The sequence below is a fragment of the Gluconobacter potus genome (assembly GCF_015244705.1).
Classification (GTDB): Bacteria; Pseudomonadota; Alphaproteobacteria; order Acetobacterales; family Acetobacteraceae; genus Gluconobacter; species Gluconobacter potus.
The window spans coordinates 1-46845 of sequence record NZ_JABCQF010000014.1; the positions used below are offsets into that span (position 1 = coordinate 1).

The following is a 46845-nucleotide window of genomic DNA, read 5'->3' on the forward strand; positions in this document are numbered from 1 at the left end:
GCGGCGTTACAGGGATCGCAACCACATCGAGCGGATGTTCAACAGGCTCAAGCAAATGCGCCGCATCGCGACCCGCTACGACAAGACCGCCTTATCCTTCAAGAGTTTCCTTAATATCGCCGCCGCAAGACTCTGGATTGGGTCTTTTGTCAACATGGCCTAGACGATCCACTTTACGATCAATATGAAGCGGAAGCACTGCCGAGTAGCATGACAGCATGAAAAAAGCGGCTCCCGGAGACCGGAAGCTGCCATTTTATTCATAGAAACGCTATTCGGCAGCGACCGTAACGTGGCCACTCACTGTGTAATCGGACGCTTATCAGCCTCCGTCTGCGCAGGCAGGACTTTTGTGCGTAATGATTCGGGCAGCCAGCCGCTGCCCTCAAGCAGCCTTTCGGCTACCTGCGCCATGTCGGCCTCCTTCAGATGTGCGATGCGCTCGGCAGCCTCGTCACCCCGCGCCTCACGCACGGCTTCAAGGATGCGCGCCTTGGTGACACGACCGAGATAATTCTCCACCGTCGACTGGCCAGCCCGCTTCGGCCAGATCGAGCCGGAGCACAGTCGCAAGCCGTTCGGCGCGGGCCAGTCGCTCCCTGACGCTACGTGCCAGAGGCAGACCATGGGACGATTCATGCCTCGCGTTGATCCCGAAAGACAGGCAATGCGCCAGCAGGGCCAGGCGACTGGTATCATCCAACCCGTCGAGCCAATGCCAAAGTGTATCCTCGTCCTCGGGCAGATCATGCTTCCAGCCCTCGTTGCGCTGGCGCAGGGCATGAGCTGGCAGGCTGCCGGGCATGTCGGGAGAATGGACCTGCAGCGGGATTTCCCGGACATAGGCTTCAAGGCAGTCCGCGCCCGAAACCTGCCAGTAGAGATCGCGAACCAGCGTGTGAAGCAGTTCGGTCAGCAGGCAATCGGAAAACGGCTTCAGTCCGTCTTCCTCCTCGGACTCGGTGTCAGGTGCGCCTTCCCGCCCGTCGCCGTCGTCACCCGCGCTGTGATAGACGACCGCATCATCATCATCTTCGGGTGCATAGTGGCGGCCCTTGGGTTCCGCCAGCACGTCTTCCGGCCGGACGAAGCCCGGTTCAACCAGCAGCGTGCCGTCCGTATCCAGGCTGACGAAGGCACCAGCGCGGGCCATGTCCGCCGGATCGAAGGACACAGGGCGTTCTTCCAGCGCCTCGATGGCCTGCTCGATTTCACCGAGGTGCGCATCGACTTCCCCCGGGAACTCATCGGCCTGAGCGTATTCCGCCTCAATGGTTTCCTGCTCGCTGTGCAGCGCGGCCAGACGGGCCGCTTCTTCTTCCGAGAGCACAGCAGGCGTGCCGTCGTCTCCACGAAGTCCCGCGTGCGTCCCTACGGGAAAGACAAGGCCGTCTCCACCCATTTCCAGCCTTCGGTGCGGACCTGGTCAGCCCCGACATTCAGGAACTGATCCAGGACGCCACGCGCGGCCGCTTCACGATCGTGCTGGCTGAGGCCATGGACCGGCTGTCGCGTGACCAGGAAGACATCGCCGGTCTGTTCAAGCGGATGACCTTTTCCGGCGTGCGGATCATCACCCTGTCCGAGGGCGACGTCACACACCTGCATATCGGCCTCAAGGGCACCATGAACGTCCTGTTCCTCAAGGATCTGACCGAGAAGGTCCGGCATGGCCTGCGCGGACGCGTCGAGGACGGCAAGTCCGGCGGTGGTAATTCCTATGGCTATGACGTGGTGCGCCAGTTTAAGCGCATTCGCGGCGACCGAGAACGCGGCACCGGTGTCCTCAACAACGAGATGTATGTCGGTCGGCTGGTATGGAACCGCCTGCGCTACCTGAAGGACCCCGACACCGGCAAGCGCGTCTCGCGCCTCAATCCTGTATCCGAATGGGTGATCCAGGAGGTGCCGGAGTTGCGGATCATCGAGCAGGATCTATGGGATGCCGTGAAGGCGCGCCAGGCCGAAACAACCTTCAGCCAGCCGCAAAGAGGAAACGAAGCGCTCAGTGAGCGGCGGCGTCCCCGCCATCTCTTTGCCGGGCTGATCCGTTGCGGCTGTTGTGGCGGTGGTTACAGCATGATCTCGAAAGATCTGCTCGGCTGCTCGGCTGCTCGACGGCGCGCAACAAGGGCACCTGCGATAACCGCCTGAACATTCGCCGCGACGCACTGGAAGCCTCGGTTTTAAGCGGCCTGCGTACGCACCTGATGGAACCGGACCTGTTCAAGGAATTCTGCAACGAGTTCACCCGCGAGGTGAACCGCATGCGCATGGAACTGGGCGCTGACCTCGTGGCGATGCGAAATGAGCTGCCTCGCATTGATCGCGAACTGGACAAGGCAATCCAGGCCATCCTCGACGGCGTTCCGGGCGCGAAGCTCAAGGATAAGATCGGCGCGCTCGAAGCTCGCAAAATCGAACTTACAGAGCATCTTGCCAACACGGAGGAGCCCCCTCCCCTTCTCCATCCGAATATGGCGGAGATTTATCAGCAACGGATCGCATCTCTCTATGAAAGCCTTCAGGCCGAAGACACGAAGACCGAGGCAGCCGAGAGCCTGCGCACACTCGTCTCGCAGATCACGCTTCAGGCCGCCGACGGCGAACTGGCAATCATCCTGCGCGGTGATCTGGCGGCCATCCTGACAGTCGCATCAGGCGGACAAACGAAAAACCCAGCCCGTTTCCGGTTCAGATGGTTGCGGGGGCAGGATTTGAACCTGCGGCCTTCAGGTTATGAGTTTGTAGGCAAGAGCTACGCCCTGCCACGAAATTCCCCGACGCATCCCGAAGAACCACTACTATCCTATTATTTTAATTGAATAAGTCGTTCATTTTGGCTCTTCTGTCTACGCTTACTCACGCTGACGTTTCAATCCCATTTGCATCCTATACGCATCCTGTGGAGGCAGCCATGCCCCGGATATCAAAGCGCATAATCGCCACCCTCCAGCCTGCTGAGAAGGACTACATCGTCTGGGACGATCAGGTCGCCGGCTTCGCCCTGCGGGTCTGGCCTTCGGGTCGGATGAGCTACGTGGTTCATTATCGAGCCAATGGCCGGTTCCGACGTTATACGATCGGCCATCATGGTCCCTGGACGGCAGACAAAGCACGCGATGAAGCGATTAAAATCCTCGCTCGTGTGAAAGACGGCAACGACCCAAACACCGAACGCGGCGAAGAGCGGACCTCCCCCACAATCAGTCAGTTCTGCAAGACTTTCATTGAACGGCATGTAAAGACGCATCTGAAATCAACCACACAAGCCGAATATCAACGCGCGATTGACCTGTTCATTATAAAAAAAATTGGCAGCCGGATGGTGGCCACCCTGACCCACTCGGATGTGGTCGCATTCCACCACGCCTATCGCCATATCCCGTATCAGGCGAACCGGACTCTGGGTGTGCTGTCGAAAATGTTCTCTCTGGCAATCCTCTGGGGTGTGCGGACAGACAACGTCAATCCATGCAGGGGCGTGAAACGCTATAAGGAGCAGAAGCGCGAGCGCTACCTCACAACAGAAGAACATCAGCGTCTTGGCAAAGCACTCGACGACGGCCGTTCCGCAATGCCGGAAGCCGTCAACGCGTTCCAACTCCTGCTTTTAACCGGTTGCCGCCTGCGGGAAATCCAACGTCTGAAATGGGAATATGTTTTTCTGGACGAAGGGATAATCAGATTACCTGACAGCAAAAATGGTGCCCGCACGGTTCAGTTGGGCGAGAGTGCGATCGGCTTGCTTGGAGACATCACGCGGGTTGAGGGCAATCCCTATGTCATCACGGGACGGAAAGACGGTGGTCACCTGACCGATCTGGAGAAGCCGTGGCGGCGCATCCGAAAGGAAGCCGGGCTGCATGATGTCCGCATTCACGATCTCCGCCATTCCTTTGCATCCGATGCGCTGGAACTCGGCGAGGATCTGGTCATGATCGGGAAACTGCTGGGTCATCGCGATCTCAAATCGACCGCACGTTATGCTCACCTCAAGAAAGAACCAATCCAGCGTGCAGTCAAAGGGATCGATTTGAAAATTTTTACGGCACTTGTTTCAGGAGGCAGCGAGAGCAACATCTGAACACGTCAATTATGCCCTGCCTCACAGAACTATTTTTAAAAATACCTAAAAATATATTCGGCTTTGTTGCACAATTCACTGATTGGTCGTGCTGAACGCTCTTATGTTTTTTGTTATACGACCGCCTAAGTGATTGAGGTTCCGAGCGTTGTGAAGCGGTTAAAAGTAGCAACGTGGATGTGAACTTCGGCGATCTTCCACGTATTTGCGAAACAAAGCCGCCGCCAAGCCAAAATGGGCTCTTCAAGCATCCTGGTAGGAATGCCTGCCATGTGTGTGCAATATCGGGTTGACAGGCTCGCAACCATAATGGATTTTATAAAAAGTCTACCGTGACAGGAGCATATGTTTTCAAAAGATGGCCCATGCCATACATCCTGCGCCCCGCTCTTCATTGAGCCGCTGGTTTCTGGTCGCGTTCACGCTCATGGGCTTTCTGGGGCAACTCCTGATCCAGAGTCAGGCAATGCCGGGAGAAATGCCTCGTGCTACCATCCTGCGCCTGACAGGCATTGATATCGCTCCACATCTTTATCACACGCCACATAAGCACTCCGTCTGTGCGGATATGCCTGGCATGACAATGGACAATGTGACGCAGGCTGTGTCAGCCGACAATGAGGGCGACCACGACCACATGTCCGGGCATCCTTCTCATCACGATGGAAGCTGTCCGTTATGCCCCCTCCTGCACCTGCCAGTATTCCTGTTCACAGCTCTCGTGATCTTGCTGGCACTGGCGTTTATTCGTTGGCAACGCCACGTCAACATCGTTAACCCCCGTGCTCCACCTGTCATCACACTTGGTGTTCCTTTCTCCTGTGGCCCCCCTGTGTCTGCGGTCTTCTAGCGCCCGCAGGCCGTTTAAGCTGTCATTCATCGACCGTACGCGTTCACTTAACGCATAGTGCGTCGCTGACGTCATAAACTAATGACGAAAAAGACAATGACCGTCCTGCTGGCTGAACGATATTCTCAGCTCAGGATCAGCTTCCATGTCTTCGACACATGTTTGCGCACACACGTTCCATCGCGCGCACTTACTTTCTGCCGCCGCAATTTTTCTTATCCCGTCCTTCGCGGCGCATGCCAATGAACTGCCCGGAAAAGAGCGTGAGAGTGCCGCATCAACCAGGCAGGCGGCGATTAAAAAAACTCCGGAACAGTCATCACGAAACACGTCAAAACAACTCGGCGCTCACGTAAAAACAGGAGCAGCCGTCCCTATATCCAGCAACGCAGCTGAGCGGCTCGTTGTCACAGCCACGCGAACGCCACAGCAGATCCAGGACGTTCCCGCCTCGGTCAGCCTGATAACACGTCAGGACATCCAAATGAGGCAATCTTCCACGATTTCAGATGCCCTCAATCGCTTGCCTGATGTCGATATGGTCGGCACGGCGCGTATGGAAGGTCAGGTTCCCCAAATCCGTGGGTTTGCGGGACGCGAGATCATTTTGATGGTCGATGGCGCACGGCGTAATTGGGATTCCCAAGGGATTGAAGCGCCGCTTTATATCGATCCCGCCTTTATCCAGAGTGTAGAAGTTGTCGCCGGATCAGCGTCCACTCTTTATGGAACAGGTGGTCTCGGCGGAGTTATGTCAATTAAGACTATTGACGCAAAGTCCCTTCTGAAACCGGGTCAAGGCTTGGGCGGAGAAATTGATGGCGGCTATCAAAGCGCCAACGGAAATGGGAAGGGATCAGCAAAAATATACGGAAAATGGGGCAAGTTCGATGCGCTTCTTGCTTATTCTGGGCAAACCTTCAACTCGATACGATTAGGGGGCGGCGAGAGACTTTCACCCAATGACGGGCAAAGCCACAGCGCACTACTTAAACTTGGATATGACATCAATGACCGAATTAGAATAGATTTTGGTCAGCAATTTTATCTTGATGAAAACTATAGATCTTCAGTGCCACAAAAAGGTCCTTCCACTTACCACTGTTCTACCTGCCAAGAGCAAAATGTCCGACAGGACGAGTCAACATTGCACCTCACAACACGTAACGAGCAAGGCGAGGAAGATGGAAGGCTGACCCTTTACAGAACGAAAATGGCCTCAAAGCAGGTGCCGAACAGCATGGACTCTAATGGCGGGTCCACTGTCCTTGAGACCTATGGTTTCGACTTACAAAAATCATACTTTCGTAATTTCGGATTGTTTGGAAGACATAAATTTACTGGAGGCGTAAATTACTACCGCGATTTTTATACGTACACCACATCTGGTTCAAATACACCCAACGCACAACAGCAGGTATATGGGGTTTACGGGCAAGATGAAATAAAATTTCGCCACCATGTCACTCTTTCCCCTAGCTTGCGTTACGATAGATACAATACCTTTCCTGAACACGGGAAAGGTCTCTCAAATAGCTCAAACGGTGCTATTCTTCCAAAAATAACATTATCGTGGCAACCAACACGCGAATGGATGATATATCTCAGTTGGGGGAAAGCTTATAATGCTCCCACCCCAGCGCAAAGCGACATGGATTTGACAGGCAATCAATGGTTCGCAAATTTTGTTTCTAACAAAAATCTAAAACCCGAATCTGCCAAAACATACGAAGGCGGATTTACTTATACAAAGAGCGCACTGTTTAGCGAGCACGATCGTGCGAGCGTCCGCGCTACAGGTTTTTACGAAGACGTAACCAATCTCATTCAAGAAGTTGCTATCGGGCGTTTTAATGGAAAATATGGGAAAAACAGACCCATTTATCAATATCAGAACGTTGGACACGCCACACGTTACGGTATTGAGCTACATAGTAATTACGACATAGGAAACTGGGGGTTTGATCTGAGCTTCAGCCACATAAGAGTCACAAACGCTCGGACCGGTGCTGGGTTGTACTCGCCTCCAGATAAAGTTGCCGCTGATATGCGTTACCGTTTTCCGAACATCGGACTGACTTTAATGTACAGCCTCATGGCCGTAGACGCTCAGAACTACGATGCAACTATTATTCGTCGGCGTCCCGGCTATATGGTGCACGACATACTCGCAACCTGGGCACCTCCTCGCAAGCCTTGGCGAATTAATTTTGCTGTTACCAACTTATTCGACAAGGAATACAGTATGTATAAAATGGCTTCCACAAACGTTGATTTTCCTGAAGTAGGTCGCAGCTTTCGCTTTGATCTATCATATAGATTTTGACAATCGCCAGGAGGTTATTCTGAAATAAATCAAATTATTACACGTAATTCCATTGATTTATTTCCTGTTTTTATGTATAATTAGACGCCGCATAGAATGTCTATTGTGGTTACTGGAGGTATGAAATGGCTATTACTATAACTATACTTAAAACCAAACAAATTTCTGTACCTGTCCGGGCCGGACTGCAGTGTGGTTCGGGTGTCTGCGGTTATAACGCTTAAAACAATACAGAGACTGGCGCCTTTCCGCGCCAGTCTCGCCCTAGGAGGTATACGATGTGTAACGGTTCTATTGGCATAAATTTCACTGGCGGCCAATCTTACTCATCTATTATGTCCCTTATTGACGAGGGACATATAGATTACGTCGAACTCCTGATCGACAATTTTTTACATCTCAATCCAACAGAAATTGCAAAGAAATTTCCTTGCCCTGTCGCATTCCATATTATGCAATCCCGTTTTTTGGAGCGAGGTGAGGAAGAATTAAAGTATATATCAAGCAGAATAACGCAAATGTCTGAGGCGTTTCAGCCACTTTATATTTCCGATCATATCGCACTTTTCGAGCATAACGGAACTAATTTTTATCAACTCGCCGAAATAAATTATGCAATAGGGTCAATATATTTTGATAAAATTCGGCGATGGCAGGATATGCTTGGTCATACTCTATATTTAGAGAATTATCCTTCACTGCTCGACGGTTCTTATGAAGCTCCAACTTTCTTCGAGCATATATCAAAGAAAACTGAATGTAATGTGTTGTTTGATATATCCAATGCTGTTTGTGCCTCTAGGAATACGGGCGCAGACATAGACGACTGGAAGAATGTAATATCGAAAACGCTACACTATCATGTTGCAGGATACACTCCAGCACCAAGCGATAATAATATTTTAATTGATTCACATTCGGAGCAGATTTCATCAGAAACGGAGATCTTCATAGATCGTTATGCTGATCTGTTTTTTCGTGAAAATACTACAATTACTTACGAACGAGACGGAAATTTTGATTACGACCTTATAGTGGAAGATTTAAACAGCCTTCGCTTGAAATCGAAAAACCAGAGTGTATACAATGAACAATCATAGAAAATATTTGCGTGATATCGATGTCATAGACTTTATGTCGCGCCCAGATCAGTTTTCTTTGTTTTCTGACAACAGGCGCGCGTTGGTGCGATTAGATATTGCGTGGCGCGGTTATTGGCATGCTCTTTATGATCCATGTCCATCCCTACTGGATTTTTCTGGTGATCAAGACGGATTCAATATTTTTCGGCCCTTTATGAGGTGGGGTTCTGAGCGAAAAATTTGTTTTGGTTGGCCATTACACCTCTGGGTTATCATTTGGTTGCAAGAAAATGAGATGCTGAATAGTTCTAATTCCGAAATCATTCTATCGGAATTGGCGGGAGCTGCAGCTGCTCGGTGGGCCATATCTGATCGCACAGAAGCACTAGGCATCGCCATTTACCGCGGTATCAAACAAAACTGGACTGTCGGCTGGAAGTGCCGTGCGGTAGATCTGCAACGAGAAATTCAAGAAATTGAAATTGGTGCGGATTTAAGCCCGGAAGATGATATTCCGTCGTATTTCCTTATTTTTGATAACAAAATTTCTGTATTCCCTGGATGGAGCCGCATACTGTGAGCAATTTGACCTATGCGCCGTCAGTGTATAGAATAAATTTTTTTTTGTTATTCATTGGGATGGGTCTATTTATTTTCCCGGCCTTTTCTTCAAACGAAGCCCACGCAGCACCAAAGCTCGGGCGCCTTACTTTCCAGGCGGCATTCGGAAACCAGCCGGTAAGTTGTGCTAGAACCATAAGCCCGGTGGGGACAAGCGACAATACGGTCCGCATCAACGATCTACGCTTCTACATCCACGATGTGGCGCTGCTCACGAAGGACGGCCGTGCGGTGCTGGTCAAGCCAGGGCCGTCCGGCCTCTGGCAGCGTGACGGGATAGCGCTGATCGACCTGATCGATCGCAATATTCCATGCAGCGATACGACTCCGTCGCCGAACTCGGCTATCAGTTTTGTTTGGCCGCAAGGCCATTTCACCGGCCTGCGCTTCACCGTTGGGCTGCCTATGGCCGCCAATCACGGCGATCCTACGATTGCACAGCCACCACTGAACATGACGAGCATGTTCTGGACCTGGCAGTCAGGATATCGTTTTTTCACGCTCGACATCACGATGATTCCGAAGCCTGGCGACAAAGCGCGACCGCACGGCTTCCCTGTCCATATCGGGAGCACCGGCTGTGAGTCCGCCAGCGCGGTCGAGGCGCCGAAGGGCGCGTGCACGGCCCCGAACCTCGTCACGGTCACGCTGCCGGAGTTCGATCCGGCGCATCAGACCGTGAAGCTCGACATAAGTCGACTGCTCGCTCTGAGTAATGTCAGCACCAACCAGATTAATAGTGCGCCAGGTTGCATGTCTGGACCGGACGACAAGGATTGCGCAGGTGTGTTCCGTGAGTTCGGCCTGCCATTCGGATCAGAGACCTCTCCGCCGGCTCAGTCGGTATTTCGGGGTCGATAAGATGCGCACGTTATTTCGCAAAGTTCTCCAGATGGCCCTTCTGGGTGGGGGGGCGCTGCTTCTATCGGCCGCAACCCGGCCCACGACGTGGCATTGGGACATCCCCTCCTGGGCGCCTGCGCCAGTCGTCCCGTCCGACAATCCGATGAGGGCAGAGAAGGTCGCACTGGGGCGGCGGCTGTTTTATGACAAACGGCTATCGGAGAATGGGACGCTCGCCTGCGCGTCGTGCCATCTCCAGAAACTGGGCTTTGCCTCTGGTGTCCCGACGCATGTAGGCGCGCATGGCGAGCCGGGACTACGCACGCCGATGCCACTGGCGAACGTAGCCTATCTGCCGAGCTACACCTGGGCCAATCCACAGCTCACCACTCTGGAAAAGCAGATGCTGATCCCGATGTTCAGCGACCAACCGGTCGAGCTGGGCATGGGCGGCCAGGAAAAGGCGCTGTTTGCCCGGCTCTCGGATGATCCCTGCTATGCGCGCCTGTTCCGTGTCGCCTTCCCCGAGGCGAAGGGCGCGATCACACTCTCCACGGTCACGAAGGCGATTGCATCCTTCGAGCGCACGCTGCTGTCCTTCGACAGTCCCTACGACCACTCGCTGCATGGCGACAAGACGGCGCTGTCCCCGGCCGCGCAACGAGGCGAGGCGCTCTTCTTCGGCGAGAAGCTCGAATGTTCGCATTGCCATAATGGCCTGAATCTGACCGACAATATCCGCGCGGCTAACATGCCCTTTCCAGAAACAGGCTTTCACAATACCGGCTTGTATAACGAGGACGGCAAGGGGGCCTATCCTGCCAGTGATCACGGGCTGCGGACAGTGACAGGCAATGCCGAGGACGAGGGGAAATTCCGCACGGAAAGCCTGCGCAACGTCGCTCTGACGGGTCCCTATATGCATGATGGCTCCATCGCCACGCTGCACGACGTGCTGGCAGCACATTACTCGAAGGGAGGTCGGTCGGCGACAGGGCCACACGGAGAGAACCCGTTGCGCGACCAGTTCATAGAGCCGTTCGATATCAGCGAGGCGGAGATCGCGGACGTGATCGCCTTCCTGAACTCCCTGACGGATCAGAGCTTCCTCACCAACCCGGCGTTCTCAGATCCGGGAAAGACCTGCCCTTTGGCTCTGCCCTCAGCCTCTCCCTCTGGTAAAGGCGCACAATGATGACTTCGCGACTGGTGTACGGCTTATCGCATCTTAGCAACTCCGCCATGTCATCAGGCGTCGATATGGTATCTGGATCTGGTGTCTTCGTCTTCGATTCTTCGGGTAAAGACTATATCGACGCGGTGTCGGCACTGTTTTGCGCTACGCTCGGCTTTCATAATGAACGCCTGATCGAAGCCGCCACACGCCAGATGCGAGAGCTGCCAGTCTATCCCACCGCGCTAAACCGGACGGTCCCTGTCGTCCACGCGCTTGCGGACGCGCTCAGCGCGGCAGCGCCGATACCGGACGCTCACGTTCTTTTCGCCACAACCGGATCGGAAGCTATCGAAACTCTCATTAAAACGACTTGGTATATCAATAAACAACGAAATCCAAAACGGCATAAAATAATCACGCGTCGGGGGAGCTACCATGGATCGACGATATTTGCCACGAGACTTGGCGGGATCGAAAGCATTATCAATTCATTCGATCTGACGGGTGACGATATTCTGTATGCTGCGCAACCCCGCTGGCCACGTGACGCGTTGGCTGGAGAAACAGAAGAAGATTATGCACATCGCCTGGCGCTGGAACTGGCAGAACTGATAGATCACACGGGTGCCGAAAATATCGCGGCCTTCCTCTGCGAGCCAGTCTCGATTGCTGGCGGCATGTACCCAGCGCCGGAAGGATATTTTGAAGCAATCCGCAACGTCTTGTCGATGCGCGATATTCCTCTTTATTTCGATGAAATCGTGACGGGCTTCGGTCGAACCGGAAAGATGTGGGGAAGCCAGACCGTCAACCAGACGCCCGACTGCCTCGTCGCATCGAAGGGGCTTTCAGCGGCCTATCAACCGATTTCGGCGGTCGTCATGAATGATGATTTTCACTCCGCATTGGTGGACTGCTCGATTATGCACCATGGGTTTCATCATGGCGGCACATATCACGCACATCCTGTTGCCGCTGCCGTCGCCCTTGAAACGCTAAAAATCTATGAGGATGAAAGAATAGTAGATCATGTGCGGGATATTTCAGAACATTGGATAAAGATGATTTCGAAACTTGCGGCACACGAACTGGTCCGATCCACACGGACAATCGGATTATTAAGCGCGATTGAAGTCGGATTCCGTAGCTACAGGGAGCTTGATTTCCGAAATGATGAGAAGAGAGACATCAAACGGTCAGTTGTGAAAGCATGTATGGAACACGGCGTCCTGATAAGAATCTCACACGATAGCATAATTTTAGCACCACCTCTCATTATTTCTAAAAAAGACATTGATGAGCTTGAGCAACGCATGACGAAAGCTTTCAATACTATTCTGTTTTCAACAGCATAGCTGCGTCGAAGGTATCCTTTTCGTTGGTCAATAAGAGACTTTTTTCTCTGAAAATATTTGTCTTTCTGCTGTAATTCACACCAAGCAAGGAAAGTAAACATGACTTCTATCCGTAAAATCGTTGCCTCTATGTGTCTCGCAGGGAACTTCGTTCTGCAGATGGCGGACCCTGCCTATGCACATGCCCACCTGAACGCCGAAATACCCGCTGCGGATAGCACGGGAACGGCGCCGCAGAGCCTGACGCTAGGCTTTACTGAAGCAGTAGTTGTCAAGCTCACCGGCGTCGTTGTCACTGGCCCCAAGGGTAATGTTATAGAAACAGGAAACGTTTCCCTGTCGGATGACGGCAAGACTCTGACGATCCCGCTCAAAATTGACCTCGTGCCTGGACGATATTCCGTAACCTGGCACGCCCTTGCCGTCGATGGACACAAGACTCATGGCGTCTACGGGTTCACAGTTACTAACCGATGACACCGGATGCTTTCCTGATCCTATGTCGCGCCGCACGAGACAGCCTGGCGCTCTTTCTTACAGGTAGCCTGCTTTTTGCAGGGTGGCTGGCTCCGCGCAAACTCGGAAACGCACTCTCTGCCCGCCTGGGAAAGTTTTGGGCATGGGGGAGCGTTTTTACGACGGTAATCGTCGTTGCAACACTGCCAGCCGAAGTCTCCGAGGTCGGAGATGGATGGCAGGATGCCTTCTCGCCGACTTTAAGCAAAGCCGTGCTTGTTGACACCACCATTGGACAGGCATGGATCATTCAGGCCGTAGCTGGCGTCTGTCTTCTACTTCTAACTTGGCGTAAATGCGGCGCGGTCCTGTCGGTCATACCCGCATGCGTGCTTCTGACGGCGACAGCCTTGACAGGTCACGTGCGCATGATCGGTGTGGGCGCGATGTTCTTCCAGGCCGTGCATTTGCTTGCAGGTAGTTTCTGGTGCGGGGGCCTCATCCCCGTTGCCATGCTTGTCAGTGATACACGAAAAAAGAAGTGGGATTGCTCCATGCAAGTGGCGTTAGCACGGTACTCGGCTGCGGGGCATATCGCGGTGCTTCTGGTCCTGCTTACCGGCTCTGGACTCGGCCTGAATATCCTGGGGGGATGGCCGAAGCATGTCACTGTCTATTCTACACTACTCATTCTCAAGCTGGGATTAACGAGCGGTATGGTCTGTATCGCCTGCGTCAACCGCTATGTATACGTGAAAAATCTACGCCAGAAAAGAAACATTACGGTTAGCCTTAAATATCTTCAACGCGGAACAATAGCCGAAATTGCACTTTCTATTGCTGTTATTGCAATTGTTGCCGTTGCTGGGAGAATGGACCCGACAATCTTATCTCTGCCTACAAACTAGAGTCATGCGCGCATATCTATAGATGCGAATAAATATATCTAGGTATTAATTGTGGTATATAAGACATATATAAATATTACATTATATTTTTCATGTATACATAAATTATATTATTGTGCGTTACAACACTCACACTACAAACTGTCGAATTTTAATTTGTATGAGAGGAAAGAAATGGAATGGTAAGACACCCTCCTCTTGATCTACGGGAACTGCAATGCGTATGCGCAATTGCTCTTCAAGGAAGCATCCATGGCGCGGCACGCGCTCTAAATTCCAAACAGTCCGCAGTCAGTCGTTCACTTCGGCTACTTGAGGAGCGCGTCGGAATTCAGCTTTTCCGCAGGACATCATCTGGCACAACGCCTACGCCAGTCGGCGAAGCATTCCTCCGACAAGCTGAGGCTCTGTTGCACGACACAAATGCTCTTTATGAATATACTCGGAGATGCGCCTTGGGTGAAAGCGGTATCGTATCAATAGGAATACAAAGTAATGTACCGCCAGGACGGGTGTCGGCCTTCATCGAACCGTATAGAATTCTTTATCCCGGTATTTCGTTTATATATCGTGACGTATCCAAGAGAGATGTAATTTCGGCTCTTTTCGACGGTATCGTTGATTTAGTAATTATAGCCCTTCCGCTGAACGAATCTTGCGCAGCTACCTTACCACTGTGGAGCGATCGAATTGTCGCTGTGACACCGACAAACCATCCTCTTGCTTCGTCTGTCACGACATGTTGGAGCGATTTACGGGAAGAAACTTTTGTCTTCGGTAACGATGATACAGGAGAGGACATGTCTACACTGTTAAAACGCAAAGCAAGCATTGCTGGCTTTCTACCAACAGTGTGTAGGGAAGAAATCATAAGTCTGCGGACGATCGCTCTCGTCATTAACGGACATGGTATTACGCTCATGCCGGCTGGCTGGCTCGCATTTTTTCCAGGTACGATCCTTGAGCAGGTAACTGTGCTAGAAGTGCGCGACGGCGACGGTTTTTCACATCTTGATTACGGCATTGGATGGCGCGATAGAAATTTGTCGACCGTCGCACATAAAATACTTGTTTTCTTGGGAAAGCAGAATCTCGAATAGACTAAGTTTCTCTGCTTACTATCTGCTTAGCTCGCGCACGCTTAAGCTTCGCGAAAGCTCGATCAGATGCAATGAATCCACGGATCATGTGCGGCACGAGACGGGTTGGATCGACGGGCTGACCATTCTGGCTGACCAGTGCTGCGTAAGTCACCAGATCACGATGGAGGTCCGCCGGTAAGTCCACGGGCATGCGGACCGGCTTTTCATCCGGAATTTCAGTGATGCGCAGCGTTGTCATGGTGCTGTTTCCTTTGCGTGGCGAGGTTGCAGGACAAGGTCGCGGTTAAGGATCAAGGTGAAAGGCAGCCCCGGCCGGTCGGTTAGGGTCGGCTGGATGTTGAGGCTGCGATCAACCAGCCGGTTACCAACCATGGAAAACCCATTGCTGGCCCCAGAACGGATGGCCTGCGCCAGATTGTTCTCGCTCTGACTGGTTCCGGCCTCTGATCCGACGCTCAGGAGCGTGGTCACGATGGCAGCCCTGAAAAGCTGGCCCCAGTGGTTGTTCACTTCATCGGACAGGCCGGACTGGCCGATGGCGTCGCCACCGGGCAGTTTTTCCAGCACCAGGCTCTCGCCGTTCGGGTAAATCAGCCGGGTCCAGATGATCTGGGTACGCTGCTGCCCGAAAGAAATGCCGCTGTTATAGGCCCCGAACAGCAGGCTTCCCTGCGGGATCAGCAGGAAACGACCGGTCGGGCTGTCATAGACGTTCTGCGTGACATGGCCAGTAATCTGACCCGGAAGGTCAGAGCTGATTTTCGTGTTCAGCGCCCCCGCGATGACAGTGCCCGCCTGAAGGATATAAGGCGAAGCTGACGGCATGATGCGATCCGGGCTGGTCGTCGCGCGGTCAGGCTGGCCTGCCAGAAAGGCACGGTTGCCTGATTGGGCGTCGGTCGAAGAAGATGGATTTGCCTGGGACGCAGATGCACCCGATGTGGGCGAAGTTGCCTGGTCGGTACCCCGGTCGCGTTCTCCCGTCTGCACGAACAATTTGCTGGCGATTGCGGCCTCGATCTCCTGCGCGGCACGGCGGTCGTCGCCACCCGAGGCTGCCTTTCCCTGCTCCTGTGCGTGGAGGATGGTATGCCCCAGATCACCGGGCAGCGCTGGTCCCAGCTTCGGCACATCCTTGCCGACATAGTCGGACGGCAGTCCCGCCAGCCCGTCGGCAGAGGGACGCACATCCGCGTCCTGCGCGGCAGGCGTGGATGACACCCGATGGCTTGCCTGAAGGGCATAGCCCAGCGCGAAGGCCACCGCGATCATGCCAACCCCGCCCAGCGACCAGACCACGGTGCGGGAAAGCCGCACGACACGCGGTCGTTCCGTCCGCAGACGCAGATCAGGTGGCGGCGGTGATGCTGCGGAATTTCCCCCTGTGGCCGGAGCCGCAGAATTTTCTCCCACTGTGTGAGCCTGCCCGGTCATGACTTCCTGCCGTCAATGCGGACAATGCGCACCCGCTGCTCGGAATGCTTATCGCCCAGCCGCAGTTCAGCGGCGGCGAACAGCCGATCCACGATCATCCAGTTCTGCCGCACCCGGTAATTGACCAGTTCCGGGCCGCCATCCGCCCCCAGCACGAAGAGCGGCGGCAGTTCCCCCTGCCCGATCCCGGATGGAAAAGCGATATAGACCTTGTGACCGTCATCAAAGGCCCGGCCGGGTAACCAGGGCGGCGTGCCGCCTTTCACCGGCTGGATGGCATAGCGGAAATTCAGGGTATCGAGATTCAGCCCCGCGTCCACTGGGGCAGAGTCATCGGCCGCGTCGTCCTGCCGGTGCAGGGCAATCAGATCGTCCTCGGGATAGTTCCACGAGACCGACGCCATGTATGTGGGGGGTGTTGACCTCAATTCCGCCAGATAAGTCCGTCGGTCAGTATTGATGATCAGATTAGTGGTCAGATCCGGCCGGGTCGGCTTCACCAGGATATGGATGCGTTTGGTCGCCCCTTCTCCGCTTTCGGTGTCACCGATGGCCCAGCGCACCGTATCCCCAGCAGCAACTGGGCCGGTGCCCACCAGTTTTTCACCCTGCTGGAGCATGATGTCCGTGATCTCGCCTGGCGAGGTATAGACCTGATAGAGGGCACCCGGAGAATAGGGATAGACCTGCACCGCATTGATGAAACCGGCCCGCGTCGGCTGGATGCGCGCCGCCAGATTAGCCTGGGTCACGCGCGTGGTCGGATCAGTAACCTCGGGGACCGGATGGGCCGTGCGTCGTGACGGCAGTGGCTTGAACTGGCCCGGCAGAGGAAGTGGCTGTGGCACCTCCACCACCTGCACGGGCTTCGGTGGATCGGGAATTCTCGTCGCGCGCGCGGCGTCATCGTACCGGATGACGGGCGGATGGTAACTGCCCGCGCAACCGGCAAGCGAGAGCAGCGCCACAGGAAGGGCTGCGAAAATGAAGCGCGTCATTGACCAAGCTCCTTCGACCAGTTGATGGCGGAGACGTAGATTCCGAGCGGATTTTTCCTGAGATGGTCGGCATCGCGTGGCGTGTGCAGAACGACCGACACGATGGCGGTCCAGCGTTCGGTGCCGGTGAACGCGCCGTCGCGGTAATGGCGCTCGCTCCAGGCGACACGGAAGCTGCCGGGAGACGCCCGGATCACCGAGGCGATGTCCACCTCGACCTGCTCATGCCCGATGCGCGAGAACGGATCATTGAGGCGGGCATAATCGTTAAGCGCCTGAGCGCCCGACGTGGTGGTGAAATCATAGGCGCGTAGCCAGTTCTGCCGCACCACCACAGGGTCCGACGACAGAGCGCGCACGTCATGAACGAACTGCGCCAGATACCAAGCGATCTGCGGATCGGTGGGCATATAGCCCGCTATCGCGGGGGCCACGACCTGCGCCTGCCCCAGCCGATCGACCTGCACGACCCACGGCGTGATGGTACCGCGCGCGGACTGCCAGACCAGCCCTACGCCAAGGCCTGCGGACAGAAGCAGAGAGCCGAACGCCATCAGCCGCCAGTTACGGGCCTGTACACGGGCGGAGCCGATGCGCTCGTCCCAGACTTGCGCGGCTTTCTGATAGGGCGTGACAGGCTCGGGCGTGGTCCCGTAGCGGGTGGTGGAGCGACGGAACATCGTCCTCATTCCTTTTCCGACAGATCGATGGAGGAAGATCCGCCCCCGCCATCGGCGGAGCGGATAACATGGGCGGCCTCAGCAGCATGAGCGGCGGCATTGCGGCGCTTCATCTTCTGAGCCCAGCGGGGCGGTTCGCCGGAACCGCCACCATCTCCACCAGACGGACCCTCACCGGTAGGGCCGCCACCCGTGGGGCCATCCCCTTCTCCGGCAGGACCACCGCCTCCAGAAGGTGCCGGTCCGTTATCCCCGGCTCCGCCTTCGCCTCCCTCCCCCATCCCGCGCGCGGCCCAGCGTCCACCGGCGGCATAGCTTTCCTTGAGGGATGAACCGGCACGCGAAGCCGCCCCTTTGACGGCATTCGCGACATTTCCACCGACGGCCCGGCCCATGCCTCCGATCCCGGCGGCCATGCTGCCCGCGCCGCCAGACGCGCCTGCGGCTCCGGCCGAATAGGCGGAGGTAGCAGCCCCGGCAATCGCGGCCCCTCCCCGCGCGGCGGCAGCCGTGGCGCCGAGGGCTGCGGCACCACCGGAAGCAACAGCCCCGACACCGGCCGCCGCAGCAGCACCCATGGCGCCAACCGCCATGCCGGTACCGACTGCCGCTCCCGCGCCAAGCTGCGGTGCGCCGGAAATCAGCCCATTGGCGATGCTGCCGCCAAAAATGGACAGGCCGACAATTGCAAGGGAGGCCAGCACCACCGAGACGGACTGCCCGATCGTGGGAACGTCGCTGCCGTAGGAGGTTGAGAACTGGGCGAACAGAACCGACGCGATAGCGGAAATGACCGCCAGCACCATGATCTTCACACCCGACGAGACGACATTGCCCAGCACCTTTTCCGCCAGAAAGGCGGTGCGGCTGAACAGGGCGAAGGGGATCAGGATGAAACCCGCCAGCGTGGTCAGCTTGAATTCGATCAGGGCAACAAAAAGCTGCACGGCCAGAATGAAGAACGCCGCGAGCACGATCAGCCACGACAGACAGAGCACAAAGATCTGAATGAAGTTCGTAAAGAAGGCGACAGGACCAAGGAGATTATGGACTGAATCCAGAAGCGGCTGGGCTGCATCGAAACCCGTGGATGCCAGTCGGCCGGGCCGCAGGAAGTCTCCGAGTGCCAGATTGCCGCCACCGGCTCTCAGGCCAAGGGCCGCAAAACTGTCAAAGACGGTCTTCGACAGACTGGAGAAATTGCTGATCAGAAAGGAAAAGAATCCGATATAGAGCGTCTTCTTCACCAGACGCTGGATGATGTCCTCATCAGCAGCCCAGGCCCAGAACAGGCCAGCCAGCGCCATATCCAGCACGGACAGTGTTCCTGCTAGTGAGATCACATTCCCCTTCACCAGACCGAAGCCGCTGTCGATGGTGGTGGTGAAGGTATTCAGGAAAGTGTCGATAACGCCCACATTGCCCATCGCCATGGCGGTCAGTTCCCGCTGCTGCCGAAAATGGACACCGTGCCGGGCACATAGGCGTCATGCTGTGAAAAATGCTGATACTGGGCTTCACTTTCCGCTTCCGTCGCAGCATCGCGCGCCTGTTGCAGGGCTGTGGCGCGGCCATTGGCAGCAAGTTCGGCCTGAATGTCGGATAACTGACGGGACTGTAGCGCCAGAAGCTGGTTTCCTGCCTGCGCCGCCTGCAACGCGCCCGTGGAGGTCTGGCTGGAAGAGACAAGCTGGGTCATGGCCGAACTGTCGCTGGGGATGTTTCCTACCACCCGAGCCTGAAGCTTCAGGGCATCTTCGAACCCGCCCACGGAATTCTGCCACCGTGTCTGTGCCTGGCTGAACAGGGCACTGTCTGACATGCCGGACGAGATTGAGGTGTACGCCTGCTGGTATTGCTGCTCGACCGAGGTCACCGAATAAGCGATGTTCTGTGCCTGCGCGAGCAAGGCTGTTGTCTGGGAAATCGTTGATTGCAGCGTCGACAATGTCGACAGTGGCAGGCTCGCCAGATTACGGCCCTGGTTGACCAGCATCTGCGCCTGATTGGCAAGAGATGTGATCTGGTTGTCGATCTGCTGAAGCGTGCGGGCCGCGATCAGCACGTTCTGGACGTGGTTCGCCCCATCATAGACCGCCCATTGGGCACGGGCCGGTCGTGAAAGGTCGAACGTTGCACCGAATGCCAGCGTAACAGAGGCGACAAGAGCAGTGCGATGGAAATGTTTTTCTCTCACACGCGCAAAAAAATCGGTCCGAAGCTGGCAATGTCTTTCCGTCATGGCACGTCCTCCGCCCCGCGATCGTCGCGCAACAGATCCGCCGCCCATGACACGCCCCGCGCGTCAAACCACGCGAGGAGAAAACCGTCCCGGCCGTGTTCCGCCAGCACTGCATCGATCAGCTTGTGATCGTCCTTCCCTGATGCTGCGCATAAGGCGAGTGCGACAGGCCCGAGCCCCAGTTCGAACAGGCGATTGCCGCGTTGCGTCTGGCAGTAATAGTCCCGCTTCGACGCGGCCCGCGCGATGATGGCGATCTGTCGGTCGTTCAGGCCAAAATCCCGATAGAGCGCCATGATCTGCGGCTCGATCGCCCGCTCGTTAGGCAGGAATATCCGTGTCGGGCAGCTTTCCACCACCGCCGGAGCAATGCGGGAATTGGCAATATCCGACAGGGACTGGGTGGCGAAGATGACGCTGGCGTTCTTTTTGCGCAGGGTTTTCAGCCACTCTCGCAACTGGCCGGAGAAATCCCCGTCATCGAGAACCAGCCAGCCCTCATCGATGACCAGCAGGGTCGGCCGGCCGTCCAGACGGCCTTCGATGCGGTGGAACAGGTACGACAGAACGGAGGAGGCCGCGCCCGAGCCGATCAGACCTTCGGTTTCGAACACCACCACATCGGCATCCCCGATACGCTCGGCATCCGCATCCAGGAGGCGGCCGTAGGGACCACCGAGGCAGTAGGGCGCCAACGCCTGCTTCAGGGCGTTGGACTGGAGAAGCGCGACCAGGCCGGACAGGGTCCGCTCACGGGCAGGCGACGATGCCAGCGAATTCAGAGCCGACCAGAGGTGAGACTTCACCTCCGGGGTCAGCGCCACCCCCTCGCCGACAAGGATCTGACCGAGCCATTCACTGGCCCATTTGCGCTTATCCGGATCATCGATCCGCGCCAGCGGCTGAAGTAATACGCCGCTGCCCTCTTCTCCAGACAGATCGGCATCTGTCAGTCCACCCCCGAGATCGCGCCAATCGCCTCCCATCGCCAGCGTTGCCGCGCGCATCGACCCGCCAAAATCGAAGGCAAAAATCTGCGATCCCGCATAGCGACGGAACTGGAGCGCCATGAGCGCCAGCAGCACGGATTTACCTGCCCCGGTCGGTCCCGCGATTAGCGTATGACCCACATCGCCGACATGCAGGGAAAACCGGAACGGCGTGGCCCCTGCCGTTTTGCCATAAAACAGCGGTGCGGCCTTGAAATGCCCATCCATCTCCGGCCCTGCCCACACGGCGGAAAGCGGAATCATGTGCGCCAGATTCAGGGTCGAGACCGGGGGCTGCCGCACATTGGCGTAGACATGCCCCGGCAGAGATCCCAGCCACGCCTCCACCGCGTTCAGGCTTTCCGCCATGCAGGTGAAGTCACGGCCCTGAATGATCTTTTCCACGAGGCGAAGTTTTTCCGCCGCTATGCTGGCGCTGCCATCCCACACCGTCACCGTGGCCGTGATGTAAGCCTGCCCGACATCATCCGCGCCCAGCGACTGCAACGCCAGATCGGCATCGGCTGCCTTGTTGGCGGCATCGTTATCCACGAGAACTGACGCCTCATTGGTCATCACTTCGCGGACAATGGCTGCGATACTCTTGCGCTTTGCGAACCACTGGCGCCTGATTTTCGTCAGCACCTTGGTGGCGTCGGTCTTGTCCAGCAGGATGGCGCGGGTGGACCAGCGATAGGGCATGGCCAGCCGGTTCAGGTCGTCCAGGATTCCGGGGAAAGTCCGCGACGGGAAACCCGTAATGGTCAGGGTTTTCAGGAAGGCATCGCCCAGCTTTGGCTCCAGACCACCCGAAAGCGGCTGGTCCACCAGCAGGGCATCCAGATGCATCGGAATTTCCGGCACCCGGACCCGCTGGTTCCGGGTGGAGATGGTACTGTGCAGATAAGTCAGCATCTCACCGTCATCCAGCCATGCCGCCTCGGGCATGAAGCCATCCAGCAAGGCCAGCATCCGATCCGTGCGGTCCACGAACGTATGGAGCATGCCATGCGGATCGGGACCATCGCGTTCCCTGCCTTCATAGAGAAAACGCTCGGCGCGACCTGATGATTCCGCCGGTGGCAGCCAGACCAGGGTCAGAAAATACCGACTCTCGAAATGCGCGCCCTCATCCTCGAACTGCTCCCGGCGCTCCAGGTCGACCATCTGGCTGGCTGCGTCGGGAAAGTCACCGTCAGGATAGAGTGTCGCCGGGACGCGCTGCGCTTCCACGAACACCGCCCAGCCTGAGCCAAGGCGACGGAGCGCATTGTTCAATCTTCCGGTCACACCGACCAGTTCCGCTGGTGTTGCGCTATCGAGATCGGGACCACGTATTTTTGCGGTGCGCTGAAAACTGCCGTCCTTGTTCAGGACGACGCCCTTTTCGACCAGCGCGGCCCAGGGCAGGAAATCAGACAGCAGGGAGTTTCGGTTGCGATATTCGCCAAGGGACATCATGGCCCTGTCCTCCCTCTACGCACGAAGCCAGGCGGGATAACGGAGATGCCGTCGTCCCACCTCGATGAAGACCGGATCGCGTTTCGCACCCCAGACCGCGAGCCCATGGCCGACGATCCAGAATGCGGCCCCGATCAGCCACAGCCGCAGACCAAGGGCGATCGCTGCCGCCAGCGTGCCGTTGGCGATGGCAACGGCGCGGGGCGCACCACCGAGCAGGATGGGATCGGTCAGCGAGCGATGCACCGGGACATGGAAGCCCGGCACGGCATCATCGTCATATCCCACGGCCATCAGATCAGCGCCCCACCGGAGAACGAAAAGAACGACAGGAAGAAGCTGGACGCGGCAAAAGCAATGGATAGACCAAAGACAATCTGGATCAGGCGGCGGAACCCGCCGGATGTTTCCCCGAAGGCCAGCGTCAGGCCGGTCACGGTAATGATGATCACCGAGATGATTTTGGCGACCGGTCCCTGCACGGATTCCAGAATCTCGTTGAGCGGGGTTTCCCACGGCATGCTGGATCCTGACGCCCATGCCGACGACGCGAAAGCAAACGACAGCAACAGGGACGTTCCGAATACACGGAGATCCCGCACATGCCAGTCAGGACGTGCGACAGCGCACACGACGGCGCGCAGACGTGAAGGCGGCCTCATGATGACTCTCCATTGGCAGAGCAGGATGTTTCGGGAGACGAGAAGCTGACCGGACGGATGCGATAGGCACCCGTCACGGGATCTAGGCCATCGATTTCTGCCAGTTCGGACAGGTGGCGGGCCGTGCCGCGTCCGGACAGGACCGCGATGACGTCGATGGTTTCCGCGATCATGGCGCGTGGCACTGTGACCACCGCCTCCTGGATCAGTTGTTCCAGCCGATACAGGGCCGCGAGCACTGATCCGGCATGTAGTGTACCGATACCGCCGGGATGGCCGGTGCCCCATGCTTTCAGCAGGTCCAGCGCCTCGGGGCCGCGCACCTCACCAATCGGGATACGGTCGGGCCGCAGGCGCAGGGCGGACCGCACCAGTTCGGACAGGGTTACGACACCATCCCTTGTACGCATGGCGATCAGATTGGGGGCTGTGCATTGCAGTTCCCGCGTATCTTCGATCAGCACGACGCGATCACCGGTTTTCGCGACCTCGGCCAGCAGCGCATTGACCAGCGTGGTCTTGCCGGTCGATGTCCCGCCGGCGACCAGGATGTTTTTCCGTTCCGCGACCGCGCGGCGCAGAAATACCGCCTGCCCCACCGTCATGATTCCGGCGGCGACATAATCGTCGAGGGTGAACACGGCCACGGCGGGCTTGCGGATGGCGAAACTCGGGGCGGTCACGACGGGCGGGAGCAATCCCTCGAACCGCTCACCGGTTGGCAGTTCCGCCGATACGCGCGGTGCTGCCTCATGCACCTCCGCCCCGACATGGTGCGCGACCAGGCGTACGATGCGCTCGGCATCGGCCGGCGTAACCCTGTCGCCGGTATCGCCCAGCCCCTCGGACAGGCGGTCGATCCACAGCCTGCCATCGGGATTGAGCATCACCTCGACAATGGCAGGATCAGCGAGGTGCCGGGCAATCGCCGGTCCCATCGCCGTGCGCAGCATGGACATGCCGCGTACCGTGGCCCTTTCATGGATGCTGGAAACTGACATGATTTTCCCCGCTATGAGCCGAACACGATGCGCGGACAGCAACGGGGCAATTAAGAAAGGCAGGAAACCACGCGGTTCAACAGGAATTCATGCGTCGTAGGGCGGTGGGGAAACGTAGGGCAAAAATACTTGCAGGGTGCGGAAATTACGAATCCGGTTCATCCTGTAAGGCAGGATCGGAAACATCGTCTGGAATTTCCTGCTGGAGTCTCGGTCCCTGGGCCAGCCTGCGACCGAGGGCCGAGACAAAATTATCGTAACGCGCCCCGGCCTGCGCCCGTGCTGCCCTGGCAGCCGGTTCAGGCAAGGGCGGGGTCGTGGTGAGCCAGAAGCGGATGAACAGCGCCAGGGTCTCCACCGTGATGCCGATATCGCGCTCCAGCCGCGCAAGACGCCGGTCCTGCCGGTCGAGGCGCTTCGATGTTGCAGCCTCGCGGCGCTCCTCCCCGTCGGGCGACAGAAAGGAAGCGACGGCAGCCTCCACGATCAGGGACATCGGCTGCGCACGTCGCGCGGCATAGGCGGAGAGGGTCTTCATCACATCAGGGTCGAGATAGACGGAGATCTGGGCTTTCTTTTTTGCCATCACCATACTTTCCTCACAGTTCCAGCTCGTCGCCACAGTCGAGCGATGCCTGCCGGGCCACACCGCGCATGAGATCGTTCATCCGGTTGTTACGGGGCGCGATGTCGTCGAATTCGTCAGTCGGGTCGGGTGCGAATTCATTTTCCATCGGCTCCTTCTTCTCGACCGTTCCCTCACCCAGTTCTGGCTGACGGCGGCGGGCAGACTGTTTCGGGTCTTCATCCCCCTCGTCCTCCGTCGGCTCCGCCCCGGCATCCGGCGCCGGTGGGCGTGGCGGCAACGGTCGCGTGCTCCAGTCGTCGGGACGGCCATCTTTCGGGCGCGGAAGATCAGGCGGAGGAAGAACGCGCTCGCGGAAGCGGTCATCCTCGAAATAGCGGGCCTTCTTCGCGCGGATCGGATAGAGACCGGAGACCATGACGATCTCGTCCGCTGGCGGGAGCTGCATGACTTCTCCCGCCGTCAGCAGCGGGCGTGCCGTCTCCGAGCGCGAAACCATCAGATGGCCCAGCCAGGGCGAAAGCCGGTGCCCCGCGTAGTTCTTCATCGCCTTCATCTCGGTGGCAGTCCCAAGCGCGTCAGACACACGTTTCGCCGTCCGCTCATCGTTGGTGGCGAAGCTCACCCGGACATGGCAGTTGTCGAGGATCGAATTGTTCGGCCCATAAGCCCGTTCGATCTGGTTGAGGGACTGGGCGATCAGGAAGCTTTTGATCCGGTAGCCCGCCATGAAAGCCAGCGCCGATTCAAAGAAATCCAGACGCCCGAGGGCCGGAAATTCGTCGAGCATCAGTAGCAGGCGCCGTCGCTGTGCCGCAGCCTCCAAGTCTTCCGTCAGCCTACGGCCAATCTGGTTCAGCACCAGCCTGATCAATGGCTTGGTGCGGCTGATATCCGAGGGGGGCACGGTCAGGTAAAGCGTCACTGGGCGGTCCCCTCCAACGATGTCGGCAATGCGCCATTCGCAGCGCCGGGTGACTTCCGCCACCACCGGATCACGGTACAGGCCAAGGAAGGACATGGCAGTGGAGAGCACGCCCGAGCGTTCATTGGGCGATTTGTTCAGCAGCTCGCGCGCGGCCGATGCAACAACAGGATGTGGCCACTTCTCACCCAGATGGTTTGTCCGCATCATGACCGACAGCGTGGTGGCGATCGGGCGCTTCGGGTCCGACAGGAAATTGGCGACACCGGCGAGGGTTTTGTCTGGCTCGGCATAGAGGACATGCAGGATGGCGCCGACAAGCAGGGAGTGTGAGGTTTTCTCCCAGTGATTGCGCTTCTCCAGACTGCCTTCCGGGTCCACGAGGATATCGGCGACATTCTGGGCATCGCGGACTTCCCACTCTCCACGCCGGATTTCCAGTAACGGGTTATAGGCGGACGAGATCGCATTGGTCGGGTCAAACAGCACGACGCGACCGAAACGGGCGCGAAATCCCGCCGTCAACTCCCAGTTCTCGCCCTTAATGTCGTGGACAATAGCTGAGCCAGGCCAGGTCAGAAGCGTCGGGATGACCATACCGACACCCTTGCCACTGCGCGTTGGTGCAAAGGTCAGGACGTGCTCCGGTCCGTCATGGCGCAGATAGGCCTTGCCATACCGGCCAAGCACCACCCCATCCGGGTCAAGCAGCCCGGCTTTCGCGATCTCGTCCGGGTCCGCCCAGCGTGCCGACCCGTAGGTTTCGATTTTCCTGGCTTCACGGGCGCGATGGACCGACAGCGTCACGGCGGCGGCGAAAGCCAGCACCCCACCCGATCCGGCCATCCACGCCCCGCGCGCAAAGACGTTCGGGGCATAGGCGTCGAATTCGAACCACCACCAGAAAAACAGCGGCGGCGCGTAGACCGACCAGTGATGGAACAGCACGAACCAGGGCCGACCGAGTTCAGGCTGGAAGCCCAGTTCCCAGGCCGTCCATTGGGTCGCGGCCCACCAGGACAGGACGACAATGGACAGGACCACCGCGACCTGTCCCCATTGAATTTTGGTTCCCGGCATTTTCGATTCCTCCTTGCGCAGGAACAGGTCGGGCGGCCATTTTCCGTTCCGCAAGGGCTTTTCCCGCGTCGTCGCATCCCGGCGCATGGCAGGGAAAAAATACTTGTCCGGTGCGGCCCAGACCGTCATCACATTGAGCGAAGGTCGCGGGAGTCGAATGATAACCGGGTCTTGTGGCTGGACGGGTGCTGCGGCCAACGATGATGCGAACCCCGACCAGACATGGATTTTCTGGCACTCCCTCTCATTATGTAGTAATGTTCCTACATTGCAGTCTGGAGGCCGGACATGAGCATCACCACACTTTCAAGCCGCGAGTTCAACCAGGACACCAGCCGGGCCAAGAAGGCGGCGGCCGAGGGACCGGTGTTCATCACCGACAGGGGACGCACGGCCCATGTCCTGCTCAGTATTGAGGAATACCGCCGTCTGACACACCATCCGCGCAAGATCGCGGACGCTCTGGCGATGCCGGAAGCTGCGGACATCGCATTCGATCCGCCTCGCGCCAATATCACACTCCGCCCGGCCGATTTTTCCTGATGTTCCTGCTGGACACGAACGTCGTTTCAGAACTGAGAAAAATCCGCGCCGGGAAGGCCGACCCGAACGTGGCGCTCTGGGCCGACAGCGTGGAGGCGGACGATCTGTATCTCTCCGCCATCACCGTCATGGAACTGGAAACCGGCATCCTGCGCGTGGAGCGCCGCGACGGAGCCACCGGCACGATCCTGCGGACCTGGCTGGAACAGCATGTCCTTCCCGCGTTCGAAAGGCGTATTTTTCCCGTCGATACGTCCGTAGCCCTGCGCTGCGCCCGGCTCCATGTTCCCGATCCCCGTTCGGAACGCGATGCGCTCATCGCCGCAACCGCGCTGGTTCATGGCAAGACGGTCGTGACCCGCAACGTCGCGGATTTCCTGCCGTGCGGCGTCCCCCTGCTCAACCCGTGGGAACCCCAGCCGAACTGACAGGAGCGCTGGTTCACAAACCCAGCCCCCTGTTCCGGGTGAAGGTCCAATCAACCCCGCCATCGTCGCGAGCGACACCGGAGACGTGCCTGCCCTGCTGCTTCTCCAGCGAGGGCGTCCAGGGCACGAGTTGAAACTGAAGCCCATCATCGATCATCGCATAGCGGCCGGAGGCCAGCACCATGCGCTGACGGTAGGTGCCCGTGATATACTCCCCCGAACCCGACTGGCTGAATGTCCGGCCTGTCTCGCTGGCCAGCCGCTCTCCAACCTCGTGAACCTCCCGGTCCCTGAGTTTGCCGATCAGATTACGCGCCAGCACCAATTCCTGTGCGCGGTGCTCGGCGAGCCCCTGCTCGATCAGTTGCTCGGCGCGCCGCTCCATCGCGTCACGTACTTCGGCGCCAAAACCCGCCTGCCCCAATGCGACAGGATCACGCGCCACCGCCTGCCGGTCGAGCCAGGTGGCCCCGCGCGCCGTCACCTGATCCTCGATCGACAGGTCAGAACGAACAGCCAGCGCAACACGACGCTGCCCCTTCCTGTCATCGAAGGCACGAAGCTCCACGACCGCCCCCATACTACCATCACCGGTCGCATCCAGATCGGGAAAGCGGATATGATGCGTGCGACCGTCCACACCGTCGATGACGGCGTAGGCCGTGCCTTTCAGTTCATCGTCCAGCCCGCGATCGACCAGCCTGCCGACGACAGGGACGTCGAGGCTTTCACCCGCCAACACATAGCTCGACGTGCTCCGCTCGATGCCGCGTTCAGTCAGGGAACGGTGAATGCGCTTGATGATGTCGCCGCGTTCGCCCAGTTCGCGTAACGTCGCTTCGGCGGACTCATCCAGCATCCATTGTCCCTGTCCGACCTGATGGGCGAGGCCGAGCCCCTCCAGGCGGCGCAGGCGGCCGACCTTCAGGGCCTCAAACGGATCAGGCTGCCGATCCGGCGCTGGCGCCACGTCGATGATGCCGCTGCGGCCCGCGTCGCGGACGAGTTGCCGGTCAAGCTGGGTCCAGTATTCGGCATCGACCTGACGTTCGAGGGCACGGTGAATTTCGATGTCATTGCGTTGCCCGAGTTCTTGCGTCACCAGATCCTGCGCACGGGCGCGCAACCCGTCTTTGATATAATCCCGCGAGATCACGAGGTCGCTGCCATCCTCGGCTACGCCGCGCACGAGGATGTGGACGTGGGGATGCCGGGTGTTCCAGTGATCCACCCCCACCCAGTCGAGTTTCGTGCCGAGATCTTTTTCCATCTGCCCGACCAGTTCGCGGGCATAGCCCTTGAGGTCAGCCATGTCCGGCGCGTCCTCCGGCGAGACGATGAAACGGAAGTGGTGGCGGTCGTCTTCGCAGCGTTCGGCGAAGGCCTTCGGGTCCGCATCGTCGATGCCGGGACCGAAGAGCCGTACCTTCTCACCGTCCTTCGTCACCCCTTCCCGGCGCAGGTAACGCAGATGGGCCGCGAGTGGAGCCTTGCGCCCGCTATGGCGTACGACACGGGCCTTGACGGTCACGCGGCGGGCACGGCTGGTCAGCAGGCGATTGGCCCTGGCTGCCGCGACACGGCCACGCCCGAAGGCCGAACGGGAACCGCCGCCGTTGCGACCCGATCGGAACCCACCGCCTCCGGCACGCTGGGCCGAGGCGAGGGCCTGGGCGACGAAGGGCTTGAGCCGCTGGGCGCGTGGTGAGCGGATGCGACCCAGACGGGGCTGGAAGTCATTCTCGCGCGCCATCACTGCCTCCAATGTGCGAAAAAGCCAGGAGCAACAACGAAATACGGGGTCGGCAAACATTGCCGGTAAGGGCGGAACATTGTCGGAAGGCAGAAAAAACACAGAAAAACCAACACCCCAACCGAGGCGCAATGTGCGCCCTTTTATCTCGCCTCTCCTTAACCCCACCCCAAAGTGCCTGTTCCACCCTGCCAGCACCCAATCCGCGATGCTGGTCCCTGCCCCGATTGCCCTGCGCGAACCACCGCATACCGGTAGAGGAAATGATGCCTGGACGCGCATTCATGGCATCGCTCGTGATGCGGAAGAGACGACGAACAACCCACCGGAAAGCGGCCTGACAGGCGCAAGACCATGCGCGATGATGTCACTTCGAACACCATTCGGCGGCAGCTTCATTGCAACCGGAACGCCTTTCCCCGCATCGTCCGACTGCGCGGCAAAAATCGGCGCGCTGGTCCAGAACAGCGGGTCGGGATGCGAAACCAGCAGCAATGGATCTACACCGCCCTGACCGATCAGGGGCAGCAATCCGGCGACATAGGCGCGCGTTTCGGGTGGCAGCGGACGTTGCCGATCACGGTAGTCCTCATAGCGCCCCGGCCCGGCGTTATAGGCTGCCAGAAAGCCCGGAGAGCCATAGCGATCATGCATCTCGCGCAGGAACGCAGCGCCTGCAAGAATGTTGTCATGCACATCGAACGGATCGCTTCCCAGCCCGTAACGGGTACGAAGGTCGCTCCAGGTCGTGGGCATGATCTGCATGAGGCCGAGCGCGCCTTTTGATGAAATCGCGCTAATATCACCACCGCTCTCAGCGCTCATTACGGCCCGTATCCATGTGGCGGGAATGTCGAAGCGCTGCACGGCTTCAGCGATCACGGCACCATAAGGATCGGTGTCAGCGGGCGCTGGAACCGATGCCGCCCATGACAGGTCAGGTGCGCCCGATACGCCGATTGCAATGACACCAACAGCGAGGAAGAAGATGCGTCGCATCGTCTCATTCCCCGCGTTCGACACGTCGTGACGGACGCGTCCAGTTCAGCACCCAAACCGCACGCTCCCCACCGGCACGGAAGAGATTGGCCCGGATCGGTTGTGCAAAGGCGGGGTCGTCGAGGGCTACGGCGATGTATTCACCAGCCCTCTCGCCGGTGCGTTTCCAGCCAGCACCAACCTCCGGGCCATCGGCATCGGTGAGATGGATGCGGTAATCCGAGGCATGTTCGGCGTCGGAAAACTCAGCCGGAACGAGAAGGATATCCTGCGCCACGGTGAGGGTGCGAATGCGCCCGGCAAAACCGGTTTTCGTGCGCGTGAAAAGACCGATCTGTGCCATTTCATTGCCCTTTCGGAGACGGGTTGGTGGTCACGATGGCAGGCTGGTTACTCCCGGATGGAAGCCAGACCGGGGTGGCACGACCGATGACGGTGGAAACGGGCAACGGGCCGAAATACCGACCATCGAGACTGCGTGGTTCAGCCGTGTTCATGACAAAAATCTGGCCGGAATCGAGACGATGGCAGCCCTGCCAGAAGGGGAGCGGACGGCCACGGTGATCGACGGATTGCGCGTCGCCAGCGAATTGCCCGTCGATGGTGATGCGTTGTCCCGTACGGCACACGGACTGCCCCGCGACAGCCGCTACGGGCTTGAGCAGGGGCACGCCAGACGGCAGATACCCCCGACGCGCCAGCAGCATCGCCTCGCGCTCGGGCAGACGGACAGCAACCAGATCACCGACATGCGGCGCGGGAACCGGGTGCAATCGGTACAACCCGACGGGCACGCTCGCCGTCTCGTTCCAGATCAGGCGTGGCGCAGGATGAACGACCATTGACGCGCCCACACCGAGCACGGCGAAATAGGTCGCAAAGAACCAGCCACGCCGGGTCATGACGTCACCTGCCGCCGCTTGAGCCATGCTGAATGTTGCTCGCGCGTATAGGCACGCGGCTCATGTCCGGCCGTAATGCGATGGTGCAGATGCCGCCAGTATTCGGGCGCTGCATCCGCCGGATCGAGACCCAGTGCCTCAATGGCGTCGACCGCCCGGAGCACATGTTCGACCCGTGGCCAGCTATCGACACGCAGGAGGATTTCGCCGCCGGGACGCACGAACGGCAAAGTCTGGAACACTTCGCCAGCCCTGACCGCGCGCACGATATCCAGCCGGGAGACGGTGATACCGAGGTCATTGGACGCCCAGCGCACAAAGGCGAAAACACTTCCTGGCGCGAAACTGGAAATGCGGCGGCGGTCATCGAGTATCTGCTCGTCACTGCAATGCCCGAAGCGCAGCCAGTGTTCGATGCGCCTGTCGATCCAGGTCAGTTCGACATGCGTCAGTGCCGCCGGATGCCGGTGGGAGATAGGAGACTGTCTGGTCATGGCCCTACTCCCGGCCCCTTGAAGGGGGCAATGGACGGGCAAGAGGGGTTATCCGCAGAACGGCGCTTCCCATCAACATAAGAGTTAGATTCTAAGTTAGATAAGTTAAGGGCCGGAATCACCGTTTCAGGCCAAAGACTTAGCTGGGGTTTGTGCGTGTGAAGTCCCGATAGTCCTGCGTGTGATGTCCCGATAGTGGATGCGTGTGAAGTCCCGATACCATTCGCATAGTTATCCACAGGATGTGTGGATAAATCAGTTGGCAGGATGCGCAGTAACTCGCGCGCGCCAGCACGTTCAATGTTCAGGCGATAGCCTGGCAAGGGCTGGCTGGCGGCGGCACGCCGGATCTGGATGGCAAAGTCCGAGGGACGCATCAGGCTGCCGGATTTCTGGTGCAGATGCCCGATCTCGAAAGTCCAGCCGGTAGGTTGACGACCCGCGTGTTTGCGGGCCACGCGGTAAAGCCAGCGCTCGATGCCGCCCGTCAGCCGGAAATAGGCCGGGTCGATGGCCAGCACCAGCGAACGGTCGATCACGCCACGATAGAGCCATTCCGGAATGACGATCTCGACACCAGCGGCGCGACCGTTCCGGCTGGCGCAGATTTCCCACTCGGTAATCCAGGAAAACTGCTGCCGTCGCCAGTTCTGGCCGTTGCGGATCGTGGTGGCGACCACGGTGGACTGGAGCCGGGCAAGTGCCGCCCTGAGCAGCCCATAATCCCGCGCCCCGGTCTGTCGGCCGATACCGGTGAGCAGCTGATAGGGAGTGAAGCGCAGGAAGCGTGACGTTGTCAGGCCGAGATTTTCCGCCTCGACAATCTGGCTGGCGGCCCAGATCAGCACGTCAGCGTCCCAGATCGTCGCCATGCCGTGCTCGGGCATCCCGAACACCTCAACGCGCGTGTCCCCTACTGCGTAGAGGATTGGCGTCGTGCGCTTCGTTTTGGACAGGGAGAAAAACGGTCGCTCCATCAGATCGCGCTGGTCGCGCGGACTGATCTCGCCGCTGGCGACAACGAACGGCAGGAGCCTGCTGCGCTCACTGGCCGTGAGGATGTGGCGGGCCTGCATGTCCATCCTCCCCTCACCGGCGATTAAGGCCGGCAGAGCGGGCCTCGTCATAATTCGGATCAGAGGTGGACCGGCAGGCGCTGGCGGTAGCCCAGGCGTCGAGGTCGTCGATCAGGTAGACGACACGACCGCCAAGCTTGCGGAAGGTCGGACCACTGCCATGGCAGCGGTATTTTTCCAGCGTGCGGGGAGAAAGGCCTAGAATCTGCGCGGCCTGATGTGTGCGCAGGTAGCGTGCCGGTGACGGCGCGTGTCTGTCGAGCATGGTATGCCTCCATCTGGTCTCGAAGCGCCGCAGGAATGATGCGGCGGATCGGGATGACGGTGGCGAAGAAAGCAGGCGTTGGGGGTGGACGAAGATTTTTCAGACTCAGTGTCCACCCTTCGTGTACCGGGACGTGCATGGGCGATACCGCGCGGAGCCGGGCGTGAAGCAGCGTGGGGAAAATGGGGGATCGCAGCGGGAAGGAGCGAAAACAGGCAGCACTATTTTCCGCGTAGAAAATCCAGATAACCGCCTTTGACCCGGTTCCGGGCGTCAAGAAGCAGGCGCTCCGCATGGCGACGCGCCGCCGTGTTGCGCCATTCGACCGCCGGTAAATCCGCCTGCCATGAACGATTGGCCGCAATGGCGATATCGCGGACGGTGCCGCCCGCTTCGTGAATATCGAAGGCGAGAAGGAGCAGTATCTGCCGCGCACGTTGCAACGGGGTCAACTGGAGGGCGCGCGGAAGCAGGCCAACGCGCTGGCCGCGCTGCCTGCGAAAGAAACGCAGCGCCACGTCGAGACGCAGTTCAGCGGCGTCGTCCATCGGCAGGAGCACGGCGGGTCGAACGATAGCCAGCGGGCTCAGAAGCCGAAGGTAAAGATTGCCAGCCACATCGCCGATCACCAACCACGCGTCGTCTTCCGCATCATGACGGGCCAGAAGGGTTCCAAGCACCGCCGGATTGATCGGGGTCACGATGGCGAAATCCGATGGCGCGGGCGTGAGGATCAGTGTGGCCGGTGAAACCTCGGGCCGCCAGATCATGCGCCCCTGAGGGACGGGTTCATCGGGCGCATGGACAAAAGCAGAGCCCCCAGCGTCGGGAGAACGCCGCGCACTCGGCGGCGGAATCCACGCCCCGACGGCCGATCCGCCGTTGCAGGCGGGCATAGTCGCGGCGATAGGTGGTGTTACGGCGGAGAAATTCGACGGCGAAACCGGAGCGGTCCAGACGGCTGATATGGTCGCGCAGTTCCGGTGAACGCCATAAAGGTGTTGGCATGCGGGCCTCCCTGTCTGTCCCCCCATGCGGCAAAAGGGGAAGCTTCCATCAGCCAGAGCGGGAGCGGGAGTGCATAGACCCTGATTTTTTATCGGGGAGAGAAGCGCAGGGCAGATGCGGGTGCCGGGGCGAAGCCCGGCTATTGCAGGCGCGGTTGCAGCAGATACTGGAAACCGGCTTCGCTCATCCAGCGCGCCCGTGCCAGATGCCTGCCATGAACGGCTTTCGCACGCAGCGGTTCGCGAACCGGGTCAATTTCGAACAGCACCGCAACGACTTCGCGCCAGTCCGCCCCTTCCTCGTCCGCGACCAGAAGGCGCAGGTAAAGCCCGAGATGCGCTTCGTCGTAGGCGTTTACCCGTTCGGTGAGAGGGGGATGGTCAAGGAAAGACGGGTCGGTCATGGCGGTTCCTCACGATACCGCTGCCAGATCGGTTCGATAACAAAGATCGGGATTGCCGACCGGCCAGGTTTGCATGACCCCGCCAGAAATCAGCACGCCCAACGGGGAAGGAATGACATGAACGGAACAGATCAGGGCGATTCCGCCCGACTACGCCCCCTACCCTGCCGCGTCTGGATATCGGAAGTCTCGTTAAGAAACATGACGCCGCGTCCCTGTCCGGACTCGATGAACAGAATGCCCGCCGCTTCCAGCGCGCGACGGACCTGATCGATCGTGCCCTCATGAACGCCCAGACCGCGTTCGGATTCTAGGCGCTTGAGCGCGGTCAATGCTACGAGGGCCTTTTCAGCGAGCCTTTCCTGTGTCCAGTTCAGGAGTGCCCGTGCCGCCCTTACCTGTCGGCCAGTGATCATCCACGATCACATCCGACACGCGGAGCCTGCACACCAGAAATACGACTATAATAGTCGCTTTGTGGATATTCAACATCGTTCTTTCAGGGGGATACCGAAAGAGAGTCGGCGTCTGGTTCCCGATTGTATTGGCGACCATGCAAAAAGACCCCCGCTCTATGCGGGGGCCGTCTCGTCGTGGCGCTCTGTTGCGCATCGTGCAAGCGCCTCGTTCAGTTCGCGCTCGATCTGCCGGCGCTCGCGGCGGCTCAGGTGAAAGCTGGTCAGTTCGGCGCGCAGCATCTGGATCTGGTCGTGTAGCGTGGTCATCGTCCTGCTCCTTTCGTTTTTCGAAGACAGGACGGACGGCTCATGCCGGGGTGGACCGGGTCAGGGATCGCCGAAGGCGACCGGCTTGCCGGCGTGTGGGGGAGCCGATTTTGTGCGGTGCGCCCGAAGGGTGCATCGGGCAAAATTGGGGGGACCACGCGTCCTTGACGCGGTTCGCCCTCGCGCATGGTACAATGGGAAGGCTGAGGGAAAGCCCCGTGTTCCTCCTGCGTCTCACGTCGGGCGACCTGCACTGCCGCCCGCGCCCCGGAAAAGCACGTGGGAAAATGAAAGCCCGGAAGGCCCCGCCCGGGGAGACCGGGCGGGGTTGGTGGTGGGGCGCTTACTCCCCGTTCCGGCTGCGGGGCCGGGTCCAGATGAGCGAGTAGCCCTCGCCCTCCTCGTCGGTGAACAGGTTGGCGAAGATCGGGGCGGCGAAGGAGGGATCGTCCAGCTTCAGACTCAGATAGGTGCGGCCTTCGCTGGAGCGGCGGGTCCAGGCGGCACCGAGTTCTACCCGTCCGAGGTAGACGCGGTAGTTGGGGGCGTTGTCGTTGGCGCGGTTGGTTTCGGCCACCAGACGGACGTTGCGGGCCTGCAGGGCCAGGGTGACGATTTCGCCTTCGAAGCCTTCGCCCACCTTCTTGAAGGAACCGATGTTAGCCATTGTCGTATCTCCATGCTGTTATCGGGCCGCGACCACCGTGGCCTCGATGGCGATCGACCAGCCGGAGGCGAGCGGCAGAGCACCCCTCGGGGCCGAAGCGCAGCGGAGGACGGCAGGGCCGGAACTTTCTTGTTTCGCGAGGAATGACGGCGCAGCCGGCAGGGGAAGAAAGTTCTGGAACGCCGTTGCGGCCAGCCGATCGAGGCGCAGCCGGTCTTCGGCTAGATCAGCCATCCGACAGAGGCCATGGTGTGCGGACCCGCCAGCCCCAAAGAGATACGATGCCGGCATGACCGGTCCGACAGGTGGGGGGACGATGCGATCTGGCGCGAGACTGTCACGCTGGCATTTTGGGAAACTGGCCCCGTCCGGTGGTCGTTTTTGCCGTCCCCGATGTTACGCCCCCTTTTCACCCGCTCATGGGCAGGGTTGCCCGTGCGGTGCGACAGGCCCCCGCTCCCGGCACAAGCGCATCCCGTTAGAGCGGGCCGGATGATCCCTCGTTCGCTGCCTGCCGTCCCGGCCCTTTCACCGATGGGGTTGGCGCGGGCGTTTCATCCCCATGGACCGTCCCCGCAGACACACGGGGCTGCCATCGAACTCCGTCCCGCCGGTTCTCCGGGCGGGGACTTCCAGGGGGCGGGCGAACGTGCCTACCGCCATCAGGTGCGCAGGAACTGGGGAGCCCGACGTCATTGCGGCTCAGACGTCAGACTTCATGTATCATGACGGTTTTACAAACCGTCGTGGAAATAATGCCCACCACGCTCTGTAAAAACCGTGCCGAGAAATCAGCACTGATCTTACACCCCGCCACACGCAACTTTCTTGACTTTATCAGGAATTACCATTTTTCTTGAAACCATGTTTGGACCTCCCAATGCTATGCAGATCAGAGTCTCAATCGACGATATCGAACCAGCCGTCTGGCGGCGTCTCGTCGTGCCTAGTGCGTGGAACCTGGAGCAGCTTCACCTCGCGATCCAGGCGGCCTTTAACTGGTGGAATTATCATCTCCATGAGTTCGAGATCGGGGGACTGCGTTACGGAAATGCCATTGAGGCTGCGGAAGGATCGGCCATCGGCGATCCTCAGGTCTTTGACGAGCGCCAGGTCCGGTTGCGAGATTTCCGCAACGCGGGCACGGCGTTCACCTACGTCTATGATTTTGGCGACGACTGGCGCCATACCGTAGAAATCGAAAATCTGCTTTTCCTCGAAAGCGCTCCCCAGCACGCGACCTGTGTTGACGGCGCGCGAGCCCGTCCGCCTGAGGATGTCGGCGGCATTCCAGGCTATGAGCAGTTTCTGGAGGTAATCGGCTCCCTCAAGGATCCCGAGCATCGGGAAACCAAGGCCTGGTGTGGTGGCCATTTCGATCCCGAGTGGTTCGATCTTGCAACCGTCGACAAGGATGTTCGAAACGCATTGAAGCCGAATGTGAAAAGAAGGCTTCATCAGCCGAAACCGAAAAAAAGCAAGTTGTAGATATCACTAAGTCAATCAGGCGTGTTTCAAGGTATAAGGTCAATGTTGTCGATCGGGATCGACGGCAGAACCGGGTTAAACGCGCCATGCCTTATCTTTCAGGCATTGAAAGACCGTCAATACGGTAGCCCTATGCTACCGTGCCGATTTCTCGGCACGGTTTCCTCACAACCTGTCAGGCACTATTCTTTTTCTGAAACCGCCAGACCGGGATACCCATCTGCTTCGCCTTGTCGGCCAGATTGTCCTGAATGCCCGAACCCGGAAATACCATGACGCCGACGGGCAGGACTTTCAGCAGGGCGTCGTTGCGCCGGAACGGGGCGGCTTTGCCGTGCCGGTTCCAGTCCGGTTTGAAGGCAATCTGTGGAATTTCGCGATGATCGGCCCAGCGGGAAGCGATGAATTCCGCGCCCTTGGGCGAGCCACCATGCAGCAGCACCATGTCGGGATGCTTCTCACGCACCTTGTCCAGCCGGTTCCAGATCAGGAGATGGTCCTCGTAATCGAGCCCGCCGGTCACTGCGACCTTTGGCCCGGGTGGCACGAGCAGCTCCGTTTCGGCCTTGCGGCGGGCGTTGAGGAAATCGCGGCTGTCGATCATCGACGCCGTCAGGGTGCTCCGGCTGACCAGCGAGCCGGAGCGTGGCCGCCAGGGCGACATCGTCAGGCGTTCGAACTGGTCGCAGGCGAGGGCGCGGAATATCTCATAGGCATTGCGTCGCTCCAGCAGGGTCAGCCCCTCGGCGATGAGGCGCTCCAGTTCCACCGAGCGGATCTCGCTGCCATCCTGTTCCTGCTGGCTGCGTTTCTGCGCCTGCTCGTTACGGTCAAGATCACGCTCCACCTGCCCGACCATACGGTGAAAGACGTTGACGGTGGACCAGAGCAGCGGTTCGAGATCAGGTTCCAGCCGCGTGTCGGTCAGTGTGGCTGACAGGGCATCGAAGATATCGGCAATCGCGCCCTCGATCTGGCTGGCGTCGGGCAACGGCCTCGCGTCCGGCTCGTCCTCGAAGGGACGATGGCCGTAAAGCTGGAGTTCCGCCAGCACATGAGCGGTGGAAGAGGTAGCGTGTGCGGGTTCGAAATCGTGCTGTGTGCGGGTCATGGGTCTGTCCTCCGGTTCTGGCCGCGCCCCTCGCGGCCTTTCCGGGGGCGGACAGCGGCAGACGAAGGCCGGGCCGGAACCGCGCAACGCGCGGCCGCAGCGCAGCGGAGGATGGCAGGGAGACGGCTATTTTGCTTCGCGATGCAAAGCGCGGCACGCGCGGCGGAAAATAGCCGGTTCCGCCATTGCAGGCCCGGCCTGGCTGACGCCCGCTCCCCTTCCAGAAAGGCCGCGGGCGCGCCCCATCCGGAAACAGGACAGCCCTGCGCACACTGGAAAGAAGAAGACCCTCACACCCCCTTCCCGGGCCGCCTCAGTGCGTGACGGGATGCAGAAACCGCGCCACGTCCTGCGGGGCAAGCTGGGGATGCAGGATTGCCCGCATCGCGCCACGCCCGAGGTAGCGGAGATCATCGTTGAAGTCCGCCAGACGCGGTGACAGCACGAGGCACTCGATCCCGGCTTCCTGCGTCCGGGTCTGCAGGATCGTCACCGCATGGTCTCCGGCCGGATCGTCATCGCGCAGCACGTAGAGGCGGCGCAGCGTATTTGGAAACATCATGGCGGCGAGATGCGCCGAGGACAGGCAGGCGGCCAGTGGCAGAGCGGGCATGATCTCATGGAGCGAGAGCACCGTCTCGATGCCCTCGCCCGCCGCCAGAACGTCGGACACCGTGCCAAAGCGCACGGCATTGCCGAGCAGGTCGCCCAGGGCACGGCGCGGATGATCGACCGGCGCCTTGCCGCGCCCGTCCGCCGCCAGCCAGGTCCGATGAACCCCGGTCAGGGTGCCGTCGAGGTCGGTGACGGCGGTGATCATGGCGGGCCAGGTCTCGGTCGGACTGTCCTCGTCCGGACGGTAAAAGCAGCGCGGATGGAAGTGCAGGGCTGCGGTTCCGTGCAAACGCGTAATGTCGCGTCTGCGGAGATACATTTCTACGGACGTGCCCGCGATCGGCCCGGACATGGCCCAGAGCCGTCGCGCGGCTTCGGACGAACTGGCGGAACCACGCTCACGGGCAGGCCGGTCCTGTGACGGCGGCACCGGATCAGGGCGAGGCAGACTGAGGAAGGCGCGCGCCTCGTCGACCACGTCGCGGAAATCCACCAGACCGAGGCTTTCGCGGATCACGTCAAGCAGGTCGCCATGCTCGCCAGACTGCGCATCGGTCCACTTACCGGCCCTGCCGTTGGCGGTATCGTGCAGCCGGACAAACAGCGACCGGCCGGGGGTGTTGCGTACGTTACCGACCAGCCAGTAATTGCCATGACGGCGACCGGCGGACAGATAGCGTCGGCATACCGCCTCCGCGTTCTCCGCCAGACGGTGAGCCAGATCCCCAGCATCATGTCCAGTCATCGCCTTGCCCTCCTGTGTCGGGATTGCCTCCGTCCAGGGCAATCGCCAGCCAGCGATCAGTGGTCATCCATGAAATCGCTTTGCGCCTGCCAAGGTCAAGCAGATGCGCGCCGCCGCTGAAGGCGCCGATCCGGGGGCGGGATGCCGTATTGGCCCACTGGAATCCCCATCGGCCCCGCAACCGGAATGTTCGCGCACAGCGCAGCACGAACTCCACAACCTGATGCGGATCTCCGGTCGTCTCATCGTGCATCCAGAGTTTCGTGCCGCCATATTCAGGCACGATCGACAGAATGAAACCGTCAGAGGGCGGGTCTTCCGCCGCCAGTTCGTCCATGAATTCATTGTAGAGATCGAGCCCCTTTGCGGCATTGTCCACCGTGCCCACGTCGAGCACGCAGGAAAAATGCGTGAAAAAATCAGCCATCGGAAAAACTCCCGAAACGAAAAAAGCCCGGCGCAGGGGCCGGGCTCGTAAAAACGTATTGGCGGAAATACAGAAAAGCGGCTTTCAGGACGCACGCTCCATCAGCCTGCGGGCCTTTTCTTCCAGATCCAGCCGCGTATCCTGATTGGCTTTTGTGCGTGCCAGTGCGGTAATCCCCTGCACGAAATCGAACACGCTCTCGGGCTTGCGGCCCTCTTCGTGCAGCACGGTTTCGATGATCTTCGCGGTTTCCGGTTTCGAGAACCCGCGACGGCGCAGGAAACTTTCGCGATCATCATCGGTTCTGGCCACCAGCGCCCGACGCGAAGCCTGGATACCGGAAACAAACGAGGCCGGGCTGGCCGTGGCGAAATTCCGGAGCGCTGGTGTCGCCTGATGCACGAAGCGGGATGCTGCAAACTTGCTATGCCGGATCGTGATCTGTTCGAAATTTTCGACGCCCCAGAGCATGCGATTTTGGCACACTCCGCGCAGGTAAAATGACGCAATACCAAGGCTTTTACTGCCGACTTCAGAATTCCACGCATAGAAACCCCGGAAATAGAGATCGGGATCGCCATTGGGCAGGCGTCCGGCCTCAATCGGGTGTGTATCGTCCACGAGGAACAGAAAAACATCGCGATCTGATGCGTAGAGCGTCGTCGTCTCCTTCGTGATATCCACATACGGATTATGGGTCATGGTCGCCCAGTCGATGACACCGGGCACCTTCCAGTTGGTATCACCTGTGCCGTCACCGGCAATTTTCCGCACCGCGCCGACCAGTTCGTGGTCCCAGATGCGGCCGTAATCTGGCCCGGTGACCGCGCGCAGTTCCACGCGGCCGTCCTCGGTTTCCAGTGTTTTGATCAGTTCAACCCGGTGTGACAGCAGGCCGTGCTGGAGATTGATCGCCGCCAGTGGAGCCGGAAGGTTACGCAGGTAGGACGATGGCGCGCTGATCAGACTGCACATCTGGCCGAACGACCAGTGTGTGGGGGCAATCGGCTCCTGCTGCCCCGGTACAGTCAGGGTCAGGCGCTCGGCATTGTCGCGCGAGGCTTCCACGCGAATGGCGCGGCTTTCCACCGTGCGGGTCGTGGCCCGATCTGCTCGCGCCAGGGTCGCGGCATGCAGGTCGGACAGCGACAGATAGCGTTCGTCATCGGGGCGGGAAAACCACTCGGACGATACGCGGGCACTGCGCTCCCCACGCGAAGGATCGATCCTGAAGCCGCCGGATGCGGCACCACGGGACGCGGGGGACAGGATGGTGGTTGTGATCATGGAAAACTCTCCTCTATGCCGGTTATTCGGCACAGAAGGCGAAGCCGACCTCTCCCTCTTTCCGGTATGCCGGACACGAAAAAAGCGGCTTCCGGGCACCGGAAGCCGCTGTCTCACAATTCCAAAACTCATTGCGTCACTCGGCGGCGATGGCCTCCATATCCCCGCCTGACGTCACCGTTTCAACCTGTGCCTGATCGGCCAGCCCCACGGTCCGCAACGCCTCGGGCAGCCAGCCCGAACCATCAAGCAGCCGCTCGGCCTCGCGCGCCATGTCGGGCTTCTTCATATGAACTATGCGGTCAGCCGCTTCGTCGCCACGTGCATCCCGCACCGCCTGCAGGATGCGCGCCTTGGTCACCCGGCCGAGATAGTTCTCGACCGTGGGCTGCCAGCCAGCCTCAATCAGATCAAGGCTGAGGGCCGACGCCAGTCGATTGGCCCGCTTGAGGCGTTCGGTCACGCTGCGCTGGGACACCGCACCATAGGCGGGCATGCGCTCATAGAGCGCGTTAATCCCGAAGGACAGGCAATGCGCCAGCAATGCCATGCGGCTGGTATCATCCAGCCCGGCGATCCAGCGCCACAGCGCGTCTTCGTCGTCCGGCAGATCGTGCTTCCAGCCATCGTTACGCTGTCGCAGCGCGTGGGCTGGCAGGCTGCCTGGCATGTCGGAGGAATGGACCGGCAGCGGGATTTCCCGGACATAGGCTTCCAGGCAATCCGCACCCGGTGTCTGCCAGTAAACATCGCGCACCAAGGTATGCAGCAGTTCGGTCAGCGCGATGTGCGGGTTGCTGGCAAAGGCGTCCCGCAGGGCGAGCGTGCGCCAGGCCGTCAGTTCGGTAAGCAACCGGTCAGGCAGCGGCTTGATCCCGTCTTCTTCCTCGGGTTCCACGTCGGGAGAGATGCTATCGCTCTTCCCCTCCTGATAACCATCGCCTGCGCTATCGTGCTCCTGCCCATCATACGCAGGGCAATTGTATTGATCGGCGTTGCCCGCATCATCGGTCTCTTCCGGCTCAGCCGGCATGTCCTCGGGGAGCACAAACCCCCGCTCCAACTGCAACGTACCATCGCTGGCGAGGCTTACGAAGGCCCCCGCCCGCGCCATGTCAGCGGGATCGAACGCCAGAGGCCGTTCTTCGAGGGCAAGGATGGCCTGTTCGATCTCGCCCAGCCTTGCATCAACCTCATCCGGGTATTCATCAGCCTGGGCATATTCAGCCTCGATGCTTTCCTGCTCGGCGCGCAGGGCTGCAAGCCGGGCAGTCTCCTCATCGGACAGCGGCATTTCCGTGCCATCGATCTCCGCAAACTGCCGTGTGTGGCCCCATGGGAATGACAGGGCGGTTTCGACCCATTTCCAACCCTCTGCACGGATATCTTCGGCGGCTGCATGCAGCTTTTCCATGACCAGCCGGTCCAGAATGGCCGGATCCTGCAACCAGCCGCCGTCATCGGCCTCGAACAGGTCGCGCATGATGGGACCACCCGCTACGATATAGGCCTCCAGCCCGACGAAACGGGCACGGGCGTCCGAAGCCCGCACGGTCTTTTCCGTCAGCATGCGGCGGATGACATAGGGTTCGCGGTTATGGCTCTGGGACACGATCTCCCAGACCTGTTCCTGACGGGCATGGTCATCGCTGATGGAAAAGGCCATCAACTGTTCCAGCTTCATGCCGTCCTGCTCGTAGATATCCAGCAGCTTGTCCGACACCGTCATCAGCCGCAGGCGCTGTTTGACCACGGTCGGTGCGACGAAGAACGCGGCAGCGATTTCTTCCTCGGATATACCCTTCTCCAGCATGTCACGAAAGGCGCGAAACTGATCCAGCGGATGCAGGGCTACCCGCTGGACATTCTCGGCCAGGGAATCATCTTCGGCGAGAATGGCCGACCCTGCCTCGCGCACGACGCACGGCACGGGTGCCGTTTTCGCCAGTTTCTTCTGCTTCACCAGCAGTTCGAGCGCGCGAAAACGACGCCCACCGGCCGGCACTTCGTAGGTACCGGTCTCAACCCCGGCATCGTCAACGACTGGCCGGACATTCAGGCTCTGCAGCAATCCGCGGCGCTCGATATCGCGGGCCAGTTCCTCGATCGACAGGCCGGACTTCACACGCCGCACATTGGACTGGGACAGGACCAGCCGGTTGAACGGGATATCACGGGACGAACTGAGGCTGATTTTGGGAATAGCGGTCGCCATGGCGAAAAACTCCATGACGGGCGGACAGGAGACTCTCTCCCACCCTCTCAACCCGTCACGAAATTTCGCGCAGCCCTCTGACTCTAAAAGGCCCGGACGCACCCAAAATCCGCAGCCTTTTCCCGGCAGAAAACGACGGCAACGGGGGGGGAAGCGGAATGTCCGGTTGTGGCTTAGAAATTAAAACAGCGGACATTCATTCGGACTGACGTCGGTTTTCGATTGTTCTCAGTAAAAAATATGACCTTAGAAGGGGCAGAGAGAGACCCCCGCCGGGGTCTGGTGGCCTTTATTTATTTCCCAATCGATTGTTAATAAGAACAAAATAACCTTTAAAATCATACGCTATGATAGAAGACAGATTTCATATACCATTGCAGTATTAGAGGCTTTGACACGTACGATCACGACTGCACACGGTGAAACCAGCAACACTGGGCATCCATCATGATGTAATTATGGTGTCTCAACCTACCTGCTTAGAGATTTCGACGTAACCTACTAACTCTGCCGAATAACTTTTGTTGCCATTCGCATCCCCCCTATGTCTCAGCTCCCGTTGCAGGGTTGGCTCTACCATGTGAGTAAACAGATCGTTCCGCTGATCGGGCAGAAAGATAGGCGTCGTCGGGGATGCTTGTAGGTATGTTTCACAAAGACGCTCGACCGCTGGAACACGCGTCCCGTCTTGTTTGACGGCAATGGGCAGCATCATTACGCGGCGCTCGCCCTTATCGGAAGATACTTCAACCACCCATATAGACAACAGCACCGGCTCTTCTACGTCGCCGAACACGGCAATACCGACTTCCTCTGGCGCCAGGCCACGCCAGCGAGTCAATTCCTCCTGTACCAACGAATGATCCAAGCCCATCAGTTGCAGATTATCCTGATTGGTCGCAGCTTCGCGGCTCAGAGTAAATTGAATGCTAGGGGCGCCATCGACATTGACGAGGTCGTATGTCGCGTCGTTCACCTTGATCAGTTTCTGCTTACGATCCACGACCGCCGCCGACAGAAAATGAACCAGACGATCTAAGCTGGATGATACGTCAGAGAAAGGTTTGTAATCGTCAAGACTGAAACCATCCAGGTCTTGGAACAAGTCGAACACCACCTGCCGTGCCTCTCGGGAGTTCGATAGTGCAGCCTCTAATTCCACCTGTGTTCGCTTTAATTCGGGGTCGGAAAGCGCCTCCTGATACAGACGGTCGTAATTCAATCGTTCTGATAACTGACCAAGAATCTGCGCACGTAAGTCTTCGGCCACATTGCCATGCTCATCCACCTTACCGACGGTACGCGCGATCTCGATCAGTTTCTCGTCAAGCAATAGGAAGATGCGACCTTCGATAGTATCCGACAGCACCAAGTTGTAGACCTGCGCGGTATGGCTCTGGCCGTAACGATGGATGCGCCCGATGCGTTGCTCCATATCCATCGGATTCCACGGCAGGTCGAAATTGAACAAAACGCGTGCGAACTGCAGATTGATAGTTGCCCATGCGTTGAGCCATGATCTGGTCGAAGACGGATCCGTCACCGCGTGATAGAGCGCGGCCATCAAGTGCGATTTACCGAGGCCACGTTCGCCGATCACGACTACAGGCCGACCTTTATTAGGACCAACGGCCTCAATGCCTTTTAGCAAATCATGCGTGGGATAAGTAATTTCCAAAAACTGTTTGGCGGCAATTTGAGTCGCGCCGGTTTGCTGGTCGTTAGACAGCTCGATAGCTGTGCCTTTGAGGCGCTTGCCTCTAAATTCTTCTCTGAGCGTAAGACCGAGCATTACATCAAATTCCGTAGTTAGTTTTTATGAATGAACGGAATGCGGGTCGCACCCCTGCTATTGCTGTTTTGCCTACATTCGGCAGATCAAAATAATTCGTACATGTGGGGAATTTAAAAATCTGCATTACGCGATTTCTTCGGCAGCACAGCCCCTACGTGCTTGTACAAAGTAGTTCTCGAAATACCATACTGCCGCGCCACCGCCGCCACCTGAATCTCTGGGTCGCGCAAGAGAGCTTTAATCTCGCGCACCTGCTTCTCCCCCAACTTGGGTTTCCGACCACCTGAACGCCCTCTGGCACGTGCCGCAGCGAGCCCTGCGTGAGTGCGTTCACGGATCAGGCTACGCTCAAACTCCGCAAGGGCCGCGAAGACGTGAAAAACCAACTTGCCCGCCGCACTGTTCGTTTCGATTTTCTCGGTTAAGCTCTCGAAACCAATTCCCAAACATTCCAACTCGGCCACGATTTGCACAAGATCAGGCAAGCTACGCCCAAGTCGATCCAACCGCCACACCACCAGCGTATCACCGCTGCGCAGCGCCTTCCGGCATTGCTCCAGCTCCAAGCGCACAGCGTTCTTGCCAATCGCCGCCTCTTCATAGATGACACGGCAACCAGCCTGCTGAAGCGCATCACGCTGCAGGTCTAAATGCTGGTCCTCCGTGGAAACCCGCGCGTAGCCGATCCTCTGATTCATTGACACAACCGGGACGTTGAAAAACTGACGCCAATGTTAACGGAACAATTATGGTTGCGATAGCCCAATATGGGAATTTTCAGCATGTCTAGAAAACTACCGTTTAATGGACATTTCTTGGCTGTCCGCTATGCGGAAATCAAATCGCTATGTCGCATGTCCGCCATGTAGGCGGCTGCCGCCTGTTTGCTTCACTTTCCTTGAGCGGATAGGCAGTTTAGGGGGGGGGGGACAGCGGAACATCTGTTGTACAACGGAAGCCGAAAAAAGCTGACGTTGTTGGCAATCCAGCATCACGATGCTGCCCAATCATGAAAATCAGATAGGTTCCCGAT

51 protein-coding genes and 2 pseudogenes are annotated in these 46845 nt (G+C 58.7%); 19 read left to right on the forward strand and 34 right to left on the reverse strand.

Annotated features, from left to right (window positions below):
* Positions 1-163, forward strand: a 163-nt coding sequence (locus HKD31_RS13750; RefSeq protein ID WP_194265173.1) for a transposase, incomplete at its 5' end; no start/stop codon positions are given.
* A gap of 137 nt (positions 164-300) precedes the next feature.
* On the opposite strand, the pseudogene HKD31_RS16120 reads toward HKD31_RS13750, so the two are convergent.
* Positions 301-1443, reverse strand: a pseudogene (locus HKD31_RS16120) (chromosome partitioning protein ParB); the annotation flags it as partial.
* Between the two features lie 39 nt (positions 1444-1482).
* Between HKD31_RS16120 and HKD31_RS16405 the strand changes: the two are divergent.
* The 15 genes and pseudogenes from HKD31_RS16405 to HKD31_RS13820 all read left to right on the forward strand — a co-directional run bounded on the left by HKD31_RS16405 (position 1483) and on the right by HKD31_RS13820 (position 14805).
* Positions 1483-2154: a recombinase family protein gene (locus tag HKD31_RS16405; protein ID WP_338085584.1), complete on the forward strand. Its 672-nt coding sequence runs from the start codon at positions 1483-1485 to the stop codon at positions 2152-2154.
* A 56-nt stretch (positions 2155-2210) separates the two neighbouring features.
* The gene (locus HKD31_RS16410; RefSeq protein ID WP_228120802.1) at positions 2211-2825 is read left to right on the forward strand and encodes a hypothetical protein; all 615 of its coding nucleotides are present in this window, start codon (positions 2211-2213) and stop codon (positions 2823-2825) included.
* Between the two features lie 14 nt (positions 2826-2839).
* Positions 2840-4087, forward strand: coding sequence for a site-specific integrase (locus tag HKD31_RS13765; RefSeq protein ID WP_338085585.1), 1248 nt, complete (start codon positions 2840-2842; stop codon positions 4085-4087).
* A gap of 478 nt (positions 4088-4565) precedes the next feature.
* Positions 4566-4937 (forward strand): DUF2946 family protein, encoded by a 372-nt coding sequence (locus HKD31_RS16135; protein WP_228122168.1) that lies wholly within the window; start codon positions 4566-4568, stop codon positions 4935-4937.
* Positions 4938-5082: 145 nt separating this feature from the next.
* Complete coding sequence (locus tag HKD31_RS13775) at positions 5083-7263, forward strand: TonB-dependent receptor domain-containing protein (RefSeq protein ID WP_082770917.1); 2181 nt, start codon at positions 5083-5085, stop codon at positions 7261-7263.
* A gap of 125 nt (positions 7264-7388) precedes the next feature.
* The gene (gene mbnA, locus HKD31_RS16310) at positions 7389-7487 is read left to right on the forward strand and encodes a methanobactin (protein ID WP_074448733.1); all 99 of its coding nucleotides are present in this window, start codon (positions 7389-7391) and stop codon (positions 7485-7487) included.
* Between the two features lie 54 nt (positions 7488-7541).
* Positions 7542-8363: a methanobactin biosynthesis protein MbnB gene (mbnB, locus tag HKD31_RS13785; RefSeq protein ID WP_010517450.1), complete on the forward strand. Its 822-nt coding sequence runs from the start codon at positions 7542-7544 to the stop codon at positions 8361-8363.
* On the forward strand, positions 8350-8925 hold the full coding sequence (gene mbnC, locus HKD31_RS13790; RefSeq protein WP_010517452.1) for a methanobactin biosynthesis protein MbnC: 576 nt from the start codon (positions 8350-8352) through the stop codon (positions 8923-8925). Before mbnB ends, mbnC begins: the two co-directional genes overlap by 14 nt.
* Positions 8922-9827, forward strand: coding sequence for an MbnP family copper-binding protein (locus tag HKD31_RS13795; RefSeq protein ID WP_157132976.1), 906 nt, complete (start codon positions 8922-8924; stop codon positions 9825-9827). The genes mbnC and HKD31_RS13795 overlap by 4 nt, the downstream gene beginning before the upstream one ends.
* A 1-nt stretch (position 9828) precedes the next feature.
* Complete coding sequence (locus tag HKD31_RS13800) at positions 9829-11004, forward strand: methanobactin export MATE transporter MbnM (protein ID WP_143221966.1); 1176 nt, start codon at positions 9829-9831, stop codon at positions 11002-11004.
* 47 nt (positions 11005-11051) lie between these two features.
* Positions 11052-12341 (forward strand): aminotransferase class III-fold pyridoxal phosphate-dependent enzyme, encoded by a 1290-nt coding sequence (locus HKD31_RS13805; protein WP_157132979.1) that lies wholly within the window; start codon positions 11052-11054, stop codon positions 12339-12341.
* A 99-nt stretch (positions 12342-12440) separates the two neighbouring features.
* Positions 12441-12818 (forward strand): copper homeostasis periplasmic binding protein CopC, encoded by a 378-nt coding sequence (gene copC / locus HKD31_RS13810; protein ID WP_010517558.1) that lies wholly within the window; start codon positions 12441-12443, stop codon positions 12816-12818.
* The gene (locus HKD31_RS13815; protein ID WP_034931184.1) at positions 12815-13705 is read left to right on the forward strand and encodes a CopD family protein; all 891 of its coding nucleotides are present in this window, start codon (positions 12815-12817) and stop codon (positions 13703-13705) included. The genes copC and HKD31_RS13815 overlap by 4 nt, the downstream gene beginning before the upstream one ends.
* 179 nt (positions 13706-13884) lie before the next feature.
* Positions 13885-14076: pseudogene (locus tag HKD31_RS16380) on the forward strand (LysR family transcriptional regulator); the annotation flags it as partial.
* Between the two features lie 84 nt (positions 14077-14160).
* Complete coding sequence (locus HKD31_RS13820; protein ID WP_228120804.1) at positions 14161-14805, forward strand: LysR family substrate-binding domain-containing protein; 645 nt, start codon at positions 14161-14163, stop codon at positions 14803-14805.
* Between the two features lies 1 nt (position 14806).
* Here HKD31_RS13820 and HKD31_RS13825 read toward each other — a convergent pair whose 3' ends face one another.
* From HKD31_RS13825 to HKD31_RS13880, 12 genes are all read right to left on the reverse strand, one after another.
* The gene (locus HKD31_RS13825) at positions 14807-15046 is read right to left on the reverse strand and encodes a DUF2274 domain-containing protein (protein WP_007397926.1); all 240 of its coding nucleotides are present in this window, start codon (positions 15044-15046) and stop codon (positions 14807-14809) included.
* A complete protein-coding gene (locus tag HKD31_RS13830) occupies positions 15043-16242 on the reverse strand; it encodes a TraB/TrbI/VirB10 family type IV secretion system protein (RefSeq protein ID WP_110581267.1) in 1200 nt (399 codons plus the stop codon). The genes HKD31_RS13825 and HKD31_RS13830 overlap by 4 nt, the downstream gene beginning before the upstream one ends.
* The gene (gene trbG, locus HKD31_RS13835) at positions 16239-17240 is read right to left on the reverse strand and encodes a P-type conjugative transfer protein TrbG (RefSeq protein ID WP_194265549.1); all 1002 of its coding nucleotides are present in this window, start codon (positions 17238-17240) and stop codon (positions 16239-16241) included. The genes HKD31_RS13830 and trbG overlap by 4 nt, the downstream gene beginning before the upstream one ends.
* Positions 17237-17920, reverse strand: coding sequence for a conjugal transfer protein TrbF (gene trbF, locus HKD31_RS13840; RefSeq protein WP_034933516.1), 684 nt, complete (start codon positions 17918-17920; stop codon positions 17237-17239). Before trbF ends, trbG begins: the two co-directional genes overlap by 4 nt.
* 5 nt (positions 17921-17925) lie before the next feature.
* Positions 17926-19353, reverse strand: a complete 1428-nt coding sequence (gene trbL / locus HKD31_RS13845; RefSeq protein WP_034933517.1) for a P-type conjugative transfer protein TrbL — start codon at positions 19351-19353, stop codon at positions 17926-17928.
* Positions 19354-19358: 5 nt separating this feature from the next.
* On the reverse strand, positions 19359-20162 hold the full coding sequence (gene trbJ / locus HKD31_RS13850; protein ID WP_034933520.1) for a P-type conjugative transfer protein TrbJ: 804 nt from the start codon (positions 20160-20162) through the stop codon (positions 19359-19361).
* Positions 20159-22612 (reverse strand): conjugal transfer protein TrbE, encoded by a 2454-nt coding sequence (gene trbE, locus HKD31_RS13855; protein WP_110581268.1) that lies wholly within the window; start codon positions 22610-22612, stop codon positions 20159-20161. Before trbE ends, trbJ begins: the two co-directional genes overlap by 4 nt.
* A gap of 15 nt (positions 22613-22627) precedes the next feature.
* Complete coding sequence (locus tag HKD31_RS13860) at positions 22628-22906, reverse strand: VirB3 family type IV secretion system protein (protein ID WP_007397919.1); 279 nt, start codon at positions 22904-22906, stop codon at positions 22628-22630.
* The gene (locus HKD31_RS13865) at positions 22906-23274 is read right to left on the reverse strand and encodes a TrbC/VirB2 family type IV secretion system protein (protein ID WP_034933525.1); all 369 of its coding nucleotides are present in this window, start codon (positions 23272-23274) and stop codon (positions 22906-22908) included. Before HKD31_RS13865 ends, HKD31_RS13860 begins: the two co-directional genes overlap by 1 nt.
* Positions 23271-24275, reverse strand: coding sequence for a P-type conjugative transfer ATPase TrbB (gene trbB, locus HKD31_RS13870; protein WP_082770880.1), 1005 nt, complete (start codon positions 24273-24275; stop codon positions 23271-23273). Before trbB ends, HKD31_RS13865 begins: the two co-directional genes overlap by 4 nt.
* A 145-nt stretch (positions 24276-24420) precedes the next feature.
* Positions 24421-24867 carry a hypothetical protein gene (locus HKD31_RS13875; RefSeq protein ID WP_010517994.1) on the reverse strand — a complete coding sequence of 149 codons (447 nt, stop codon included), beginning with the start codon at positions 24865-24867 and terminating at the stop codon, positions 24421-24423.
* 7 nt (positions 24868-24874) lie between these two features.
* Positions 24875-26866 carry a conjugal transfer protein TraG gene (locus HKD31_RS13880; RefSeq protein ID WP_010517992.1) on the reverse strand — a complete coding sequence of 664 codons (1992 nt, stop codon included), beginning with the start codon at positions 26864-26866 and terminating at the stop codon, positions 24875-24877.
* Between the two features lie 288 nt (positions 26867-27154).
* Here HKD31_RS13880 and HKD31_RS13885 point away from each other — a divergent pair, with 288 nt between their 5' ends.
* A complete protein-coding gene (locus tag HKD31_RS13885) occupies positions 27155-27409 on the forward strand; it encodes a type II toxin-antitoxin system Phd/YefM family antitoxin (RefSeq protein ID WP_010517990.1) in 255 nt (84 codons plus the stop codon).
* On the forward strand, positions 27409-27837 hold the full coding sequence (locus HKD31_RS13890) for a type II toxin-antitoxin system VapC family toxin (RefSeq protein ID WP_034932826.1): 429 nt from the start codon (positions 27409-27411) through the stop codon (positions 27835-27837). The genes HKD31_RS13885 and HKD31_RS13890 overlap by 1 nt, the downstream gene beginning before the upstream one ends.
* Before the next feature lie 13 nt (positions 27838-27850).
* Here HKD31_RS13890 and HKD31_RS13895 read toward each other — a convergent pair whose 3' ends face one another.
* The 14 genes from HKD31_RS13895 to HKD31_RS13960 form a co-directional block, all read right to left on the reverse strand.
* Positions 27851-29590, reverse strand: a complete 1740-nt coding sequence (locus tag HKD31_RS13895) for a relaxase/mobilization nuclease domain-containing protein (protein WP_034932823.1) — start codon at positions 29588-29590, stop codon at positions 27851-27853.
* 282 nt (positions 29591-29872) lie between these two features.
* A complete protein-coding gene (locus tag HKD31_RS13900; RefSeq protein WP_034932820.1) occupies positions 29873-30589 on the reverse strand; it encodes a lytic transglycosylase domain-containing protein in 717 nt (238 codons plus the stop codon).
* Between the two features lie 4 nt (positions 30590-30593).
* Positions 30594-30932, reverse strand: coding sequence for a DUF736 domain-containing protein (locus HKD31_RS13905; RefSeq protein ID WP_034932818.1), 339 nt, complete (start codon positions 30930-30932; stop codon positions 30594-30596).
* 1 nt (position 30933) lies between these two features.
* Entirely contained in the window at positions 30934-31491 is a 558-nt protein-coding gene (locus HKD31_RS13910) for a S26 family signal peptidase (protein ID WP_084149795.1), read from the reverse strand.
* Positions 31488-31985: a DUF2840 domain-containing protein gene (locus HKD31_RS13915; RefSeq protein WP_034932813.1), complete on the reverse strand. Its 498-nt coding sequence runs from the start codon at positions 31983-31985 to the stop codon at positions 31488-31490. The genes HKD31_RS13910 and HKD31_RS13915 overlap by 4 nt, the downstream gene beginning before the upstream one ends.
* Positions 31982-33067, reverse strand: coding sequence for a replication initiator protein A (locus HKD31_RS13920; protein WP_197713592.1), 1086 nt, complete (start codon positions 33065-33067; stop codon positions 31982-31984). Before HKD31_RS13920 ends, HKD31_RS13915 begins: the two co-directional genes overlap by 4 nt.
* 7 nt (positions 33068-33074) lie before the next feature.
* Positions 33075-33326 carry a helix-turn-helix transcriptional regulator gene (locus HKD31_RS13925; RefSeq protein WP_084149793.1) on the reverse strand — a complete coding sequence of 84 codons (252 nt, stop codon included), beginning with the start codon at positions 33324-33326 and terminating at the stop codon, positions 33075-33077.
* A gap of 221 nt (positions 33327-33547) precedes the next feature.
* Complete coding sequence (locus HKD31_RS13930; RefSeq protein WP_223846632.1) at positions 33548-34096, reverse strand: DUF2285 domain-containing protein; 549 nt, start codon at positions 34094-34096, stop codon at positions 33548-33550.
* Positions 34097-34115: 19 nt separating this feature from the next.
* Complete coding sequence (locus HKD31_RS13935; protein ID WP_075595803.1) at positions 34116-34334, reverse strand: transcriptional regulator domain-containing protein; 219 nt, start codon at positions 34332-34334, stop codon at positions 34116-34118.
* Positions 34335-34473: 139 nt separating this feature from the next.
* Complete coding sequence (locus HKD31_RS13940; RefSeq protein ID WP_034932810.1) at positions 34474-34737, reverse strand: hypothetical protein; 264 nt, start codon at positions 34735-34737, stop codon at positions 34474-34476.
* Positions 34738-34868: 131 nt separating this feature from the next.
* Entirely contained in the window at positions 34869-35153 is a 285-nt protein-coding gene (locus tag HKD31_RS13945) for a helix-turn-helix domain-containing protein (protein WP_034932808.1), read from the reverse strand.
* 156 nt (positions 35154-35309) lie between these two features.
* Positions 35310-35462: a hypothetical protein gene (locus HKD31_RS13950; protein ID WP_166498132.1), complete on the reverse strand. Its 153-nt coding sequence runs from the start codon at positions 35460-35462 to the stop codon at positions 35310-35312.
* A gap of 343 nt (positions 35463-35805) precedes the next feature.
* Positions 35806-36129 carry a DUF736 domain-containing protein gene (locus HKD31_RS13955; protein ID WP_034930119.1) on the reverse strand — a complete coding sequence of 108 codons (324 nt, stop codon included), beginning with the start codon at positions 36127-36129 and terminating at the stop codon, positions 35806-35808.
* 18 nt (positions 36130-36147) lie between these two features.
* Positions 36148-36363, reverse strand: coding sequence for a hypothetical protein (locus tag HKD31_RS13960; RefSeq protein WP_034932806.1), 216 nt, complete (start codon positions 36361-36363; stop codon positions 36148-36150).
* Positions 36364-37014: 651 nt separating this feature from the next.
* On the opposite strand from HKD31_RS13960, the gene HKD31_RS13965 reads away from it, so the two are divergent.
* Positions 37015-37617 (forward strand): plasmid pRiA4b ORF-3 family protein, encoded by a 603-nt coding sequence (locus HKD31_RS13965; RefSeq protein ID WP_239015994.1) that lies wholly within the window; start codon positions 37015-37017, stop codon positions 37615-37617.
* 175 nt (positions 37618-37792) lie between these two features.
* On the opposite strand, the gene HKD31_RS13970 is transcribed toward HKD31_RS13965, so the two are convergent.
* From HKD31_RS13970 to HKD31_RS14005, 7 genes are all read right to left on the reverse strand, one after another.
* Positions 37793-38728: a DUF2493 domain-containing protein gene (locus tag HKD31_RS13970; protein ID WP_034932802.1), complete on the reverse strand. Its 936-nt coding sequence runs from the start codon at positions 38726-38728 to the stop codon at positions 37793-37795.
* A 313-nt stretch (positions 38729-39041) separates the two neighbouring features.
* On the reverse strand, positions 39042-40088 hold the full coding sequence (locus HKD31_RS13975; protein ID WP_034932798.1) for a DUF7146 domain-containing protein: 1047 nt from the start codon (positions 40086-40088) through the stop codon (positions 39042-39044).
* Entirely contained in the window at positions 40075-40515 is a 441-nt protein-coding gene (locus HKD31_RS13980; protein ID WP_034932795.1) for a hypothetical protein, read from the reverse strand. Before HKD31_RS13980 ends, HKD31_RS13975 begins: the two co-directional genes overlap by 14 nt.
* Before the next feature lie 84 nt (positions 40516-40599).
* Positions 40600-41802, reverse strand: coding sequence for a DUF932 domain-containing protein (locus HKD31_RS13985; RefSeq protein WP_110581269.1), 1203 nt, complete (start codon positions 41800-41802; stop codon positions 40600-40602).
* Positions 41803-41938: 136 nt separating this feature from the next.
* The gene (locus tag HKD31_RS13990; RefSeq protein WP_034932831.1) at positions 41939-44017 is read right to left on the reverse strand and encodes a ParB/RepB/Spo0J family partition protein; all 2079 of its coding nucleotides are present in this window, start codon (positions 44015-44017) and stop codon (positions 41939-41941) included.
* 466 nt (positions 44018-44483) lie between these two features.
* Positions 44484-45809, reverse strand: a complete 1326-nt coding sequence (locus HKD31_RS13995) for a helicase-related protein (RefSeq protein ID WP_197713591.1) — start codon at positions 45807-45809, stop codon at positions 44484-44486.
* Positions 45810-45922: 113 nt separating this feature from the next.
* Complete coding sequence (locus tag HKD31_RS14005; protein WP_034927478.1) at positions 45923-46510, reverse strand: recombinase family protein; 588 nt, start codon at positions 46508-46510, stop codon at positions 45923-45925.
* Between the last annotated feature and the right edge of the window lie 335 nt (positions 46511-46845).

What these genes read in the sequence shown, in the direction of transcription:
- HKD31_RS16410 (WP_228120802.1), top strand. Translation starts at nt 2,211, where the DNA reads ATGGAACCGGACCTGTTCAAGGAATTCTGCAACGAGTTCACCCGCGAG.
- HKD31_RS16135 (WP_228122168.1), top strand. Translation starts at nt 4,566, where the DNA reads ATGCCTCGTGCTACCATCCTGCGCCTGACAGGCATTGATATCGCTCCA.
- HKD31_RS13775 (WP_082770917.1), top strand. Translation starts at nt 5,083, where the DNA reads ATGTCTTCGACACATGTTTGCGCACACACGTTCCATCGCGCGCACTTA.
- mbnA (WP_074448733.1), top strand. Translation starts at nt 7,389, where the DNA reads ATGGCTATTACTATAACTATACTTAAAACCAAACAAATTTCTGTACCT.
- mbnB (WP_010517450.1), top strand. Translation starts at nt 7,542, where the DNA reads ATGTGTAACGGTTCTATTGGCATAAATTTCACTGGCGGCCAATCTTAC.
- mbnC (WP_010517452.1), top strand. Translation starts at nt 8,350, where the DNA reads ATGAACAATCATAGAAAATATTTGCGTGATATCGATGTCATAGACTTT.
- HKD31_RS13800 (WP_143221966.1), top strand. Translation starts at nt 9,829, where the DNA reads ATGCGCACGTTATTTCGCAAAGTTCTCCAGATGGCCCTTCTGGGTGGG.
- HKD31_RS13805 (WP_157132979.1), top strand. Translation starts at nt 11,052, where the DNA reads ATGTCATCAGGCGTCGATATGGTATCTGGATCTGGTGTCTTCGTCTTC.
- copC (WP_010517558.1), top strand. Translation starts at nt 12,441, where the DNA reads ATGACTTCTATCCGTAAAATCGTTGCCTCTATGTGTCTCGCAGGGAAC.
- HKD31_RS13815 (WP_034931184.1), top strand. Translation starts at nt 12,815, where the DNA reads ATGACACCGGATGCTTTCCTGATCCTATGTCGCGCCGCACGAGACAGC.
- HKD31_RS13825 (WP_007397926.1), bottom strand. Translation starts at nt 15,046, where the DNA reads ATGACAACGCTGCGCATCACTGAAATTCCGGATGAAAAGCCGGTCCGC.
- HKD31_RS13830 (WP_110581267.1), bottom strand. Translation starts at nt 16,242, where the DNA reads ATGACCGGGCAGGCTCACACAGTGGGAGAAAATTCTGCGGCTCCGGCC.
- trbG (WP_194265549.1), bottom strand. Translation starts at nt 17,240, where the DNA reads ATGACGCGCTTCATTTTCGCAGCCCTTCCTGTGGCGCTGCTCTCGCTT.
- trbF (WP_034933516.1), bottom strand. Translation starts at nt 17,920, where the DNA reads ATGTTCCGTCGCTCCACCACCCGCTACGGGACCACGCCCGAGCCTGTC.
- trbL (WP_034933517.1), bottom strand. Translation starts at nt 19,353, where the DNA reads ATGGCGATGGGCAATGTGGGCGTTATCGACACTTTCCTGAATACCTTC.
- trbJ (WP_034933520.1), bottom strand. Translation starts at nt 20,162, where the DNA reads ATGACGGAAAGACATTGCCAGCTTCGGACCGATTTTTTTGCGCGTGTG.
- trbE (WP_110581268.1), bottom strand. Translation starts at nt 22,612, where the DNA reads ATGATGTCCCTTGGCGAATATCGCAACCGAAACTCCCTGCTGTCTGAT.
- HKD31_RS13860 (WP_007397919.1), bottom strand. Translation starts at nt 22,906, where the DNA reads ATGGCCGTGGGATATGACGATGATGCCGTGCCGGGCTTCCATGTCCCG.
- HKD31_RS13865 (WP_034933525.1), bottom strand. Translation starts at nt 23,274, where the DNA reads ATGAGGCCGCCTTCACGTCTGCGCGCCGTCGTGTGCGCTGTCGCACGT.
- trbB (WP_082770880.1), bottom strand. Translation starts at nt 24,275, where the DNA reads ATGTCAGTTTCCAGCATCCATGAAAGGGCCACGGTACGCGGCATGTCC.
- HKD31_RS13875 (WP_010517994.1), bottom strand. Translation starts at nt 24,867, where the DNA reads ATGGTGATGGCAAAAAAGAAAGCCCAGATCTCCGTCTATCTCGACCCT.
- HKD31_RS13880 (WP_010517992.1), bottom strand. Translation starts at nt 26,866, where the DNA reads ATGCCGGGAACCAAAATTCAATGGGGACAGGTCGCGGTGGTCCTGTCC.
- HKD31_RS13885 (WP_010517990.1), top strand. Translation starts at nt 27,155, where the DNA reads ATGAGCATCACCACACTTTCAAGCCGCGAGTTCAACCAGGACACCAGC.
- HKD31_RS13890 (WP_034932826.1), top strand. Translation starts at nt 27,409, where the DNA reads ATGTTCCTGCTGGACACGAACGTCGTTTCAGAACTGAGAAAAATCCGC.
- HKD31_RS13895 (WP_034932823.1), bottom strand. Translation starts at nt 29,590, where the DNA reads ATGGCGCGCGAGAATGACTTCCAGCCCCGTCTGGGTCGCATCCGCTCA.
- HKD31_RS13900 (WP_034932820.1), bottom strand. Translation starts at nt 30,589, where the DNA reads ATGCGACGCATCTTCTTCCTCGCTGTTGGTGTCATTGCAATCGGCGTA.
- HKD31_RS13905 (WP_034932818.1), bottom strand. Translation starts at nt 30,932, where the DNA reads ATGGCACAGATCGGTCTTTTCACGCGCACGAAAACCGGTTTTGCCGGG.
- HKD31_RS13910 (WP_084149795.1), bottom strand. Translation starts at nt 31,491, where the DNA reads ATGACCCGGCGTGGCTGGTTCTTTGCGACCTATTTCGCCGTGCTCGGT.
- HKD31_RS13915 (WP_034932813.1), bottom strand. Translation starts at nt 31,985, where the DNA reads ATGACCAGACAGTCTCCTATCTCCCACCGGCATCCGGCGGCACTGACG.
- HKD31_RS13920 (WP_197713592.1), bottom strand. Translation starts at nt 33,067, where the DNA reads ATGGACATGCAGGCCCGCCACATCCTCACGGCCAGTGAGCGCAGCAGG.
- HKD31_RS13925 (WP_084149793.1), bottom strand. Translation starts at nt 33,326, where the DNA reads ATGCTCGACAGACACGCGCCGTCACCGGCACGCTACCTGCGCACACAT.
- HKD31_RS13930 (WP_223846632.1), bottom strand. Translation starts at nt 34,096, where the DNA reads ATGATCTGGCGGCCCGAGGTTTCACCGGCCACACTGATCCTCACGCCC.
- HKD31_RS13935 (WP_075595803.1), bottom strand. Translation starts at nt 34,334, where the DNA reads ATGCCAACACCTTTATGGCGTTCACCGGAACTGCGCGACCATATCAGC.
- HKD31_RS13940 (WP_034932810.1), bottom strand. Translation starts at nt 34,737, where the DNA reads ATGACCGACCCGTCTTTCCTTGACCATCCCCCTCTCACCGAACGGGTA.
- HKD31_RS13945 (WP_034932808.1), bottom strand. Translation starts at nt 35,153, where the DNA reads ATGATCACTGGCCGACAGGTAAGGGCGGCACGGGCACTCCTGAACTGG.
- HKD31_RS13950 (WP_166498132.1), bottom strand. Translation starts at nt 35,462, where the DNA reads ATGACCACGCTACACGACCAGATCCAGATGCTGCGCGCCGAACTGACC.
- HKD31_RS13955 (WP_034930119.1), bottom strand. Translation starts at nt 36,129, where the DNA reads ATGGCTAACATCGGTTCCTTCAAGAAGGTGGGCGAAGGCTTCGAAGGC.
- HKD31_RS13960 (WP_034932806.1), bottom strand. Translation starts at nt 36,363, where the DNA reads ATGGCTGATCTAGCCGAAGACCGGCTGCGCCTCGATCGGCTGGCCGCA.
- HKD31_RS13965 (WP_239015994.1), top strand. Translation starts at nt 37,015, where the DNA reads ATGCAGATCAGAGTCTCAATCGACGATATCGAACCAGCCGTCTGGCGG.
- HKD31_RS13970 (WP_034932802.1), bottom strand. Translation starts at nt 38,728, where the DNA reads ATGACCCGCACACAGCACGATTTCGAACCCGCACACGCTACCTCTTCC.
- HKD31_RS13975 (WP_034932798.1), bottom strand. Translation starts at nt 40,088, where the DNA reads ATGACTGGACATGATGCTGGGGATCTGGCTCACCGTCTGGCGGAGAAC.
- HKD31_RS13980 (WP_034932795.1), bottom strand. Translation starts at nt 40,515, where the DNA reads ATGGCTGATTTTTTCACGCATTTTTCCTGCGTGCTCGACGTGGGCACG.
- HKD31_RS13985 (WP_110581269.1), bottom strand. Translation starts at nt 41,802, where the DNA reads ATGATCACAACCACCATCCTGTCCCCCGCGTCCCGTGGTGCCGCATCC.
- HKD31_RS13990 (WP_034932831.1), bottom strand. Translation starts at nt 44,017, where the DNA reads ATGGCGACCGCTATTCCCAAAATCAGCCTCAGTTCGTCCCGTGATATC.
- HKD31_RS13995 (WP_197713591.1), bottom strand. Translation starts at nt 45,809, where the DNA reads ATGCTCGGTCTTACGCTCAGAGAAGAATTTAGAGGCAAGCGCCTCAAA.
- HKD31_RS14005 (WP_034927478.1), bottom strand. Translation starts at nt 46,510, where the DNA reads ATGAATCAGAGGATCGGCTACGCGCGGGTTTCCACGGAGGACCAGCAT.